The sequence below is a fragment of the Roseateles sp. GW821-FHT09G03 genome (assembly GCF_059416045.1).
The window spans coordinates 636,146-692,733 of record NZ_JBWKOK010000001.1 but is presented as its reverse complement, the minus strand read 5'-3'; the positions used below and the strand labels follow the sequence as shown (position 1 = coordinate 692,733).

At 67.0% G+C, this 56,588-nt stretch carries 51 protein-coding genes (2 of these 51 running past the window's edge); 13 read left to right on the top strand and 38 right to left on the bottom strand.

Features of this window, described 5'->3' with window-relative positions:
- The 16 genes from AC07OZ_RS03110 to AC07OZ_RS03035 all read right to left on the bottom strand — a co-directional run.
- Window positions 1–237, bottom strand: the 5' portion of a protein-coding gene (locus AC07OZ_RS03110) for a TIGR02270 family protein (protein ID WP_495465689.1). It extends 1,065 nt beyond the left edge of the window; 237 of the gene's 1,302 nt are visible here — the first part of the coding sequence; the start codon lies at window positions 235–237; its stop codon lies off the left edge, out of view.
- Window positions 234–1,352 (bottom strand): beta-ketoacyl synthase N-terminal-like domain-containing protein, encoded by a 1,119-nt coding sequence (locus AC07OZ_RS03105; protein WP_495465688.1) that lies wholly within the window; start codon window positions 1,350–1,352, stop codon window positions 234–236. Before AC07OZ_RS03105 ends, AC07OZ_RS03110 begins: the two co-directional genes overlap by 4 nt.
- Window position 1,353: 1 nt before the next feature.
- Window positions 1,354–2,427 carry a DUF2169 family type VI secretion system accessory protein gene (locus AC07OZ_RS03100; RefSeq protein WP_495465687.1) on the bottom strand — a complete coding sequence of 358 codons (1,074 nt, stop codon included), beginning with the start codon at window positions 2,425–2,427 and terminating at the stop codon, window positions 1,354–1,356.
- Between the two features lie 22 nt (window positions 2,428–2,449).
- Window positions 2,450–3,139 (bottom strand): DUF6484 domain-containing protein, encoded by a 690-nt coding sequence (locus tag AC07OZ_RS03095; protein WP_495465686.1) that lies wholly within the window; start codon window positions 3,137–3,139, stop codon window positions 2,450–2,452.
- A 1-nt stretch (window position 3,140) separates the two neighbouring features.
- The gene (locus AC07OZ_RS03090) at window positions 3,141–5,378 is read right to left on the bottom strand and encodes a type VI secretion system Vgr family protein (protein ID WP_495465685.1); all 2,238 of its coding nucleotides are present in this window, start codon (window positions 5,376–5,378) and stop codon (window positions 3,141–3,143) included.
- Between the two features lie 186 nt (window positions 5,379–5,564).
- The gene (locus AC07OZ_RS03085; RefSeq protein WP_495465684.1) at window positions 5,565–6,083 is read right to left on the bottom strand and encodes a hypothetical protein; all 519 of its coding nucleotides are present in this window, start codon (window positions 6,081–6,083) and stop codon (window positions 5,565–5,567) included.
- 198 nt (window positions 6,084–6,281) lie between these two features.
- Complete coding sequence (locus AC07OZ_RS03080) at window positions 6,282–7,256, bottom strand: beta propeller repeat protein (RefSeq protein ID WP_495465683.1); 975 nt, start codon at window positions 7,254–7,256, stop codon at window positions 6,282–6,284.
- Between the two features lie 127 nt (window positions 7,257–7,383).
- A complete protein-coding gene (locus AC07OZ_RS03075) occupies window positions 7,384–7,827 on the bottom strand; it encodes a thioredoxin domain-containing protein (RefSeq protein ID WP_495465682.1) in 444 nt (147 codons plus the stop codon).
- Between the two features lie 2 nt (window positions 7,828–7,829).
- Window positions 7,830–9,170, bottom strand: a complete 1,341-nt coding sequence (locus AC07OZ_RS03070) for a HEAT repeat domain-containing protein (RefSeq protein ID WP_495465681.1) — start codon at window positions 9,168–9,170, stop codon at window positions 7,830–7,832.
- The gene (locus AC07OZ_RS03065; protein WP_495465680.1) at window positions 9,167–10,222 is read right to left on the bottom strand and encodes a beta propeller repeat protein; all 1,056 of its coding nucleotides are present in this window, start codon (window positions 10,220–10,222) and stop codon (window positions 9,167–9,169) included. Before AC07OZ_RS03065 ends, AC07OZ_RS03070 begins: the two co-directional genes overlap by 4 nt.
- A gap of 20 nt (window positions 10,223–10,242) precedes the next feature.
- Entirely contained in the window at window positions 10,243–11,499 is a 1,257-nt protein-coding gene (locus AC07OZ_RS03060; RefSeq protein WP_495465679.1) for an HNH/endonuclease VII fold toxin-2 domain-containing protein, read from the bottom strand.
- A gap of 7 nt (window positions 11,500–11,506) precedes the next feature.
- Complete coding sequence (locus AC07OZ_RS03055; RefSeq protein WP_495465678.1) at window positions 11,507–11,893, bottom strand: DUF4150 domain-containing protein; 387 nt, start codon at window positions 11,891–11,893, stop codon at window positions 11,507–11,509.
- Window positions 11,894–11,897: 4 nt separating this feature from the next.
- Complete coding sequence (locus AC07OZ_RS03050; protein ID WP_495465677.1) at window positions 11,898–12,998, bottom strand: hypothetical protein; 1,101 nt, start codon at window positions 12,996–12,998, stop codon at window positions 11,898–11,900.
- Window positions 12,999–13,008: 10 nt separating this feature from the next.
- A complete protein-coding gene (locus AC07OZ_RS03045) occupies window positions 13,009–14,133 on the bottom strand; it encodes a DUF2169 family type VI secretion system accessory protein (RefSeq protein ID WP_495465676.1) in 1,125 nt (374 codons plus the stop codon).
- 9 nt (window positions 14,134–14,142) lie between these two features.
- The gene (locus tag AC07OZ_RS03040) at window positions 14,143–14,688 is read right to left on the bottom strand and encodes a DUF6484 domain-containing protein (protein ID WP_495465675.1); all 546 of its coding nucleotides are present in this window, start codon (window positions 14,686–14,688) and stop codon (window positions 14,143–14,145) included.
- A 1-nt stretch (window position 14,689) separates the two neighbouring features.
- Window positions 14,690–16,825, bottom strand: a complete 2,136-nt coding sequence (locus AC07OZ_RS03035; protein WP_495465674.1) for a type VI secretion system Vgr family protein — start codon at window positions 16,823–16,825, stop codon at window positions 14,690–14,692.
- Between the two features lie 328 nt (window positions 16,826–17,153).
- Here AC07OZ_RS03035 and AC07OZ_RS03030 point away from each other — a divergent pair, with 328 nt between their 5' ends.
- On the top strand, window positions 17,154–17,810 hold the full coding sequence (locus AC07OZ_RS03030) for a hypothetical protein (protein WP_495466479.1): 657 nt from the start codon (window positions 17,154–17,156) through the stop codon (window positions 17,808–17,810).
- Entirely contained in the window at window positions 17,810–18,562 is a 753-nt protein-coding gene (locus AC07OZ_RS03025) for a hypothetical protein (protein WP_495465673.1), read from the top strand. The genes AC07OZ_RS03030 and AC07OZ_RS03025 overlap by 1 nt, the downstream gene beginning before the upstream one ends.
- Before the next feature lie 159 nt (window positions 18,563–18,721).
- On the opposite strand, the gene AC07OZ_RS03020 is transcribed toward AC07OZ_RS03025, so the two are convergent.
- The 12 genes from AC07OZ_RS03020 to tssA all read right to left on the bottom strand — a co-directional run bounded on the left by AC07OZ_RS03020 (window position 18,722) and on the right by tssA (window position 31,903).
- Window positions 18,722–19,357: a PEP-CTERM sorting domain-containing protein gene (locus tag AC07OZ_RS03020; RefSeq protein ID WP_495465672.1), complete on the bottom strand. Its 636-nt coding sequence runs from the start codon at window positions 19,355–19,357 to the stop codon at window positions 18,722–18,724.
- Between the two features lie 320 nt (window positions 19,358–19,677).
- Window positions 19,678–20,097 carry a hypothetical protein gene (locus AC07OZ_RS03015; RefSeq protein WP_495465671.1) on the bottom strand — a complete coding sequence of 140 codons (420 nt, stop codon included), beginning with the start codon at window positions 20,095–20,097 and terminating at the stop codon, window positions 19,678–19,680.
- A gap of 7 nt (window positions 20,098–20,104) precedes the next feature.
- A complete protein-coding gene (gene tssH, locus AC07OZ_RS03010) occupies window positions 20,105–22,756 on the bottom strand; it encodes a type VI secretion system ATPase TssH (protein WP_495465670.1) in 2,652 nt (883 codons plus the stop codon).
- A complete protein-coding gene (gene tssG / locus AC07OZ_RS03005; protein ID WP_495465669.1) occupies window positions 22,753–24,000 on the bottom strand; it encodes a type VI secretion system baseplate subunit TssG in 1,248 nt (415 codons plus the stop codon). Before tssG ends, tssH begins: the two co-directional genes overlap by 4 nt.
- On the bottom strand, window positions 23,997–25,919 hold the full coding sequence (gene tssF / locus AC07OZ_RS03000) for a type VI secretion system baseplate subunit TssF (protein WP_495465668.1): 1,923 nt from the start codon (window positions 25,917–25,919) through the stop codon (window positions 23,997–23,999). The genes tssG and tssF overlap by 4 nt, the downstream gene beginning before the upstream one ends.
- 4 nt (window positions 25,920–25,923) lie before the next feature.
- Window positions 25,924–26,418 carry a type VI secretion system baseplate subunit TssE gene (gene tssE, locus AC07OZ_RS02995; protein ID WP_088404496.1) on the bottom strand — a complete coding sequence of 165 codons (495 nt, stop codon included), beginning with the start codon at window positions 26,416–26,418 and terminating at the stop codon, window positions 25,924–25,926.
- 82 nt (window positions 26,419–26,500) lie between these two features.
- On the bottom strand, window positions 26,501–27,304 hold the full coding sequence (locus tag AC07OZ_RS02990; RefSeq protein WP_495465667.1) for a type VI secretion system accessory protein TagJ: 804 nt from the start codon (window positions 27,302–27,304) through the stop codon (window positions 26,501–26,503).
- Between the two features lie 64 nt (window positions 27,305–27,368).
- On the bottom strand, window positions 27,369–27,866 hold the full coding sequence (locus tag AC07OZ_RS02985; RefSeq protein WP_297526743.1) for an Hcp family type VI secretion system effector: 498 nt from the start codon (window positions 27,864–27,866) through the stop codon (window positions 27,369–27,371).
- 155 nt (window positions 27,867–28,021) lie between these two features.
- Complete coding sequence (locus tag AC07OZ_RS02980; RefSeq protein ID WP_067271515.1) at window positions 28,022–28,501, bottom strand: Hcp family type VI secretion system effector; 480 nt, start codon at window positions 28,499–28,501, stop codon at window positions 28,022–28,024.
- A gap of 226 nt (window positions 28,502–28,727) precedes the next feature.
- Window positions 28,728–30,227, bottom strand: coding sequence for a type VI secretion system contractile sheath large subunit (gene tssC, locus AC07OZ_RS02975; protein WP_088404499.1), 1,500 nt, complete (start codon window positions 30,225–30,227; stop codon window positions 28,728–28,730).
- 52 nt (window positions 30,228–30,279) lie between these two features.
- A complete protein-coding gene (gene tssB, locus AC07OZ_RS02970; protein ID WP_495465666.1) occupies window positions 30,280–30,789 on the bottom strand; it encodes a type VI secretion system contractile sheath small subunit in 510 nt (169 codons plus the stop codon).
- Window positions 30,790–30,874: 85 nt separating this feature from the next.
- Window positions 30,875–31,903: a type VI secretion system protein TssA gene (gene tssA / locus AC07OZ_RS02965; protein WP_495465665.1), complete on the bottom strand. Its 1,029-nt coding sequence runs from the start codon at window positions 31,901–31,903 to the stop codon at window positions 30,875–30,877.
- 319 nt (window positions 31,904–32,222) lie between these two features.
- Between tssA and AC07OZ_RS02960 the strand changes: the two genes are divergently transcribed.
- Window positions 32,223–33,332 (top strand): glycosyl hydrolase, encoded by a 1,110-nt coding sequence (locus tag AC07OZ_RS02960; RefSeq protein WP_495465664.1) that lies wholly within the window; start codon window positions 32,223–32,225, stop codon window positions 33,330–33,332.
- 4 nt (window positions 33,333–33,336) lie between these two features.
- Here the strand turns inward: AC07OZ_RS02960 and AC07OZ_RS02955 are convergent, their stop codons facing one another.
- On the bottom strand, window positions 33,337–33,663 hold the full coding sequence (locus AC07OZ_RS02955) for a hypothetical protein (RefSeq protein WP_495465663.1): 327 nt from the start codon (window positions 33,661–33,663) through the stop codon (window positions 33,337–33,339).
- Window positions 33,664–34,021: 358 nt separating this feature from the next.
- On the opposite strand from AC07OZ_RS02955, the gene AC07OZ_RS02950 reads away from it, so the two are divergent.
- The gene (locus AC07OZ_RS02950; protein ID WP_495465662.1) at window positions 34,022–34,969 is read left to right on the top strand and encodes a Crp/Fnr family transcriptional regulator; all 948 of its coding nucleotides are present in this window, start codon (window positions 34,022–34,024) and stop codon (window positions 34,967–34,969) included.
- A 36-nt stretch (window positions 34,970–35,005) separates the two neighbouring features.
- Here the strand turns inward: AC07OZ_RS02950 and AC07OZ_RS02945 are convergent, their stop codons facing one another.
- Entirely contained in the window at window positions 35,006–35,359 is a 354-nt protein-coding gene (locus tag AC07OZ_RS02945; protein ID WP_495465661.1) for a DUF1428 domain-containing protein, read from the bottom strand.
- Window positions 35,360–36,304: 945 nt separating this feature from the next.
- On the opposite strand from AC07OZ_RS02945, the gene AC07OZ_RS02940 reads away from it, so the two are divergent.
- Both AC07OZ_RS02940 and AC07OZ_RS02935 read left to right on the top strand, forming a co-directional pair.
- Window positions 36,305–38,500, top strand: coding sequence for a hypothetical protein (locus AC07OZ_RS02940; RefSeq protein ID WP_495465660.1), 2,196 nt, complete (start codon window positions 36,305–36,307; stop codon window positions 38,498–38,500).
- Window positions 38,497–40,458: a hypothetical protein gene (locus AC07OZ_RS02935; protein ID WP_495465659.1), complete on the top strand. Its 1,962-nt coding sequence runs from the start codon at window positions 38,497–38,499 to the stop codon at window positions 40,456–40,458. Before AC07OZ_RS02940 ends, AC07OZ_RS02935 begins: the two co-directional genes overlap by 4 nt.
- A gap of 422 nt (window positions 40,459–40,880) precedes the next feature.
- On the opposite strand, the gene AC07OZ_RS02930 is transcribed toward AC07OZ_RS02935, so the two are convergent.
- From AC07OZ_RS02930 to AC07OZ_RS02910, 5 genes are all read right to left on the bottom strand, one after another.
- A complete protein-coding gene (locus tag AC07OZ_RS02930) occupies window positions 40,881–43,055 on the bottom strand; it encodes a GAF domain-containing protein (protein WP_495465658.1) in 2,175 nt (724 codons plus the stop codon).
- 8 nt (window positions 43,056–43,063) lie between these two features.
- Window positions 43,064–43,960 carry a response regulator transcription factor gene (locus AC07OZ_RS02925; protein WP_495465657.1) on the bottom strand — a complete coding sequence of 299 codons (897 nt, stop codon included), beginning with the start codon at window positions 43,958–43,960 and terminating at the stop codon, window positions 43,064–43,066.
- A gap of 9 nt (window positions 43,961–43,969) precedes the next feature.
- Entirely contained in the window at window positions 43,970–45,583 is a 1,614-nt protein-coding gene (locus AC07OZ_RS02920; RefSeq protein WP_495465656.1) for a hybrid sensor histidine kinase/response regulator, read from the bottom strand.
- A complete protein-coding gene (locus tag AC07OZ_RS02915) occupies window positions 45,580–46,233 on the bottom strand; it encodes an MEDS domain-containing protein (protein ID WP_495465655.1) in 654 nt (217 codons plus the stop codon). The genes AC07OZ_RS02920 and AC07OZ_RS02915 overlap by 4 nt, the downstream gene beginning before the upstream one ends.
- A gap of 271 nt (window positions 46,234–46,504) precedes the next feature.
- Complete coding sequence (locus AC07OZ_RS02910) at window positions 46,505–46,864, bottom strand: four-helix bundle copper-binding protein (RefSeq protein ID WP_495465654.1); 360 nt, start codon at window positions 46,862–46,864, stop codon at window positions 46,505–46,507.
- 497 nt (window positions 46,865–47,361) lie between these two features.
- On the opposite strand from AC07OZ_RS02910, the gene AC07OZ_RS02905 reads away from it, so the two are divergent.
- The 4 genes from AC07OZ_RS02905 (at window position 47,362) to AC07OZ_RS02890 (ending at window position 52,828) form a co-directional block, all read left to right on the top strand.
- Entirely contained in the window at window positions 47,362–48,498 is a 1,137-nt protein-coding gene (locus AC07OZ_RS02905) for a TolC family protein (RefSeq protein WP_495465653.1), read from the top strand.
- Complete coding sequence (locus AC07OZ_RS02900; protein WP_495465652.1) at window positions 48,495–50,798, top strand: ATP-binding cassette domain-containing protein; 2,304 nt, start codon at window positions 48,495–48,497, stop codon at window positions 50,796–50,798. The genes AC07OZ_RS02905 and AC07OZ_RS02900 overlap by 4 nt, the downstream gene beginning before the upstream one ends.
- 102 nt (window positions 50,799–50,900) lie before the next feature.
- The gene (locus AC07OZ_RS02895; protein WP_495465651.1) at window positions 50,901–52,055 is read left to right on the top strand and encodes an HlyD family type I secretion periplasmic adaptor subunit; all 1,155 of its coding nucleotides are present in this window, start codon (window positions 50,901–50,903) and stop codon (window positions 52,053–52,055) included.
- Window positions 52,056–52,162: 107 nt separating this feature from the next.
- Window positions 52,163–52,828: a response regulator gene (locus AC07OZ_RS02890; protein WP_067271469.1), complete on the top strand. Its 666-nt coding sequence runs from the start codon at window positions 52,163–52,165 to the stop codon at window positions 52,826–52,828.
- Window positions 52,829–52,878: 50 nt separating this feature from the next.
- Here the strand turns inward: AC07OZ_RS02890 and AC07OZ_RS02885 are convergent, their stop codons facing one another.
- Window positions 52,879–54,081, bottom strand: a complete 1,203-nt coding sequence (locus tag AC07OZ_RS02885; protein WP_495465650.1) for an EAL domain-containing protein — start codon at window positions 54,079–54,081, stop codon at window positions 52,879–52,881.
- 361 nt (window positions 54,082–54,442) lie between these two features.
- Between AC07OZ_RS02885 and AC07OZ_RS02880 the strand changes: the two genes are divergently transcribed.
- On the top strand, window positions 54,443–55,102 hold the full coding sequence (locus AC07OZ_RS02880) for a YiaD family glycine zipper/OmpA-like lipoprotein (protein ID WP_495466478.1): 660 nt from the start codon (window positions 54,443–54,445) through the stop codon (window positions 55,100–55,102).
- Between the two features lie 102 nt (window positions 55,103–55,204).
- Here AC07OZ_RS02880 and AC07OZ_RS02875 read toward each other — a convergent pair whose 3' ends face one another.
- Together AC07OZ_RS02875 and AC07OZ_RS02870 are read right to left on the bottom strand one after the other, a co-directional pair.
- Entirely contained in the window at window positions 55,205–55,408 is a 204-nt protein-coding gene (locus AC07OZ_RS02875; protein ID WP_495465649.1) for a hypothetical protein, read from the bottom strand.
- 22 nt (window positions 55,409–55,430) lie between these two features.
- Entirely contained in the window at window positions 55,431–55,973 is a 543-nt protein-coding gene (locus tag AC07OZ_RS02870) for a hypothetical protein (protein WP_495465648.1), read from the bottom strand.
- Window positions 55,974–56,236: 263 nt separating this feature from the next.
- Here AC07OZ_RS02870 and AC07OZ_RS02865 point away from each other — a divergent pair, with 263 nt between their 5' ends.
- Window positions 56,237–56,413, top strand: a complete 177-nt coding sequence (locus AC07OZ_RS02865) for a DUF1328 family protein (protein WP_067271457.1) — start codon at window positions 56,237–56,239, stop codon at window positions 56,411–56,413.
- A gap of 35 nt (window positions 56,414–56,448) precedes the next feature.
- A protein-coding gene (locus tag AC07OZ_RS02860; protein ID WP_067271454.1) for a ferritin-like domain-containing protein crosses the window boundary here: on the top strand, window positions 56,449–56,588 show its 5' portion. It continues 397 nt past the right edge of the window; only the first 140 of its 537 coding nucleotides appear in the window; the start codon lies at window positions 56,449–56,451; its stop codon lies off the right edge, out of view.

Sequence of the window (56,588 nt, the reverse complement as noted above, 5' to 3'; positions counted from 1 at the left end):
GACCAGCGCGGCCTGGCACGGCGGCCAGGCCTCGTCGCCGGCCTCGACCAGCCCGTCGATCTGCGCGGCCAGCTGCTCGTCCAGATCGGCGAACTGCTGCGGCGAGTAATGCGGCGCGTCGAGCGCGTCGCGCCGCTGCGTCCACAGGAACGCGGCCTCGTCGCGGTAGGTCTCGATCTGGTCGGTGGTCACCGGCGCGGGCAGACCGGCCTCGTAGCGGGCGTTGTCCATCGTCATGCCCGCTCCGTCACGTCGGCGCGGATCACCGCCGCGCCGCGCCCGCCGCCGTCCGAGCTGCCCCACAGCAGCGTCAGCGGTCCCTTCGCATGCCCCTTGCGGCAGGCGGAAGCCGCCAGCAGCAGATGCAGCGGCAAGCCCGCCGCGCCCACGTCGCCCCAGCAGTCCGCCGGCGCGAGGAAGTCGGTCGGGTCCCGCAACCGGTCGCGCACGCGCAGCCCGCTGAAGCCGTATTCATCGGCGCGGTACGCCTCTCCGTTCATGTCGCAGACCACGTTGTCGATCACCCCTCCCGCGGGCATTTCATCCAGCGCGCGGCGCAGCGCCTGCGTCAGGCCTTCGCCGATGCAAACCTCGCCGCTCTTGTTCAACTTCGATTCGCGGCCGAGACCGACCGCGAGCACATCGGCCCACCCTCCGCCCGACCCGACGTCTCCCGCGCGGGCCAGCAGCAGCGCGCCGGCCGCTTCGCCGGGGATGAAGCCCCAGGCGTTGTTCAACGGACCCGCGCCGTGCAGCTGCTCTTCGGCCTCGAGCCATTCGAGCGTTTCCGGCGCCAGGTAGGAGTCCACGCCCGCGACGACGACCGCGTCGACCTGGCCGGCACGCAGCCACGCGCGTGCTTGGTCGAGCGCCTCGAAACCGCCCGCATGGCCGCTGGCGAAGAGCTGGAACGGGCCGAGCCGCGCGCCGAGACGGTCGCGGCACAGCGCGCGCACGGCATCCGTCGAGCCGGCCGCGTCCTCGGGTCCGCCCGGACGAGCCGGCGGCCACGCGATGGCCACGCCAATGCGGCCGTCACGCGCCTCCCGCGCCGACGCAGGTCCCGCTGGCGCGAGGATCTCCGCCAGGGCTTCGGTCAATGCCGGCGCGAGCAGCGCGACCAGACGCTCCGCGCCGCGCAGATCGGCATCGACGCCGGCCACCTGCGCCACGCGCATCGGCTCGCCGGCGGTGTCGATCATGTAGGCATGCTCGCTGAAGCCGCACAGGCCGGCACGCACCGCTGCGGCGGTCGAGCGCGCGTCGCCGCCCACCGGCGTGAAGGCGCCGATCGCCAGGACGCGCAACGCCGGCGGGGCCGACGATGACGGAACAGCCGGTTCTTGGCGCATCTCAGGCCGCCTCCGCCCGACGGTCCGCCGCGACGGTGTCGTCAGGCTCCGGCGCGCCCAGCACGCCGTCGCGCAGGTCCTGCTTGAGCCAGATCCGCGTGCGCTCCAGCTTGAGGACGCGCGGGTGGCACGGCAGCGCGCTGTGGAAGACCAGCGAGACCCGGCGCTCGTCCGGCACGAGGATCACGGTGTGCAGCTTCGGCGGCGCATGCTGCTCGCGGTGGCCGTCGTTGAAGAAGGTCTCCAGGCCGAGGAACACGCGCGGCAGCGCGAAGCGCAGCTGGCCGCCGCCCGGGGACAGGTTCAGCAGCGCGACCGGCTCGCCGCCTCGCAGGAAGCCCGCGTGCTGCTGGTCCGGCGGCGCGCACTGGTAGTGGCGATCGTCGAAGTCGTCGGGCAGCAGCGGCAGGCGCTCGCGTTGCCAGCGTTCGTCGTAGGTGCCGGCGAAGCGGCGGCGCTCCGTCCAGTGGCTGCACAACGCGCCGAGGCCGACCGGCACCGGCCGGTCCTTCCAGCCGCGGATCAGGTGATCCGGGTCTTCGATGTTGGGCAGCGGCCGGCCGTCGACGTGATCGCCGTCGACGGCGTAGCCCTGCCCCAGCGGATTGCGCTCGTCCCAGGCCGCGGGATCGGCCTGGGGATCGACGCCGCCGAAGGCGCGCTCCCACACGATGGGCATCGCCGTGAACGGCGCCGGCCGGCCGATGCTCCGGCCTTGCCAGACGCGGTCGCCGAAGACCTTGAGCACCTTCGCGCGACCGCCCACGGCCACGCCGACGTCGAGCTCCGTCACCGGCGTGCCGCCGGGCGCGTGCGCCTGACCATCGACGATCACGTCGGTCGCGGTCTTGGTGCGGACCAGATCCGCGTCCGCCGCCAGGCTGGTCGACGCCGCGTCACCGCGATGCGCCGGTCCGCGCAGCACCTCGGGCTGCGTCTCGGCCACGCGCGCCGTGCCGTCCGGCTGCAGCGTGAAGCTCGCCTTCACCGCCACCAGCCAGATCTCGGTGCCGTCGCGATCGCGCACCCAGCCGCGCTCGGCGGCGAACGGCGTGCGGTTCTGCAGTTGCCACATGGGGATCCCGACGGTGACGCCGTCAGTTGATGTCGACGAACGCACCCTTGATGCGGTTCGCGCCGCTGGAGCGGCTCAGCACATAGGTGCCCCGGATCAGGATCTTGCCGGCGGCGGTCAGCACGATGCTGGCCTCGCCGCAGCGCAGCTCGACCTGCTTCGCGCCGTTGAGCACCACGCGTTCGCCGTCGACCGTCACGGTCTGACCCCGTCGCGTCAGCGCGGGGCCGGGCGCCCCGTCGGGCAGCGCTTCGGGCTCGAGCCCGCGTTCGGTCTCGGGCATGGCCTCGGGCACGGCGTCCGGCGCGGCCACGCGAGCCTCCAGTTCGAGTTCATGCGAAGGATGGTCCGGACGGGCGCCGCGTCGAGGCGCCTCGGGCTCCGCGTGCCGCATCGCGCGGCCCAGGATGACCGGGCGCGACGGATCGCCGCGCTCGAGCGAGACGATGACCTCGTCGCCCTCGTCCTCGACCTTCAGTCCGACGACGGACATCGCGACGACGGGCGGCAGGCCCTTGGCCATGCGGACCAGGAAGCGGCCCTGCGCGTCGAAGCCGCAGAACATGCCGACCAGCACGCCGGCGTCGACGAGCCGCACGCGGTCCATCAGGTGCTCGGCGGCGGCGACGGCCGCACGGGTCGGATCGCCGCGACGGCGATGGGGACTGGGGGCGGCGCCGAGAGGCCCCGCGTTGCCTGCTTGCTCGGCCATGTCAGTTCTCTCCGATCTTGGCGCCCTTGACGGTCACGCCGCCGCTGCCCTTGATGCCGACCGTGCCGCTGGCCTTGACGGTGATCTTGGCGGCGGAGATCGTGATCCCGCTCGAGTCCATCACGATCTTGCTGCCGCCGGCCTTGAGGGTGATGGTCGGCGCCTCGATGGTCGCGCTGGCGCCGGCCTTGGTCTTGTAGGTGCTCTTGGCGGTCTGGCCGATGCTGGCGGCCGACAGCTTGTGCGGTCCGCCCACGCCGATGCTCTGCAGCGCTCCGACGTTGACCCGCTGCAGCCCGCCGATGGACACCATCTGCGCGCCGCCGACGTTGATCGCTTCCGCCGCGCCGACCGTGTGCATGCGCGCGGCGCCGACGGTATGGGCCTCGGCCAGCGACACGGTGGTGGTCTGCGCGCCGTTGACGGTGTGGCTGCGGATCCCGTTGACCGTCACCGTCTGGCCGGCATTGATCGTCACCGTCTCGCCGCCGCCGACGGTCTCGGTGCGATGCGCGCCGATGGTGATGGTCTCGGCCGCGCCGACGGTCTCGGTGCGGCTGGCGCCGACGGACGTGGTCTCGTTGGCGCCGACCGTCTTGGAGCGGTTCGAGCCGACGCTGATCGTCTGGTTCACGCCCACCGTCTGGGTCTGGTTGTTGCCGACGGTCTCCGAGTCGTCCACGTCCACCGTGTCGGTGCGGTTGTTGTGGATGGTGGAGGTCTGGTCGTGCTCGATCGTCGTGGCCATGTCGAACTGGCCGTGGATGGTGATCATCTCCTTGCCGGCGGTGTCGTCCATCGACATCTCGTTGTAGCCCGCGCCCTTGTGGGTCTTGGACTTCATGCCGCTGATGACGGCGGCGGCCGGCAGGCCGTACGGGGGCATCTGCTCGGCGTTGTAGACGCGGCCGGTGATGAGCGGCTGGTCGGGGTCGCCCTCGACGAAGTCGACCACGACCTCCTGCCCGATGCGCGGGATGGACACGCCGCCCCAGCCCTTGCCGGCCCAGGGCTGCGAGACGCGGATCCAGCACGAGCTGGTCTCGTTGCGCTGGCCGCGGCGGTCCCAGTGGAACTGCACCTTGATGCGTCCGTACTTGTCCGTGAAGATCTCTTCGCCCGCCGGACCGGTCACGATCGCGGTCTGCGGACCGGGCGCCATCGGCTTGGGCGTGCGGCGCTCCGGGCGGAACTGCTGGTCGGCGGGGATGGCGTTGAAGCGGCAGCGCAGCTCGGACTCGCCGGAGGCCGATTCCGTCGACGCCTGGCGCATCTGCGTGACCGTGCCGGTGATGAGGTACTTGGCGTTCTGGTCGTCGCGCGGATGGCGGCTCAGCGACAGCAGGTGGCCGGTGCGCACGCCCTGCGCGTTGGTGTCGCCGTCGAAGCGGGCGAAGGCGGTCTGGATCTCGTCCAACCGGTCCTCGACATACTGCGCGCCGTCGCTGCCCTGCACATAGCCGCCGGGGTAGTCGAAGACTTCGCCGTCGGACAGGTCGTAGTCGCGGGCGCGGTCCAGCTGCGTCTCCAGCGAGGTCGAGGGCCGTTCGAAGTCGTAGTCGGTGATGACGACCTTGCCGGGCTTGAGGCTCTCCTGCGTGACCCAGGAGTCGACGTATTCGAGCTCGGGCGGCGCGTTGTTCACGCCGCCGTAGAACGGCAGCGTCTCGCAGCCCGGGGCGCAGTCATGGGCCGAGGCGGCGTCGGTCAGCACCAGCGTGTGGCCGGACTCGTCGTGGGTGAAGTACCAGTAGATGCCCTCGTTCTCGAGCAGCCGGGCGACGAAGTTGAAGTCGGTCTCGCGGTACTGGACGCAGTAGGTCCAGGGCCGGTAGGCGCGCATCAGCTTGAACTCGTGGCGCGCGACCGGGTGGTCGTCGAAGACCGCCTTGACGATGTCGGGGACGGTCATCTCCTGGAAGATGCGGCAGTCGGCGGTGCGCGTGAGCAGCCACAGCCAGGGGCGCATCGTCATCTGGTAGACGGTGTGCTTGCCCTCGAAGCCGGTCTGCGCGAAGCGGGTGACGTAGCCGGCCAGGTGGCGCGGCGCGTCGTCGCGCAGGGCCATGGTGAGCGTCGCGGACTTGCCGAGCAGCTCCGAGGCGCGGATGTCCTTGCGCTCGCTGAGCAGGGTCAGCGTGGTCTCGCCGAGGTCGCTCAAGGCCTCGCGCGACGCGCAGGCGTGCACACGCAGGACGTCGTCGGCTAGGGCGGTCTTGAGGCGGAATGGAGCTGCCATGGGCGGACCGTGAAGACGGACCGGAGCAATCGGACCTTCACGGTAGGCCTGTGCGCAGAGCGCAGGAAGCGACCAAAGTCATTCGCGGGGGCACCCCATGTAAAGGGGTGATACGGTGGCCCCACGCGTGTCACCGGTGTGGGTGACGCGTGCGCCGCGGGGTGCGGCGGCGCACGGGGGTGGCCGTTACATCGGCAGCGTCAGCGAGACGGTGATCGTCAGCACGGCGCCGTCGTCGGCGTAGTCGACGGTGAGCTCGCGGCCCTCGACCTCCCACTGTTCCCACTCGAAGACGCCCTCTTCCTCCTCGCCGTCGACCGCTTCGCCGTAGGCGGCGGTGGCGGCCTCGCGGGTGTCCACCGGCGTGGTCGCGAACGGGCCGTTCCCCTTGTAGGGATCGACTTCCTCGCTGCCTTCGGGGTAGTAGAAGATGGCGCTCAGCACGTGCGTGCCGGGGCCGAGGGGTTCACCGTAGTCGACCGCGTGGGTCTCGCGCGGGGAGAAGGACAGCACGACGCCGGCCTCCTTCAGGTGCACGAAGCCGGCGCGGATCTCCTTCTTGCGCTTCTGGGAGAGCTCGGTCGGCGCGGGCGTCCCGGCGGGCGTGGTGTGCGCGAGGACCGCGGCGATCAGCGGAGCGTCGAGCTCGGTTAGGCCCAGGAGGCTGGGGAGCTCGGGGAGCGTGGGAATGGGAGTGGTGGTCATGAGGCTGAACGATACCCCGTAATGGGGGCGTCGGGCCGGGCGGGCGTATCCTGAGTTCGGACAGGCGGGGAGCGTCTACTGGCCTTCAAAGAGGAGATGCCATGACTTGCCGTCGTGCAGCCGCGCCGTACATGCCTGCCAGGAGCAGCTGCGAACAGCATGCCACCTGCGGGATGTACGCGTCTGAATCGTAGAAGATCAGAGATAAGGGCCGACGATGGTTCGCCAGGCCTTGCCGTCGAACACCTCCAAGGCGTGGGGGCTGGCCACCGCCATCAATCCTTCGCGGCAGTCCATGTGCCCATGGGCCACCACTGGTTCTCCGCGGTGGGTCACTGTCTCGACCTTGCCGTCGACGAGAACGCGGAGCTGGTAATCGGACGACAGCCAGAGTTTTCCGTCGAACCAGACCGTGTCATTCCAGAGGAGGCTGGAGCCACCCTCGTAGATCTTTTCCCACGAGTTCTCGCGACCGACCCACAAGTTGCCGCCCTCGCCGCCGATGTAGACCTTGCCATCACCCGCGCAGGTGACCGTGCCCAGTTGCTCGTTGGACGGGAAGCCCTGCTGCTTCCAACGCTTTCCGTCGAAATGCCAGACGTCGCCGTGGCCACCGACGGCATACATGTCGGACTCGCCGAACGCGTCCATGTCCTGGAACCCCACATGTCCGATCTGCTCCGCCGGTGGCATGTCGGTGATGCGCTCCCACTTGCCGACCTCCGTCCGCTTGTAGATCTTGCGTTGACCGCCCACCGAATACGCATAGCCACCGATCGTCTTGACGCGCCACGTCATCGGTACGCCGCCTTGCTGGATGAACTCATCGGGGAACTTGCCTCCGCCGCCCATCACACAGACTTGCCCGTCGTTGTTCCTCGAGACGAGCAAGGCCTGCACGAGCGGCTTGCTGGCCACACCGATCCGCGGCTTGCTGTAGCCGCCCAGCGTTCGCGCGCCGAAGGTCGTCTCGCTCTTTCCATCCGAGGCGAGATTGATCACCAGCATTCTGGTCTCGATGTCGTGGTCCCACATCTCGGACGCCTTCTTCGCGTCGACTTCCTTGCGCAGGCAAAGCGCGACCACGGTGGCCGACCGCACGGCACAGTCGGTGATCAACCAGCCCTTGCATTGGCGTTCCCAGATCTCCTTCGAGAGATAGATATCGCTCATCGTTCGTCCTGTTGTGCGGCCCGCGGCGAACGCTTCAGTTCGTCAATGCTGAACTGACTGAATCAGATCTCGTCCTTGTGCGTATGGTCTGTCTCTTCATCCGAGCCTCCGGCGAAGAACGTTGGGGTCACGAGCCTTCCGCCCAGGACGCGGAAGCGAATTCCGACCAGAGTCCCGGCAGCTCGATCAACGCGCCCTGGTGCGGATCCCGTAACCGGGTGCCCTCGATCAAGAGCGAATTCAGTCGAACGCGGTCGGCCGGTGGCGCATCAGCGTCGATGTCCACGACCACTGCGGCCTGCACGCAGAAGCTGTCCCGCCATCTCAAGAGCAGCGGAAGGTCGGGGGGAATGAAGTCGGACAGGAAGTCCGCGTGCTCTTCGAGATCAAGCCACAGCCAAGCCACGTGAGATGGCATGGCCACCTTGCATAGCGCTTCGAAGGCTGGGCGCAAGCGCTGGCACTTTTGACACCAGGCCTCAGCGCCGATCACGATCATCAGCTCTGCCCCAGGCGTCTGAAGATGGAGCCCGAGCGCTCGAGCATTGTCCCAAGGATCGAATGTCGGCATGCTCAGACCACCACGACGCCCATGCGGCGCAGTTGTTCGTTCTGAACGTGGGATGGTGCGCGGAGGTCGAGTGGGTAATCCGGATGCGTCCACGACAGCGTGTGCGCGGCCACGGCACGCAGCGCCTGAGGTTGATCGGCGTCAGGATGAAGAACTGAGCGCAAATGCTTTGCGGAAACATCTTGACCCAGAAGTCGGCGAGAGCCGTTGCTAGCCGTCTGCGATGAAGCAACGTGGGCAGCGATTCGCGCGACATCCGGCAGCGGGAGCCCGGCGTCTCCGTCCGCTCGCGCGGCATCGAGTGGCGCGTCCAAGTCGATCTCGGGTTCCTCAAGTGCCAAGTCATGCGCTTCGATGTCGACGCCAGTCATCGCATGCCACGTCCAACCGGCCCATCGCGCCTCGCGTTCGTCGCCCATCGCTGCGATGACAAAGCGCAAATGGCCAGCATCTCCATGCACCATGATCGCGTCCAACGCCATGCGGCGCGGCAACCGGTCGAGTAGCGCGCCCATGCCTGGATGCCCTGGCGGCGCGAACCACGCCAGATGCTTCAGCCAGCGGCGCAGACGGCGTTCGGCTTGAGCGCGAGGCCAGCCTGTCAAAGATGTCCAGACAACAATCTGCTCCGCCACGCTGGGCCAGAGCTGAGCGGCCGCCGCGCGACCATCCGACTGTTCGAGGCGGGCTATCGCGATGGCGCATTCAGCGCGAACGGAGAGACTCTCGTCTTGGGTCAGCCCGCTGATGGCGTGCTGATCACGGCCTCTGATTGCCCTGCACGCGGCGGCGCGCACATGTGCGTCCGGGTGCTTCAACCACGCTGATGCGCTGAGGACGTCTTCGCGCACGAGCGCGGAAGCACGAAGCGCGACAGCGATATCGACGGAACTATCGCCAGCAAGGACAGCGCGCACCCAGACCGCCCGCTTCTCAGCGGTCGTCCAGGCCAACGCGGAGATTGCACCTCGGGCCAGCACATCGGGGTGGGCTCGAATGCAACGCATGACGCTCGCCATCGCGGGCGTGGATTCACCGTTTCCATGCTCCAGCGCGAGCAACATCGCAACGAAAGCTTCGCCGGGCTTGCGCCAGCGCTCGAGATTCCCCTGAGCGATCTTGACGCCCTCCTCGCCAGCCTCGATCAGGCCTTCGAGGTGGGCGCCGAGTTGGGCTTGGAAGCCGGACACGGCCTCTGCACGCAGAAGAACGGACGACGGCGCGCCATCAATCTGACTCCAGTAGAACGCCGCATCGTCGGCATGACGGCGAACGATCGGAAGAACTACTTGAGGCAGGATCGCGACGCGATCCTGAGGACTCGACGGAGCCATGCCGATCACGCGTCAGGTTCGCCGTCGAACAGAACGTTCCAGGTCCGCCCGTCATACATCGTGGCGCCATACATGCCCGCGATCAGCAACTGCTTTCCGTCGGGAGAGACGTCCAGTCGTTGGGCGTGCACGGCCGTGTTCGCCGGCATCGTGTCGCGCTTAGCCTGATGAGCGCCCACCATCGCGCCGTCCTCGAGCACGAAGCAGCCAGCAGAGTCATTGCTGCAATACAGACGTCCGTTGAACCAGACCGAATCCTGATAAGGCAACGAGTTGTCCGCTTGCACGATCCGTTCCCACTCCTGGTCGCGGCCCTTCCACACCGAACCACGAATGTCGGTGATGTAGGTCGTGCCGTCCGGCGCCACCGCGACAGTATGAAGGCGCAAGTTGCCCGGGAACGGCATCTGAGTCCAGCGCCCCGCCTTGCGACGCCATACGGCGCCCGCGCTACCCACGGCATAGAGATCGTCTTCCGACAGCCCCGCAAGATCCTGGAACGCCGAATCGCCGATCGCGGCCAGTGCAGTATCACGGTCGCTGCTGCCGATTTCGGCAGGCAACGGAATGTCCGCATGTTCCTTCCACTGCTGGGGGCCGACCCGCTCGAACACTCGGAACGGTCCGCCGAGGGCGTAGACCGTCGCACCAACACGCGCTGTCTTCAGGACACCAGCGCCGAAATCGCTGTAGGCATCCGGCACCAGCTTGCGGACTTCGAAGGGGATATCTTCCTCACGTCCCTTGTGGGACTTCGGCTTGTAGGCGTAGACCTCCAGGCCGATGCCGACCGCGACGAACTCGGATTCCTGCGGTGCCCATGCGCTGGAAAGCTGAGACCCGACACCGAGTCCATTGGCCGACATGGAGAAGAAGCGTGTTTCCATCGGATTGGCCACCTTGACCGCCAGCAGACGGATCTGGAAGCCATCCTCCATCTGTGCGTCATCATCCAGCTCCTCGAAGAGGAGGAAACCCAGGCGGCCGTCCTCGAACCCAATGGTGCAGTCGCGGATGAAGTACCCCGACATGAAACGATTCCAAGACTCACGATCGAACATTTCTTCAACTCCTTGCGAAATCAATCCTCGGCTCCGTCATCCTGCGCATCAGGCTGCGCGCCCGTGCCATCGTGGGGAGTGACCTTTGCATTGTTGCAGTCTGGACAGCCAGGTTTCTTGCTCGCGGCCTCACCGCAGTAATAGGAGTCCAGCTGCTCTTGCAGACACTTCTTGCTGCAGCCATACATCTTGGAGATCTCGTCGACCAACAAGTCACGCGCATCGTTGTAAGGCATGTCCTTCTTGCCGGCGGCACCCTTGAACTTCAGCTTCGCCTTGGTCAGTGCGTGCATCGCACCATGGGAGCCCATGTGCTGGTTGTTACCCTCGACGCAGATCGTTGGCGAGCCAGCCTCCGTGTAGCCGTCCCAGCAATCGCGCGTGGGCATCTTGCCGCGAGGCATCGACTTGAGTTTTCCCTTCGCGTCCAGGTTCTTCGGGTCCGCGGCCCAGGCTGACTTTGCTGCGGCAGCCTTTGAGCCGCTATCGCGGAACATCGCGTCAGGCAGTAAGTGGTGACCGGTCTGGCCGGGGCAGCAGCCTTTGCCCGCCCACTTTGCCGCACCGTCCTTGCTGAAAGGGACCAGCATGCACTTACGCGCTCGCAGGCAGGGATCCGCCGCCGCATAGGCCGTCTGGATGTCCGCCATCACCGTGTTGGCGACCTTTTTCTGCTCAGCCTCGCTGAGCTTGTCGAAATTCTTGAGCTTGTCCTTGTACTGATTGAGCGTGCCGGAGATCTTGCCGCCGGCCTCCTTCAATCGTTCGACAGTGCCCTTCAATTCATCGACCGTCTTGCGCATCTCTCCGATGCGGCCGGCCGCGTCGTAGGCAGTGACGGCGACATCGACTGCGGTCAGCACCCACCCGACAATCGGAATCCAGCCGGTCAGGCCGCGCCGGACCGCGAGTTTGGCGATCTGCTTGCCGCTGTACTCGAGGATCTCCTGCTCGATCTTGGCAATCACAGAGTTCTGCAGAGATTCGCGGATCGCGCTCAAAGAGGAACTGATGTCGCCGAACTCCTGGAACCATTCCTTGAAGTTCCCCAGCCCCGGCTGAACCATCAGCGGTCCGCAGTGATCGAGCACCCAGCTGCCGTCCTTGCCGGCGTTCTTGTGCGACAGGCGGGATGCTGGACGCCCCTTGCCGCGCCCCTTGTTCTTGTCATCTGGCGCACACTTCTTCTCCATCTGCGCCTTGTCTTCCGCGCAGGCGGTCTTGGCCGCGTTGGTGTCGAGGTAGTAGCTGGTGGGCGTATTCGGTGCTGAAGCCATCGTGCGCTCAGGAATGGTTATGCGTCATCGGATCGAGATGACGGCATACGTTGAGCCCCTCCACCTTGACGTCGGAACTCCAGTTCACAAAGTAGGCGTCACCCGTGATCGTGTGTGTCGCCACGCCCATAGGGAAACTGCGCGTCGCCGGCTCGTTCCCTGTGGACTTCGTGAGGAACGACTTGTCACGCAGCGCCAATGGCTTGCTACAGATGAAGACTGTGGTGCTTCCCTTGGTCAGCTTCGTAGCGAAGGCTGTATTGCTGTACGGAATCACGACGGGGCCCGCTGCAGGCGCCGGGGGACTCCAGCAGGGATCCGGTCCGATCGTCGCCTTGCCGTCGGCGGCCTTGGAGCAGATCTCGTTGTCGTTGGCGTAGACGTGGGTTTCCATGGCGTCAGTCGGCTCGGGCCCAGACGGGCCGCATTTCAAGGATCACCGCCGCGCGCAGGCCGCGATCGTCGGCGAGGTGCAGGACGTGATGAGAAGAAGTCGAAACCGGCCAATCGCGCGGACGCGCCGCGCGGCGTGCCCGATGCCAGAGGTAGGCGATTGCCGCAGGCCCAAGCGCCGCGCCGACTTCGCCAAGACCGCTCGCCGGAGTGACGTGCGACAACTGGCGGCCGCCGTTCAACAGCCGGGTGAAAGCCGTTGCGGACTCGCGCGCGTAGAAGGCCTCGCCGTTGACGTCGCTGATGCGCATCGCCAGATCGGCGACGCTTACGTCCGCAGCGCCACATGCCGCGCGCACCGCCGCAGTCAAACCTTCAGCGCGATTAGGCACGGCACCGTCCCAGTTACCCGCCTCCTGCGCTGCACCAACGCCACGCAACCCTAGCGGACCGCCTTGCCCCCGTTCCACGAGCACCGCCGCGGCAGCCTCTCCTGGGAAGAAACCATCCGGATTGCCCGGCACTTGCAGCCGCTCGTCGCGCAGCAGAAGGTTGATTCGCTTGGCATTCAGCAGGCTGCTTGCCCCGACCATCAATACGTGACGGACGCCGTCCTTCTCGTCCAGCAGATGCTGTGCCCGCGAGCATAGCGCCGCGAATCCGGCGCGCCCCGATGGAAGGATGGCGCTGCGGACATTGAAGCTCAGTCCTGTCAGATCACCGAATCTGGAGAAGAGTTCCGCGCCCCACGTATCCGATGTGTCACCCACGTCGTCGCACAGCAGCAGGAGCGCACATCCGGCGGGATCGAAACGCTTTCGGCGATCGGCCGGCATCGCCTGCAGCGCATCCTGCACCGCCAGCGCCAACCATTTCGCCACGCGCCCGACACCCCAGGACTTCTCGCCCTGCAGCCGCGCAACCCGGACCGGATCACCCGCGTTGGTCTGGAACTCACTTTCCTGGAAATGATCGAGATTGGCCAGCAAGGCCGGAGAAGCCGCGTCCAGGCGCTGCCCCACAGCACAGCACAGGCCGGCGGCCACCACATCGAGATCCAGCCGCGCCGCACGCGCTTCCGAGGCTGGTTTGACAGATTGATTCATCGTCATCGCATCACGCGCTTTGCGGCTCGGCCGAGCTCTGTGCCGGCACGTCATCACGGCAGCCTGCGCATCCGCCTCCGAGCCGCTGCTTGTCCCACCAGACCGGATCGATCGGGCCGATGCCCACCTGCTTGATCTCCTGGATGCGACGCTGAATGGGCAACGTGGCCCTCCAGACGACGCTGAAGCGACCACGATCGACCTCGAAGAAGAGCGTGTCGACATGCGCCACCGGCGCGGCCTGGCTGAAGTCGCTGCGCAGCACCCGCACCTGCATGTCCAGTTTGGGCAAGACAAAGCGCAGATCCGGACGTCCTTGGACGAGATGCACAAGACGTATCGGCTCGCCCCCCTTCGGATACGGCATCTGCTGATCCAAGGGCGCACATTGATTGAACTGGTCGTCGAAGTCGCCCGGCAGTAGCGGAAACACGTCTCGCTGCCAAGCGGCGTCGTAGGTCCCGGCAAAGCTTCGTCGTGGCTGCCAATGTCGTCCGATAGCGCTCAATGCGATCGGGAGCCCATCGGCTGTCGGTCGTTCCAGAGGCTGCTCAATGGAGGTCAACTGAGGCGCTGATGCTCCGGTCAGTTGGGCCAACGTCGCCCCGCCAGCGAAGCCAAGGCCGACCGGATTGGTATCCAGCGCTTCGCACATGCGCTGCCCATCTCGCTCATGCCAACGGGCACCACCAAAGGCTCTGCCGAAGTGCATCGGCACCTGCAAAAATGGCTCGGGCTCTTCGAGTTGATAACCTTTGGCGTCATGGCCAGACCCGCTCCACACGCGAGGACCTGTCACACGGACTCGCTTGAGCAGAGGGCCTGCCTCAAACCCTGCGACCAGCTCCCGCACTGGCACGCCGCCAGGCGCATAGGCCGTCGCATCGAAGATCACGTCGCAACGCGGCTTGAACCTGGAGAGATCCGCGCCGTAGCGCAGCGGCGACTCGCCAGGATCGCCGAGGTATTCATCGATGATGGCAATCGGCTGAGGTGGAAGCGGTCGCGGCCGCTGTCCCTCTTCCGGGATGCTCCACGTCGCCTTCGCAACGACCACGAGATGCTCGCGGCCTGTCACGTCTGGCGCGACCGTCACTTCCGTGGCGAGATGGCGGGATCCGACTTCAACCTGCACGCCCGTCCCTCAGTTCACATGCACCGACCCACCCACGATGCGCTGCGTCGCGCTCGCGTGGCTGGTGATGTAGGTCCCGCGCAGCTGGATGCGGCCGTCGGCCGTCAGCACGATGCACGCCTCGCCGCAGCGCAGCTCGAGTTCTTCGGCGGCTTCGATCACCTCGCGATGTCCATCCACCGTGATGACGAGGCCTTCCGGCTCTTCGTCATGGGACACCGCCGCCGGCTCCGTCGCTGGCGGTGTCACGCCGTTCCACAGCAGACCCAGCACGATCGCGGAACCGCCGGCGAGCACGCTCAGCGCGACGCCCTGGCCTTGGTGTTCCGCCGACAGCGGCACCAGGCTGTGAGCCACGCCAACCAGCCCCAACCCGGGGACCATCGCCGTGCCGGTCGCACCCTGGGCAGGGACCGTCTGCAGCGTGCCGATGATCACCTGCCCCGGCGCCGGCATCGCCGCCGCCTGAGAGCCCTGATTCAGCAGCGCATGAAAAGGCGACGCGTACTGCGTGGCCGTGTCGACGCCGCGCGCCGGCATGTCGAGTCGCTCCACGTCAGTTCTCCAGGATCTTCTTGCCCTTGACCGTCACCTCGCCGTCGGCCTTGAAGGTCTGCTCGCCGGTGGTGCCGACGCTGAGCGTGTGGCCGTTGAGGATGATGGTGCCGTCGGACTTCATCGTCAGGCTGGCCTTGCCCACCGTCAGATGGATCTCGTCCTTCGCGGTGACCGAGTACACCGCGCCGCTGTTGATGGTGTAGTCCTTCCCCACCATCGTGTTCTTGTACAGCCCGACCTGCTCCGTCTGGAACGCACCGACCGTCGTGTTCATCATGGCGCCGACTGACGTCTGGTACCCCAAGCCGATCGTCAACGCCTTGGCCATGCCGATCGTCTCGGCCTTCGCCATCGCGATGGTCTCGGTCTTGTTCGCGCCGATCGTCACCGACCGGTTCGACCCGATGCTGATCGTCTCGTTGATCCCGACGTCTTCCGTGCGGTTCATCCCGATCGAGATCGTCTCGTCCAGATCCACCCGCTCCTTGCGGTTCTGATGGATCGTGATCGTCTCGTCCAGGTTCACCGTTTCCGTGCGGTTGCCCTTGACCAGCGTCGTCTCATGCCGGTCGATCGTCTTCGTCCGGTCCCGCCCGACCCAGTGCGTCTCGTCGTTCTCGACCTCGATGTCCTGGTTCTTCTCCGCGTGGATCCACAGCTGTTCGTCGCCGTGCTTGTCCTCGAAGCGGATCGCATTGGCGTTGCCGTAGCTGCCGCCCTTGGTCGAGCGCGTCAGGAAACCGCTCTGCGTGGCGTTCGCCGGCAGGTCCCACGGCGGCAGGTTCTCGCCGTTGTAGGTCCGCCCCATGATGATGGGCGCGTCCGGGTCTCCTTCGATGAACCCGATGATCACTTCCTGCCCGATGCGCGGGATGTGGATGCCGCCGAAGTTCGAGCCCGCCCACGGATGCGCCACGCTCACCCAGCACGAGCTGCGCTCGTCGCTCTGGCCGCGGCGGTCCCAGTGGAACTGCACCTTCACCCGGCCGTACTTGTCGGTGTGGATCTCCTCGCCCGCGGGACCGCTGACGATGGCCGTCTGCGGCCCCGGCACCAGCGGCTTCGGGGTGCGGCGCGGCGGCCGGTACTGCTGCGCCGCCGGGATGCAGTTGAAGCTGCAGCGCAGCCCCGTCTCGCCCGATCCGGCTTCATTGGCCGCCTGGCTCAGGCTGATCTGCGTGCCCGTGATCAGGTACTGCGCGTTCTCGCTCTCGCGCGGATGGCGCGTCAGCGACAGCAGGTGGCCCGTCTGCACGCCCTGCGCATTGGTCGTGCCGTCATAGGTCTGGAACTGCGTCTGCAGCTCGTCGAGGCGATCCTCGACGTACTGCGAGCCGTCGCCCGTCTGGATGTAGCCGCCCGGGTAGTCGAAGATCTCGCCGTCGGACAGGTCGTAGTTGCGCGCCACGCTCTGGTTGGTCTCCAGCGAGGTCGACGGCCGCTGGAAGTCGTAGTCGGTGATGACGACCTTGCCGGGCTTCACGCACTCGGCGCTGCCCCAGGCCTGCACGTACTCCAGCGCCGGCGTGGCCTGCGCGCCCGAGCCGTAGAACGGCAGCGACTCGCAACCCGGCCGGGCATCGTGCCCGCTGGCCGAGTCGCACAGCACGACCTTGTGGCCGCCCTCGTCGTGCTCGACGTACCAGTAGATGCCTTCGTGCTCGAGCAGGCGGGCGACGAAGTTGAAGTCGGTCTCGCGGTACTGGACGCAGTAGTTCCAGGTGCGATACGGGCGCAGCAGCTTGAATTCGTAGCGCGCGACCGGGTGGTCCTCGAAGACCTGCTTGACGATGTCGGGGACCGACAGCTCCTGGAAGATGCGGCAGTCCGACGTGCGCGACAGCAGCCACAGCCAGGGCTTGAGCTGCATCTCGTAGACGCAGTGCTTGCCTTCGAAGCCGCGTTGCGCGAAGCGCGTCACGTAGCCGCTGAGGTAGCGCGGCGCGTCGTCGCGCAGCGCGATCGTCAGCGTCGCGGGCTTGCCGAGCAGATCCGACGCCTGGATGTCCCTGCGCTCGCTCAGCAGCGTCAGCGTGGTGTCTCCGGCGTCGCTCAGACCCTCCCGCGACACACAGGTGTGCACGCGCAGGGTCTCGTCAGGCAAGGCGGTCTTGAGGCGGAAAGGTGAGGCCATGGCACCAAGGGTCAGGTCGACACCCCGGAGGCTAGGGATCACCCGCAATCACCACAACGGTCGAAAGTCACTCCCGAGCTTGGCAGTCCCCCGTCGAATTTCGCAGAAATATCAGAACGGGGTCAGGCGGCGCGCGCCAGGTCTTGCCCGGCAGGAAACATCCCGTTGCGAATTCCCGCCTGTGCAGAGGCCAAAGTCACTTCGGCCCCGTCGACGCGCCCGGTACCTTCGGGTTCATCCGCATTCTGAAGAGGCGCCGATGCCTGCTGCTCGCATTCCCGGTCCGCAAGGCGCCGGGGCCAACACCTTCGAGATCGACGACGGCACGATGATCCGCGCCGCGTCCCCGCTGGTATCGCCGGTCGGCGCCGCACCCCGTGCCGAGAAAGCGGCGGCGATCGACGACGACACGCGCGCGCTGGCCGCCGTCGCCTACGGCGAGGGATCGACCGGCAACGTCTACGAGGAGATGGCCGCCATCGCCAACGTGCTGGTGCGTCAGCAGAAGGCGCGCGGCTTCGCGACGATCAGCGCGTTCATCAAGACGGACAAGACCTTCGCGTTCGCGGCCCATGACGGCAACCAGCGGCACAACAAGCTGAAGAAGGCCACCGCGGAAGAGATCGCCGCCGACACGGGCATGAGCGACGCCGTGCGCGGCGCGCGCAACGCGCTGAGCGCCACCGGGACGGACTATGCGAACGGCGGCTACTTCTGGGACGGCGCCGACATCAAGTCGAACTACGACAAGCACCCCAAGGTCAAGGCCGGCATCCACATCACCGATCCGAAGCACAACATCTACGACATCAAGGACAAGGACGTCCCCGGCGAAGAATGGTGGCGCAGCGCGGCGGGCGCCAAGACCAAGTTGCGCGGCAAATGGGATTACAAATACGAGTCCACCGCCGCGTATGGCGGAACGATCTTCTGGAAGTACAACGACGACTTCGTGAAGGCCACCAACAACAAGGTGTACGACTGATGCCCAGCCTGTCCCGCGTGCCGTCGCGCGCCCTGCGCCGTTCGCTGTCCCGCTCGCTGCCCCGCTTGCTGCCCATTGCCGCGGCCGCCCTCGCCGGCTCGCTCTTCGCCGCCTGCGCGGCCCATGCCGACGCCGTGGCCAGGAACGCGACCGAGCTGCGCGACCTGCTGCGCGGCACCGCGGCGCCGGCGGCGCTGGATCCGATCAAGAGCGAAGGCTGGTGCGGCCCCCAGGGCTGCTTCGTCGACGTCGGCGAGCTGCGCCTGGATCGCGACAAGGGCGGCTTCGCCAAGACGCCCGGCGGCCGGCAGCTCGTCCTCGTCGAACACAAGGCCATGGGCGGCGATCCGCTCCCGGACATCGACTGGACGTCGACGGACGCCTACCGCGTGACGGCCGGTGGTCAGCGCTGGGGCACCTGCATGGAGTTCACGCACACCGGCATCGGCAAGAGCGGCGTGTACCAACGCTGGACCAGCGTGGTGCTGGTGCCGTTCAGCGGCGGCAAGCCCGCCGGCACGGCGCATCGCTTCGTCGGCTACTGGGCCGGCTGCGATTCGCTGCAGGCCGCGCCGACCCAGGGGCAGGTCGTGCTGCCGATCGTCGAACGCGGCGAGGCGGCGGCGGCGAAGCCGTTGCGGCTCGTGAACCAGCAGTGCAGCGCCAAGGGCTGCGATGGGCAGGTCGACCGCCGGGTCGTCGAAGGCGATCCCACGGCCGAAGACGGCACGCTGTCGATGGGCGCGCGCTGAGATCCCGGTCGCCTCGCCCATTCCTGGCCGTCCCGCATCGCACTGCCCCCCCCTGCATCGATCCGCGCCGGACGTGAAAACGCCCGCGAGCGCGGGCGTTCCTGCTGCCGCCGGATGGCGGCGCTGTCGGACCGGCCGGTCCGACGCTGAGGTCAGCGATCAGGCCGACTTGCGGCGACGCACGAAGCCGACGGCCGCCAGCGCCAGGCCGGCCAGGGCCAGCGACGCGGGTTCCGGCACGGCATTGCCTTCCAGCGCGAAGGCGACGCTCTCGCCGTTGCGCAGGGCCGCGCCTTGCTGGTACAGCACGCCGCCCGCATTGCGGTAGCCCCACACCGCCAAGTCCTTGTTGTAGAAGCTGGCGTAGTACGTACCGGCCGCCAGATTCAGGTTGAGCAGGTCGTCGGTCGTGGCCGTCGCCTGGTTGCTGCCGAGGGCCGTCGTCGTGAAGTCGCTGGCGCCCAGCGTCTGGCTGAACAGCTGCGTGCCCGGCAGGCCGTTGCCGCCGATGCTCCACACCGAGAACGTCATGCCGCTGCCCCAGTACAGCCCCACGTTGTAGATGTTGACGCTGAAGCCGGTGATGTCGCTGGCCGAGCCCAGCGTGAACCGGTCGAAAACCTGCAGGCCGTTGCTGCAGCCCGAGCACCACGGCGACGTCGCCGCGTTGCCGGTCAGGCTGGGCAGCGACTGGAACACGACGTCCGCGGACGCGGTCATCGGCAGCGCGGCGCAGGCCAGTGCAACGGCGCCGAGAGACAGGCGGGCGGTCGTGAGGAAGGAGCGGAAGGTCATGGTGTTGTCGTTGGAATGTGGTTCGAACGGACCATCCCAATGCAGCGTCCGTGCCAGCCGAAGTTTTTCCAATCGAGTCAATGACTTATCGCCACCATGCCCCTTGCATCAGTGACAGCCTGTAAAGGAGTTCGACACTTGTTCATGGGACATAGTTCACGAATCGTGGGCATGCCGCTTGAAAAGCCGGACTCCGTTGCCTAGCGGTTCGGCGGGCCAGGGTCCGTCGACCGCGACGACTCCCATTGCGCCAAGGCGCCGGGCAGGAACCAGACGGCGCCCGCCGTGCCGTGGGTTCGGCGAGTCCCCCGCTTCCTGATTCACCGGGTCACGTCGGAGAACCACGCATCGAACGCCTCGAGGTCATCCGCCCCGTCTTCGCCACCGGCGGCGAAGCGCTTGGACCAGTACAAGCGCCCCGCGACGCCCGGATGAGGAAGATGGATCGGATGCCGCGAGTACTCGATCAGCGGACCTTCGCGATCCCAGAACCTGAAGTACTGCGCCGTCGTGCCGGAAGCCTCGTCCTGCAGGTCCACGGCCTTGAAGGACGGCGACCAGGCAAACGCCCCGTTCTGGATCCAGAACGTCCCTGAATACGCATCCCGCTCGAACGCGTCGACAGCTGCGGGCTTCGACGCCCAGTCGCGATAGAGGACGACCTCCGCGGAGCCGCGCAGGAAGTCGAGGAACTCCTGCTCGTCGGTGGCGTCCATCGCCACCGCGATCTGACGACCCATGCCGCCCTCAGTCGAACGCGTAGTCGAAGTCCCCGTCCTTCACCGCCAGCTCGACCTTCGTGATCGCCTGCCCGTTGGTGACGCGGGTGAGGTACTCGCGGCTGATGCGCGGCAGCACCGTGTTTGTGAGGATCGCGTCGACCACGCGGCCGCCGCTCTCCACCTCGTTGCAGCGGCTGATGATCAGCTTGACTACGTCGTCGCCGAAGGTCAGCGGCACGCCCAGGTTCTCGCCCACGCGCTTCTGGATGCGGCCCAGCTGCAGGCGCACGATCTGGCCCAGCATCTCCTCGCTCAGCGGGTAGTACGGGATCGTCACCAGGCGGCCCAGCAGCGCCGCCGGGAAGATCTTCAGCAGCGGCTCGCGCAGCGCCTTGGCAATGCCTTCCGGTTCCGGCATCAGTTCCGGGTCCGCGCACAGCTTCATGATCAGGTCGCTGCCCGCATTGCTGGTCAGCAGGATGATCGTGTTCTTGAAGTCGATGTGGCGGCCCTCGCCGTCCTCCATGCGGCCCTTGTCGAAGACCTGGAAGAAGAGCTCGTGCACGTCCGGGTGGGCCTTCTCGACTTCGTCCAGCAGCACGATGCTGTAGGGCCGGCGGCGCACCGCCTCGGTCAGCACGCCGCCTTCGCCGTAACCGACGTAGCCCGGGGGCGAGCCCTTGAGCGTGGAGACCGTGTGCGCCTCCTGGAACTCGCTCATGTTGATCGTGATGACGTTCTGCTCGCCGCCGTAGAGCGCCTCGGCCAGCGCGAGCGCCGTCTCCGTCTTGCCCACGCCCGAGGTGCCCGCCAGCAGGAACACGCCGATCGGCTTGCTCGGGTTGTCCAGCCCGGCGCGCGAGACCTCGATGCGCTTGGCGATCATCTCCAGCGCATGACGCTGGCCGACGACGCGCTGGTTCAGCGTGTCCGCCAGCTGCAGCACCGCCTGCACCTCGTTGCGCACCATGCGGCCGACCGGGATGCCGGTCCAGTCCTGCACCACCGCGGCCACCGCCTGTTCGTCGACCTGCGGCAGGATCAGCGGCGCATCGCCTTGCAAGGTCGTCAGCTCCGAACGCAGGCCGTGCAGTTCGGTCAGCAGCGTCTCGCGCTCGGCCGCTTCCGGTGCGCCCTCGCCGTCCTTGCGCAGCAGCGCGTGCAACTCCAGCACGCGGTCGACCATGCCCTTTTCCTTCAGGTGACGCGCCTCCAGCTCCGCCTTGCGCGTCTGCGCCTCGTCCAGCTGCGTCGCCACGCGTTGCTTGCGCTCCGCGACGTCCATGCCGATCGCGCCTTCGCGGCCGATGATCTCGCGCTCGATCTCCAGCGCCTGGATGCGGCGCAGGCAGTCCTCGAGTTCCGCCGGCGTCGCATGCTGGCTCACCGCCACGCGCGCGCACGCCGTGTCGAGCAGGCTCACCGCCTTGTCCGGCAGTTGACGCGCCGGGATGTAGCGGTGGCTCAGTCGCACCGCGGCTTCGATGCCCTCGTCGAGCAGCGCCACGCGGTGGTGTTTCTCCAGGATCGAGGCCACGCCGCGCAGCATCAGGATGGCCTTTTGTTCATCGGGCTCGGGCACCTGCACGACCTGGAAGCGCCGCGTCAGCGCCGGGTCCTTCTCGATGTGCTTCTTGTACTCCGCCCAGGTCGTCGCCGCGATCGTGCGCAGCTTGCCGCGCGCCAGCGCCGGCTTCAGCAGGTTGGCCGCGTCGCCGGTCCCCGCCGCGCCGCCCGCGCCGATCAGCGTGTGCGCCTCGTCGATGAACAGGATGATGGGCTTGGCCGAGGCCTGCACTTCGTCGATGACCTGGCGCAGGCGGTTCTCGAATTCGCCCTTCATGCTCGCGCCGGCCTGCAGCAGGCCGATGTCGAGCATGTACAGCGAGACGTCCTTGAGCTGCGGCGGCACGTCGCCCTGCGCCAGGCGCAGCGCGAAGCCTTCCACCACCGCCGTCTTGCCAACGCCGGCCTCGCCCGTGAGGATGGGGTTGTTCTGGCGGCGGCGCATCAGGATGTCGACGATCTGGCGGATCTCCTCGTCGCGGCCGGCGATCGGGTCGATCTCGCCGTTGCGCGCGCGCTCGGTCAGGTCGACGGCGTAACGCTTGAGCGCCTCCTGCTTGCCCATCGCCGCGGGCGCGATCGCGCCGCTGGCGTCACCGGGCACGGCGCCCGGCTCGGCCGCGCGCATCGCGCGCTCGGGCGAGCCTTCGAGGATCTGGTTGAATTTCTCGCCCAGGTCGTCGACGTTGATCTTCTCGAACTGCTTCGAGACCGACAGCAGCACGTTGCGCATCGAGGCCGTCTTCAGCAGACCCAGCACCAGGTGGCCGGTGCGCACCTGCTGGTCGCCGAACATCAGCGAGCCATAGACCCAGCCGCGCTCGACCGCGTTCTCGACCCAGCTCGACAGGTCGGTGACCGAGCTCGCGCCGCGCGGCAGCCGGTCCAGCGAGGCCATCAGGTCCGTCGACAGCTGCGCCGCGTCCAGCCCGTAGTGCTTGACGATGCGATGCAGGTCGGAATCGGGCGTGTTGAGGATCTGGTAGAGCCAGTGCTGCAGCTCGACGTACGGATTGCCCCGCAGCTTGCAGAACACGGTGGCGCCTTCGATCGCCTTGTAGGCCAGCGGGTTGAGCTTGCCGAAGAGGCTGGTGCGGGCGATTTCAGTCATGACGATGCTCCCTGTGATGCCGGCGGCGTGGCCCGTCCCTTCACCCGCTGATGCGGATGCAGATGCAGGTCGCCCCGGTCGTGACGATGCGGACGGCCGCCCGAGCGGCCCGTCCAGGAGGTGAAGCCCAGGCGCGCGCCGCCGCTGAGCGCCGCGGCGGGCACCTCGTCGCGGCGCAGCACGGGCTGCAGCTCCCATTGCAGGTTGTGGCCGACGTACTGGCGGATCCAGTCGTTCAGCGGCCGCCACGCGTCGCCGTCGGGCAGGAAGCCCTCGTACTGGCGCAGCGTCAGCGGCCCCAGGACGACGCGGAAACGGTACTGCCGGTCCCAGGCCTTGTTGCCCGCGGAGGTGTTGCGGCCCAGGCGCGGCAGCTCGCTGCCGATGCGCTCGGGCCGCTGGCGCGCGAAGCCGAGCCGCGTGCGCTCGCCGTCCTCGACGGGCAGCCAGTGCGGCACGTGCTGCTCGATGCGCACCGGCACCTTGAAGTGGGACGACAGGATCTTGGCCAAGCCTTCCGGATGCTGCGCGCGGCCGCCGTGCAGGCCGGCCTGGAACAGGCGCGCCGTCTGCGGCAGCGAGTCGCCGGGCCGCTGCGCGCCGTCGAGTCCCGTCGCCGCGCCCAGCCAGGCCGCGTAGCGGTCGGTCGCGGGCCGGTCGTGCTGGACGGCCGGCTGCGACTGCGCCCAGGCGCGGTAGAAGTGCAGCAGCAGCCGGTGGTGGAAGACGTCGAGGAATCGGCTCAGCGTCGGATCGCCGCGCTGGTGCAGCCGCTCGCGGGTGTATTCGGTCAGGTGCAGCGGCATCGGCCCCTGCGGACCGAGCAGGCCGAAGAAGCGCACCCCCAGCCGCGGCGCGGGGTTCTGACCGCGCGTCAGACTCTGAATCGCTGCCGGTGCGAAATCGAGCTCGGGCTCCTGGCCCAGCCGGATCGCCTCCTGCGACGGGCGCAGGCCGCGGCCCAGACGCGGCACGTCCGGCGTCAGGCCCTCGATGCGCCGCAGCAGCGCGAAGAAATCATGCGCCCACGGCGTCGCCTCGACGTCCTCGAACAGCGCGCGCAGCGCGGCATCGCGCTCATTGCGCTTCTCGGGCCGGCGCGCGAGCAGCGACTCGGGCGTCGGCACCGCCGCGTCGTCGGATTCGGCATCGGGCTTGGCGTCCGGCGCTTGCGCGACGGCGCCGCCGCCGGACTCGCCGGTGGCGTCGTCGTCGGGCGTCGAGCCGGGCCCGTGGAGGTTCATCCGCGTTCCCCGACGCGGTCCCGCTCGCCGGCGCGTTCGCCGCGTCCTTCCGCATCGCCGCCGATGCGCGGCGCCCAGCGCTTCACGAGACCGCGCTGCGTGGTGCGCAGGCTCAGCTGCGTGAAGCTGTTGATCGCCGCGTGGCGCGTGAAGTAGCGCTCCAGCACGCTCGCGAAGAGGAAACTGCTGTGGCCCTGGAACGCGTGTTCATCGAGTTCCAGAACGATCTCGGCCCCCGTGCCGTAACTCAGCGGACCCGTGAACGGCAGGCGCCGCACGACCGGCTTGGCCTCGACGGCGCGCACGCCCTCGACCTGCCGCAGCCAGCCCGGATCGCCCGGCGGGCCATACAGCGCAAGCAGCCGTCGCAGCGTGGCGGCCGCCTGGGCAGGCGGCTCGTCGGCCCAGGGCAGCTGCTGCTGGGTCAGCAGGCCGACCAGGCTCCAACCCGCCTCGCCCGCCGGCTGGCGATTGACCGGCCGTGTCGGGCCGTGCACGGCGTCGACCTTGAGCACCGGACCCGCCGCATCAAGCCGCCACACGCCGGCGCCGTTGTGCGGCAGCAGCATCGGCAGGTCGCGGTTGGTGACCAGCGCGGAGACCGACAGCTGGCGGATGTCCTCGCGGTACGGCGCGTGACGCGGATCGACCAGCGAGAGGAAGACCTCGTCGCCGATGTAGCCGGTGCGCGGCCCCTGCTCCTTCTGGCGCGAGGACATCAGCCGCGGCTCGCGCCGCGCGGTATAGAAACCCGGCGCGTCGGGCGGCGCCTGGTGATACGTGGCGTAGAGCGGCTCGAAGCCCTGCTGCCCCAGCGCCCCGGCACCATAGCCGGTGACCGATTGCAGGCTGTGGATCTCGTAGTCCATCGGCCGGGTGCGGTCCGGCACGACGTGGTATTCCCAGCTGCCGGTGCCGAGCTGGATCCGGTCCAGCCGCTTAGGGAACAGGTTGATCGCTGGCGTGCAGTGCAGCGAGACGCTGTCGACATCGACCATCGCCTCCAGCGCGCCATCGCCGCGGGAGAAGAACAGCACGATCTCGAAGGAGGTGCCGTCGATGCGCGCGAGGCGGTCGGCCAGTTGATCGACCTCGAGGAACAGGAAGCGTCGCGGCATCGCGGCGAGCTCCTGCATCAGCCGGCTGCCGGAGAAGTTGCGATGCGTCTCGGGCAGCAGCGCCTCGTCGGGCGCGAAGCCCAGCGGACGGATGCTGGTCGCGGGCCGCCATTGCACGGGGACGTTCGTGGCATCGATGCCGTCGCCGGTGACGAAGGTCCCCAGCGGCGCACCCAGCGCGAGTTCATGCAGCCGGTACGCGACCTCGTCCGGCGCGCTCAGATACAGCGCCAGGCGGTCCAGTCCGAGCTGCCGCACGGGAATGCCGCCACCGGTCTTGAGCTTCAGCCGCACGCCGCCACGGCTGCCCGCCGCATCCGGCAGGCGCGAGACCGGCAGGTCCGGCGCGTGGGTGAAGTACTGGACGTCGTCCAGCGTCAGCGGCCACAGCGTGACGTCGTGGGCGGTGCGGAACTCGCAACGCGTGTCCTGGCCGCGCGGGATGGCGGACTGCAGCACGCTGCCGCGCGGCACCGGGTGACCCTTGGACAGGTTGGGGTCGGTGGGATCGACGCTCAGGCGCGCGATCATCATCGATGGGATCGGCGCGAGGAAGTTCGGGTAGATCGATTCGAGCAGGTGCGAGATCAGCCGCGGATGCTCGGCATCCAGCTTGAGCTGCACGCGCGCGGACAGGAAGGCGAAACCCTCCAGCAGCCGCTCGACGTAGGGGTCGGCGACCTCGGCGTCCTCCAGCCCGAGCCGGGCGGCGATCTTCGGGAAGTCGCGGGCGAATTCGGCGCCGACCTCGCGCAGGTGGGCAAGCTCGTCGTTGTACAGGCGCAGCAGGCGCGGATCCATGTCCTCAGCCCTCGCGCACTTCGACCTGGCCGGCCTCGAGGTCCATCTGCGTGCGCAGCAGGATCTCCAGCGGGATGGGCTGCGCCCACAGGTGGCCGCGGATGTCGAACTCGATCACGTTGTGCGTGTCCATGACGCTCTGCGTCTCGATCGCGCGGACCTCCAGCGTGTCCGGCAGGATGCGCGGCTCGAAGCGCAGGATGGCCTGGCGGATCTGCTTCTCCAGCAGGTGCACGTCGATGCGCGAGGCCAGTTGCCCCGACAGCGCCGGCAGCCCGAAGTTCAGCACGCTGTCGCCGACGTGGCCGTAGGGATCGCACTCCTTGCCCATCGGCTGGATCGCGTTGAACAGCCAGCCCAGGTCGCGCAGCACCGCCTGGCGCAGCTGCGACTTGGTCATGACGCGACGCTCTTCCGCCTCGACGCGGTGGAAAGGGTCGTCGTCGGTCAACCGGTCCAGCAGGGCCGGTTGCAGGCGGTCGCGGTGGATCTGGCTCATGAACAGGAGAAACGGATCGAGCAGGTCGGGCTTGCCGGGCAGGTCCGGAGCGACATCACGCCGCGGCCGGCCGCGCGCGGCGTCATGGCTGGCGCAGTTCGATGAGACGCGCGTCGAGCAGGCCGGTCTCACCCTGGTCGGTCATCAGCACGCGCTGACCGACGCCGGCGTACTGGTCGTCCTGCGAGCCCGGCAGCGCCTGCCATTCGGTGCGGCGCGCCATCCAGACGCGCTCGTCGTCGAAGGCCACGCTGCGTGGATAACGCGTCGGGAGCAGCGCGACGGAGCCGCCGCCGTTGGGGAATTCGAGATGCGCCGCGGACCACACGAGATCGCGCAGGTCCGTCGGCGCCTCGATGTGGATCTCCTTGATCGCGGAGAACGGCACCCAGCAGTAGCGGCCGTTGATCACCGCCTCCAGCACCGGCCCGAGGCGCGAATCGCCATCGCAGATCCAGTCGAAGGCCTGGCCGTCGATAGCACCCGGAGTGGCCGGCGCGGCATCGAGCGCCTGCGCCCGCAGCAGCCGCGCGCCGGCGATGTCGCCGTCATGCTCGACCTTCAGCGAATGGACGAGGTTCGCGACCCACTCGGCCGGCTCGCCCATCACCATGGGCGTGGTGCGTCCCTCGAAGACGGCCTCACGCACCAGCTCGCACTTGAGCGCTTCGCGGTAGGTGTTGACCATCGCCAGCGTGCCCGCGTCGAGTTCGCCGCAGACTTCCAGCTGCGCGGCCGCGCGCGCCCATTGGCCCGTCACCGCCAGCAGCTGGAACAGCATCGTGCGCAGCTTCGCGTCCTGCGGACGCTGACGGACCTCCGCCTGCGCCGCAGCCAGCGCCTCGGTCGGGCGGCCCGCCGCCAGCAGTTCCTGCACTGCGCTCATTCAAGACTCCCGTGGAATGCAGATCTCCGGCGGGCTCACCCCCGGTGAGCGCGCCGACCGGACCTCAGGTGAGGTCGTCGTCGAAGGTGTGCGTGCCGCCCATCGCGCCCTTGGCGTTCTGGGTGCGGTACTCGATGTTGACCTTCTGGAAGCTCATCGAGATGCGCTCCACCGGCGCGCCGGTCTCGTCGCAGTCGATGTCGTAGGACGCGATGCGCGCCTTCTCCAGCGTCAGGCAGAAGTAGTCCTCCTGCGAGCCGCCGGCCTTGCGCAGGTAGAGCTTGGAGCTCTTGACCTCGTCGTTGGTCGCGACGGCGCTCATCAGCGCGGTGCTCGCGCTGTCGAGGCCCTTGGTGATCGTGAGCTGGCGGTAGCTGCGGCGGCCGGTCTGCTGACCGGCCACGGCATCGCCCGCGGCCCCCACGCCCCAGCTGAAGCCGCGCACGACGATGTCGTTGGCGTGGCCCGCCGAGGTGGATTCGCCCTTGACCTTGCCCGCGCGCTTGAGCGACAGGTCCAGGTACATGTCGGCGCTGTTCGCGCCGCTGGTCAACGGATTCATCTTTCGCTCCGGCATGGACAACGGATGACGGCTTCATTCACCGTCGAACCGGCATGCGTTGTCCGAGCGCGGCGCGCCGGACCGGGGTCCGCCGCGCCGCGGGGATCATCGACGGCGGCGGCGCCGGCGCGAGCCGGCGCGCCGCCCTCGATGCATCAACGCGTTTCGGTCGTGGCCACGTTCCAGCCGAACTTGACCGCGCCGCCCAGGCCGCCCTTGGCGTCTTGGGCCTTGTACTCGAACTCGATGTCGGCGTAGGACACCGACACGCTTTCGCTGATCTCGCCGCCGGCCGAAGCGGACGGGGAGACGGCGGTCACGAGGACCTGCTTCAGGGTGACCTTCAGGAAGTCCTGCTGGCCTTCACCGGCCTTGCGGCAGGTCAGCACGGCCTGGTCGAAATGCTTGCCCGAGGCGCAGGCCTTGGCCAGCACCGGGGACGCCTTGTCGTAGTAGTGCGCGAACACGAACTGGCCAGGAACGCCCTTGCCCTTGCCCGAACCGGTACCGGCGGCGGCGGTGCTTTCCTGACGCACGTCCCACGACCAGGCCAGCAGGTCGATCTCGCCCTTGTGGTCCTTGTGGGTGGATTCGCCTTCGACTCCGGCGAACTTCAGATTGGCGTCGATCGTCATGGTCGGTTTCTCCTAGATGAACTCTGTGAAAACGGTCTCCGCCTCGACGCTGACCGCGACGGAGACCAGGGATTTCGGACCTCGGAAGGTCCGGATGGCGGGGTGCCTCGAAAGTTCAGAACGCGCCCTTCGAAGGCGCTCCCTTCAACACGTCGCGCGTCGTCGCGCGCGATTCTCAAATTCTTGTGGCGATGACCGCCGCGCGGCCACCACCGTTGTCTTGCGCTTACTTGCCCTTCTGCGACGGCAGCGTCGAGACCAGACGCAGCGACACGGTCAGGCCTTCGAGCTGGTAATGCGGACGCAGGAAGAATTTCGACGAGTAGTAGCCGGGGTTGCCCGGGATCTCCTCGACGACCACTTCCGCGGACGCCAGCGGCTTCTGCGACTTCGTCGTCTCCGACGAGTTCGCCGGGTCGCCGTCGACGTAGTTCATGATCCACTTGTTGAGCCACTTCTCCATGTCGCCGCGTTCCTTGAACGAGCCCACCTTGTCGCGCACGATGCACTTCAGGTAATGCGCGAAGCGGTTGCAGGCGAACAGGTAGGGCAGGCGCGCGGCCAGGTTGGCGTTGGCGGTGGCGTCGGGGTCGTCGTACTCGGCGGGCTTCTGCAGCGACTGGGCGCCGATGAACGCGGCGAAGTCCGAGTTCTTGCGGTGCACCAGCGGCATGAAACCGTTCTTGGCCAGCTCGGCCTCGCGGCGGTCGCTGATCGCGATCTCCGTCGGGCACTTCATGGCCACGCCGCCCTCGTCGGTCGGGAAGGTGTGGGCCGGCAGGCCTTCGACCGCGCCGCCCGCTTCCACGCCGCGGATGCGGGTGCACCAGCCGTAGGTCTTGAACGAGCGGTTGATGTTGGTCGCCATCGCGTAGGCCGAGTTGGCCCACGTGTACTTGGCGTGTTCGCCGCCGCCGGTCTCTTCCTCGAAGTTGAAGTCCTCGACCGGATTCGTCTTCGAGCCGTAGGGCAGGCGCGCCAGGAAACGCGGCATGGCCAGGCCGATGTAGCGCGCGTCGTCGGACTCGCGCAGCGACTTCCAGGCGGCGTACTCGGGCGTGCTGAAGATCTTGGTCAGGTCGCGCGGGTTGGCGAGTTCCTGCCACGAGCCCATCTGCATCAGCGACGGGTTCACCGCGGCGATGAAGGGCGAGTGCGCGGCGGCCGAGACCTTGGCGATCTCGCCCAGCAGCTCGACGTCCGGCGGGCTGTGGTCGAAGTAGTAGTCGCCGACGATGGCGCCGAAAGGCTCGCCGCCGAACTGGCCGAATTCCTCTTCGTACACGCGCTTGAAGATCGGGCTCTGGTCCCAGGCCGTGCCCTTGTAGCGCTTGAGCGTCTTGCCGAGGTCGTTCTTCGAGATGCTCATCACGCGGATCTTGAGCTGCTCGTCGGTCTCGGTGTTGTTGACCAGGTAGTGCAGGCCGCGCCAGGCCGATTCCAGCTGCTGGAATTCGGCGTGGTGCAGGATCGCGTTGACCTGTTCGGACAGCTTCTTGTCGATCTCGGCGATCATGGCCTCGATCGAGACGATGACGTCGCTGCCGATCAGCGTGGTCTGCGACAGCGCCTGCTGGGCCAGCGTCAGCACCGCCTGCTCGACGGCGGACTTGGCCTCGTCGGTCTTGGGCTTGAATTCCTTGTTCAGCAGCGAGGCGAACTCGCCGCCTTCGTACTCGATGCCCTGCAGTGAAGGCGCTGATTGCGCGAGGGTCTCATCGGCCATGGTGCGTGCTCCGTGGGGTCCGTCGGTTTCTGTATGACGTGAGGCGCCGCGCTTACTGCGCGCCGCCCTCGGCCGGCTTCTGGGCCGTAGCCAGGGACTTCAGCAGCGCCTCGTCCTTGACGACCTTGGCGATCAGCTGCTCGGCGCCGGCCTTGCCGTCCATGTAGGTGATCAGGTTGGCGAGCTGCTGGCGCGCCTCGAGCAACTGCTTGAGGCCGTCGACCTTGCGCGCGACCGCGGCCGGCGAGAAGTCGTCCATCGACTCGAAGGTCAGGTCGACCATGAGGTTGCCTTCGCCGGTCAGCGTGTTGGGCACGGCGAAGGAGACGCGCGGCTTCATGGCCTTCATGCGGGCGTCGAAGTTGTCGACGTCGAAGTCCAGGAACTTGCGGTCCGACACCGGCGGCAGCGGCTCCGTGGGCTTGCCCGACAGGTCCGACAGCACGCCCATCACGAAGGGCAGCTGCACCTTCTTCTCGGCGCCGTAGAGCTCGACGTCGTACTCGATCTGCACGCGCGGGGCGCGATTCCTGGCGATGAACTTCTGGCTGCTGGTGGCCATGGGGTGCTCCTTGAAGCGGGGATCGGGTGAAAGGCGGAACGTTGAAGAACGGCGTCGATATCGGTGTCGGGGCGGCGTCCGGCGTTTACTCGCTGGTCGTGCCGGCGAGCTTCTCGATCTCGTGCACGCCCTCGGGATTCAGGTCGCGCATGATTTCCAGGAAGCTCTTGCTCATCAGCCGCTGCGCGCGGCGGATCAGCAACGGCGCGGGATTGCTGGGCTCGTGGCGCTCGATCCAGTCGCAGACGCGTTGCAGCGCGCGGACGGCGTCGTCGCGGCTGGCGATCGTGCCAGGCGCGGCAACCGCGCCGACGGCCACGCCGCCAAAGCCCGCGGCCGGCGCGCCGGTCGCATCGTCCGAAACGGCAGCGACGTCGCCGCCCTGCCCCTGCAGTTGTCCGGCGGCCGCGGCGAGCGGCTTGAACAGACGCAGCAGCGGCGAGAAATCAGGACCTTGTCCGGCGCCGAGCGGCGACTCGATCGCCGCGACGATGCCTTGCACCGTCGGGAGCGCCTCGTGCAGCCGCGCGGCAAAGGCGGGATCGTTGGCGGCCTGCGCCGACAGCCCGGCCATCAGGCCTTCGGGCGACGGCACGGACTCCTCGCCCATCGGATCGGCGTTGCCCAGCGCCAGCTCCACGTCGCGCACGCGGGGACCGCCGCGCTGGCCGGTCAGGCTCGCGGCGCGCAGGTCGGCGATGCCGGCCATCACGCTGGTCAGCGGTTGCAGCGCGTTCAGGCGCATCGTCGGGTCATCGTGGTCGGAGGCATCCAGCTGCGGATGCACGTGCGCCCACTGTTGTTCCAGCAGACCGCGGATCAGCGCCAGGCCGTCGATGGCGGCGCCCAGTCCTTGCAGCCGGGCGCCGGCGCGCACCAGCCAGACGGCGACACGCAGGTCGCGGGTCCGCTTGGCCAGCGCCAGGGCCTGCTCATGGACCGCGTGCCAGTCGGGCTCCTCGGCCGGGATGATGGTGTCGCCGAACTGCTGCTCGGGTTTGCCCGCGCCCGCTGCTTCCAGGGCGAGGAAGGCAGCGTCGTACTCCAGGTCGGCGCCGCATGGGGCATCGTCCTGCAAGGGGGCAAGCAGCGAATCGAGGTCGAGGTCAGCCATCGCGTCGGAGGCAGCAAAACGGTTGCATGCCATGGACTCTATTGAGGGCTGTAACTACGCGCAGTGGTCGAAAGTCACTTTGGCCCCTCAAGGGGGCGCTCAGGCTAGGGATTGCTGCCCCTCGCAAGTCAAGGGGAGCCACCTCTGCGCGGCACGCGACACCCTCTTCCGAGGTACCAGGATGAATGCCAGCCGTCAGCAACATTAACAATGTGTTTCGGTGCGGGACAAGAACATGTCGGGCCGCTCATACTCCGGCCCCGCAAGACCTGTCCCCTTCGTGAGGGACAAGGTGATCAATCGCTGCAAGAGCTCCCCCATGAAGCATCCGGCTGAATCCTCTTTGAACGCGCTGGTGGCCCCGGCCCCGGCCGCGCCGACGCTCGTCGCGCCGCTGCCGCCTGACGCCGACCGTCGTCGCCTGTTGACGCTGGCCGGCGCGAGCGCACTCCTGTCCGCCTGCGGCGGTGGCGGCAGTGGCGGGGACTCGCCGGCCACGCCGACGGCGCCCCCGCCGGGATCGCCGCCGGCGTCACCGCCGCCGCCCGCATCTCCTCCCCCTCCTGCTGCACCGCCACCGTCAGGATCGCCCCCGGCGTCGCCCCCGCCGCCTGCATCGCCGCCGCCTCCTCCGCCGCCGCCCGCGCCGGCCCCATCGGTCAAGCGCGGCATCGCCTACGACCTCAGGGACGCGGCCGACTTCACCGCGCTGTCCGGCGGCAGCGTAGGCTGGTGGTACAACTGGGCGCTCCAGCCCGATGCGAACGTCCGGTCGAATCCGTCGATCGCCGGCGCGATGCAACACGTGCCCATGGTCTGGACTTCCAAGGACGTCAACGTCGCCGACGTCGTCACCGCGCTGAAGGCGCGTCCCGCGGTGAAGGACCTGCTCGTGATCAACGAGCCCAACCTGACCGATCAGGCCAATCTGTCGCCGGCAGACGCCGCCGTACAGTGGCTCAAGCTGGAGGACATCGCACGCCAGACCGGCGTGCGGCTGATCGGGCCGGCGCTCAACTGGGGCACGATGGCGGGCTACGAGGATCCGATCAAGTGGATGGACGCCTTCCTCGCCGCCTTCCGCGGCGCCAACGGGCGCGATCCGCAGATCGACGCCCTGGCGTTCCATTGGTACGACTACGGTCTCGCAGGCCAGTTGGACCGGCTCAAGAAATACGGCAAGCCGTTCTGGGTGACCGAGATGGCCAACTGGCACAACGGTGACGGCAGCGCGCAGATCGACACGCCCGCCAAGCAGATGGCGCAGATGGCCGACATGGTCGGCATCTGCGAGTCGCGCAGCGACGTGCTCCGCTACTCGTGGTTCATTGGCCGGCTGTCGCCCGATCCGCACTACACGAGCCTGTTCGGCGCGTCCGGCGTGCTGACCCAGGTCGGCCAGCAGTACAAGAGCCTGCCCAAGGCCTGAGCGATCAGCGCAGCGCGGCGATCAACGCCGCCTGCGCGACGTGGCGCCGTTCCTGCGCATCGCCGCCTAGCCCCTGGGCGGGCGTGAGGAGCGCCTGCACCTCCACCACCGGCACCACGGCCGCCGCCGTCAGCCGCCGCACCACTGCGGGCGGCAGGCCGTCGCACGCGATCGCGCCATACAGATGCCCGAGCAGGCGGGCGATCTCCTCCAGCGCGGCGCCGTCCTCGAGCATCCGCGCGGGGTCGAGCACGGTCACCTGAGCACCCAGTTCGATCACCGTCTGCCGGAACAGCATCGCCGCGGGCGTGCGCTCGTCCCCACACACCATCCCCATCCGAAGGCCCAGCAAGGGCGGAGGCGTCGTGCGCGAAGACGAGGCGGGCAGCGGCATGGTCGGACGCGCGGCGTGGGGCGCGGAGGTGGGTGGCAGGGTGAGGACGGCGGGCGCACGGCCACGCCGGGAGGCGAGCTGCGCAGCGTAGCCAGCTCGCGGAAAGACACGTTGACCGAAGTCAACGCGAACGTCTCATCGCATCCGGGAACGCCGCCCCTGTCCGGACCTGACGGGCCGTTACTGAACCGACACCGAGGGTTCACCGACTGTTGCTGATCGATGTCAAGGATTGGTGCCGCTGTTGCGGGCCGTTTCTAGCATCCCCAGCAACCCTTTCAACCACGAGATCACCATGCACAGCGCCATCGCCCTCGCCTCCCCCCCGAGCGACCTCCCCCGCGACCGCCTGCGCGATGCCCCGGCCGGCCGGCCGCGCAAGGCGACGTCCGCAACCCCGTCGCCGCGCGAAGGTGGCGCTGGCCTGTCGGCCACGGCCGCGATCGTCGCCGGCGCCACGCCTGGCCTGATCGCGCCGGACCTGCGCCCGCAACTGCGGCCGCCGCTGCATCTGACGATCTCCGAACCGCGCGTGGTCTCCCGCGATCCGCAACAGCGCATGCTCGACGTGATGCGCACCATCCGGGACATCATCCAGCCGGCCGCCAAGGTCGTGCGCGCCGGCGACATGATCTTCCGCGCCTCGCAGCCGTTCAACACGGTGTACCTGATCAATGCGGGCGCGTTCAAGCTGGTGAGCCGCAGCCTGGACGGCCGCGAGCAGATCGTGAGCCTGAAGTTCCGCGGCGACTGGCTGGGCTTCAGCGGCATCGCGCACGGACGCCATCCCTGCGACGCGGTCGCGATGGACACGGGCAACATCTCGATCATTCCGTATGACCAGCTGCTGCAGGCCTGCGCGCGATACCCGGAGATGATGGCCGTGGTCCACGAAGGCATGAGCGCCGAGATCACCCACGAGCGTCAGTCGCTGATGTCGGTGTGCACGCTGGCCTCGCTGGCGCGGGTGGCGGAGTTCCTCTGCGCCTGGGCGCGCAGCATGCACCAGCGCGGCCTGCGCGCCGATGAGCTGACGCTGCGCATGACGCGCGCCGACCTCGGCAACTACCTCGGCATGACGCTCGAGACGGTCAGCCGCTGCCTGTCCAAGCTGAACCGCGAAGGCCTGATCCTGTTCGGCGAACGCGGCCGCCGCCAGATCTCCATCCCGAGCCGGGAGCGCCTCGAACAGTTCGTGATCGGGGGCTCGATGGCGCGGGGGAAGCTGGCGACGGCGGCGTGAGTCTGCTGGCGCACATCGGTGCGCCGCCTCGGCGGCTCAGGCTTGCACGATGATCTCGAAGCCGCCGAAGATCATGCGCTGGCCGTCGAAGGGCATGTTCTTCGGGTCGTGGTTCATGCGCGGGTCTTCCATCGACTTCTTCATCCCTTCGTCGCGCGCCTGGCGCGACGGCCAGACGATCCATGAGAAGACGACGGTCTCGTCAGGCTTGCGCTGCACGGCCATCGGGAACGAGGTCACCTTGCCCTCCGGCACGTCGTCGCCCCAGCACTCGACGACGCTGAGCGCGCCGTGGTCCTTGAACACGGCCGAGGCGTCCTGCGCCAGTTGGCGATAGGCCTCGCGCTTGGCGGTCGGCACGGCGATCACGAATCCATCCACGTAGTCCATTGCGGTTCTCCGGTTGTTGGCGCGGCTGGGTGTCACACCTTGCACGACGAATGGCGATGGGGAAATCGACGACGCTTCCTCAGGTCTGAGGATGGCGATCCCTTCAGCTTCTGTCATCGTAGCCAGATACGCCCGGAATGAACCGGCGACGGGGAGGATGCGATGACCCATGACACCGCCATTGCCGCGCTCGAAGCGGCTGGTCTTCATGCAGAGCGCGGTTCGCTCTTGAAACGCGAGTACGACAGCCGACGAGCGGCGAGACGCGGCCGTTGATCTTCTCTGGGATGTTGACCGATGCGAACTGGAAGGTCCTTGTGGCGCTGCTCAACGAGGTGGGACAAAGTGGGCCGGTCGACCCGCCGTTCCCCATCGTCCGGAGCTAGCGGATGTACCAGGTCTTCTCGGTCCAAGCGGCCGGTGATCGCGCCAAGGGCAACTGGCTGTTGTCGACGCTAAGCGGACCTGGACAAGACTCGAAAGCGGCTGTTCAAAGCGTTGGTCACAGGGATTATTGTTGGTCAATGCGCCCTCGAGACCATACATGGACCAATCCTGACCCAGTCGGCCAAGATCAACGGGACAACCCTTACGCCGATCTCCATAACGTCCTGTAGCGCCTCCCCGCACAGCGCGCCAGTGAGGTCGTGCAGTTGCCGCCGCACCGTTGGGCACCTCTCGCCTGAGCCGCCTGCGAGCAGGTGCGTCCGCCCTTTGCCAACATGTGCGGGCTGGCCGCTTGCGGACAGCCCGCCGCGACGCGGCAATGTATGCACACCCGACCGCCTATTGCCACAGCCAAGACATGCGCAACCTCGGATTGGCTATCACACGGCTTTGACAACTAGGAAATCGAGGTATCAACCCGGGTAGCGCAAGCTGCTACAAGATGTGACCATAAAGCCCAGGTCTTCGCGCGCCTCAACAGCCTTCCTAGGAGAGGAAATGGAAATGGAAATACCTACGACTTCCACGCCGTTTGACTCGAGGCCAACAAAATCAAACATGATTGGCGTTCATGGAAAGCTAATTGTTGCCGCACGAAACCATGAAACACTGGACGATTTCAATCGAATAATTGCGCCATTATTCGAATCGATACTGAAGGTGAAATCGGAAAGTCCAATAGCACTGAAGGTATCCAAAGCGATTAGAAAAAGCCTTCTTGGATCCTCCCGCCTTTCAGTGAAGTTGGCGGCATGGCGGCTTCCATTTGACGATCAACTACTAAATGAACTTGAGCAGAGCAAGGACCAAGATAGTCGAAACATAGCCGAAAAGTTGCGGACCGCCAGACGCCTCGCTTCAAAAATTGATTCGCCGCTTGGGGTATTGAACCTGTACCGTCAGCATGTGTTCATGCAAGATCCATTTGCCGGACCCATTGAGCATGCGTTTACGGTAGGACCGTCCGAGACTGTCGAGGTGCGAATGGAGACGGTTCAACGGCAGACTTTCGAGCAATCGCAGCAGCAGTCATTAACTCAGCAAGACGAGAGCTCTGCCGAGGATCGTCGATCGAACGATGTGTCGGATCGCATTGCGCGAACCATCTCCCGCTCCACGAACGCGACAATCTCGGCAAGTGTGTCCGGGTCCTATGGAGTGGTGTCAGGTGGAGTATCCGGCTCGCAAAGCTGGAGTTCCTCTGATACGGAATCGAGAGAGCGGATCTCGAGGCAGCTAACCGAGACAGTCAATCGAGTAAGTGAGTCTCTCACCAGATCATTCACGGTTTCATCAAAGACCACAACGGACTTCTTAGAGACCAACAGTTATCGAAGAACGGTTGAAAACAAACTACCAGAAGCCATGAACTATGGCCTGAGGCGCCTTTTTCAGAAGATGAAAATTAGTCAACAATCACTGGGGCCTCGCCTAGTTTGGCAAATTGTTCTTGAAAACCCAGGTGGCAGCGTAGCTAGGGGAGCCCTTGTCAACCGAACCGTACTTGAGGGAAATCCCTCCAAGCTCGTAGGCCCGCCGCCCGTTTTCGTGTCGCCACCTTGGGGTCTACAGTGGAACGGTCCCGGCGGCGGCACTATGCGAGAGATCCTAGAACGAGTTCCACTTCACGAAGGCGCATTTAATTGGCGCGTCCAGGGATTGAAGGACATCGCCGCCTTCTACTTCGCAAACGGGAGCCAGACCCAGGACATTACGTTCACTGGAGCGGACTCCAGTTGGACGACGCGCGCCACAATTAAAAGCATATCTGAGACATACCAACAGAAAAGTTTAGCTTCGGACCAATCGACTCAAATCGAATCAAACTCGGACGGAGATGCAAAATTCGGAGCAACGGCGGCCCCCAGCCGAATTATAGTAGTTCTCATAGAATTCAAGACAGTAGGCTATACCGGTAACAAAATCTATTCACCTGACTACGAAACAGAATTTAAACCAAGAATGGTGGAGGAACTGAGAGTTGCTACCGCATCTACTCGATTCTGGGATTCGTCTGGGTCCGATGAAGGCAATGCTGAGGCTAGTGCAATCCTAGCCGGATGGGCAACATACCTGACTGACGTAAGTGGAACAGTGCGGCGCGCGCCGGATGATCTCAGACGCGAAGAGCGGGCCATAATTCTTTCTCGTGTTTTCCGGGATAAGCTCAAGATCAGTCCTGAAGCCGCGGGCGAGTTGGATGTATTTCGCGAGCTTTTTGATCTCGATCAATTCTTTACGACTCCGGCCGCGACCGAAGAGAATCGCGGGCACACATTGCCTTCGACCTACTTTTTCGACGCAAAGAGTTCTGCAAGATTTGGCTCATCACTGTCGTGGGACATTCAACCTGATGTCGACGATGCTCGCAATCAGTTCGTCAATTCAGCGCATTTGCAAGCATTCATTCCCATTAGAGCAGGACGCGAGCGAGCAGCCGTCGAATACCTTCGACTGCACGGACAACTAGGTATTCCTTTCGAAGATGATCTAGAAAAGGTTCTTCTAGAGTTCGCTGCCCGGCGTATCGAGGAAGACCGGTTTCCGCTTCAGGGGCCAGACGATGTTTTTTCTGAGGGATCTACAAGCAAGCACAACGGAATGAGTCTTGCAGAGATATATCCAATATACCGAGAATTCGAGGCCACAGCGCCGATTGAAGGCTTTGTTTATCAGAAGATCGAACTAAAGTGAGCATCGCAAGCGTTCCGTTGGTGCTTTGTGGGCCGATCTTGCGGCGCTACAGCCCAAAGAGCTTCTGGATTTGGATACTCGTAGGGCGCGAACTCAAAGTGCAGGCCAACGTCTACAAGACGGTCGAACGGTCGAACAAATCGATCGATCGAGCTGAGATCGTAGGCGGTGGATTCGCGGCATCCCACAGAATATGCGACCGAGCCCATCTGGTCATGTTGCAGGCGAAGCCACTAGCTGATCTTCGAGATGGATTTCCGGAAAACTCGACGCTGCTTTATGAGTTGCTTGTCGTTGACGATATTACGAGTCGCCCTCTACTGACTAAGAAGGAGTTAACAGAAAGGCTGCTGGAAGGTTATAGCGACCTGTCTTTGATGACACCGCCTGCGTCGGCTGAAGGTAGCCTATTGGTGGCAATGGGTTCTTGTCGAAACTTAGATCAAGGTGATTCTTGCATCGGACTGGCCAAGTTAAGGACTGAGGTCTGGGATCGTCGCGAAACTCGACCTCACATGATTGTCCTGATGGGAGATCAAGTCTATTGCGATGACTTGACCCAGAAGACTTATGATGCTTGCAAGGACTTAAGCGGCAGAGTGTTTGGTTCATTGCCCAGAGACAAGATCCTCTTAAGCCTCACTTCTAGCCAGAAGGTCGCGTTCATTAGAACCCAACTGACAGTCACCAAGGGGCCATTTGGAGTTTCGCCAGTTCCAGAAAGGCACCTACTCGGCTTTGCCGAGATTTGCGCGCTGTATTTACTCTATTGGAGCTCGGGCGCCTGGGGACTACTTTCACTAACACCACCTGCGGATACGCGCCATTGGGAGTTGATATTTGCCAACACTATCACATACTTTTCTGGCGACGACCATGAGATAACGGACGACTATGGCTTCGATGGCCAATGGCAGAAAGCCATCACGGAATCAACGAAAGTTCGACGCTTTGCGGCGAATGGAACGCTCGCTTATCTTATTTTTCAGGGGTACGGCAACGACCCCGCGGCCTTTGGGGATCTGCAGGACGACCATTCTTTCATTCGGCAGGCAATCTTCGGTGCGATCGCTACTGACGGGAATCTAGCGCGGGCCGATGACTCGATCATGTCGCTTGAATCATGGAGCTATGTAATTCCTGCCAATTTTGCCATGGTGGTCCTCGACTCAAGACTCGCACGAACAGATGACCCCTCCACAAGCAAGACGAGCGCCCAAGAGATTCTTCCCTCGGGAAGAATCAAGGAGTACCCTCAACTGCGCGCGAAGTTCTTTTCTGCAGGCGTTCTAAACGCCCTACTGAGGTCGGCAAAGGAAACTTCTGGCGGTGGCACTCTCCATTTACTCACACCAACTCCGGTTTTCGGACAACCTGCGGTCGAGAGATTGATTCGGAACAGAGTAAAAAGCAGGGATACTGCTTTAGCGTATGACTACGAAAACTGGAAATCCAACCCACGCAACTACTTCACCTTGGCGGATTGCATTGAGCGCTCTGGTTTTGAGGCATGCTCAGTATATTCTGGCGATGTCCACTATGCGTTCTTGGCGAAAGGGACAATTTCGGTAAATGGTCGGACAATGCGGGTATCACAAGCATGCGCCAGTGCGCTTGCAAACCCTATATCTGCAGCTGCCCAGTTTATCCTTGATGGCGCGCCCGCCTCAAAAGAGGTGATCTCCTACATCTGGAGGCGATTCGAAGATTCTTGGAAGCTGCTGCTGGGCTACCAGTCTACGGAGGTGGATAGCAACTCTCTCTTCTCCAATCATGGAAAGCCAACACTAGTCGAAAGCCTCTTTTATCAAGGACTAGAGAACAACTCATCTAGTACCATTTCATTTGCTTCCAGCCTCGCTGTAATATTGATCTCGCGCGATGCGGCGCGATCTACACTGTTGTCCTTGAGTCAAGAATCCAGATTACCCGTCATTGCCACCATGATCTCAAATTAGCCTCCGCCTATCCGTTTCACCATTTTAGAGACTTGTGGACAAGCCCATTTCCTCCCTTTATCAAAGTTTGAAACTGATCAGAGGTGCGGAGGCCGTTCATCGAGAGCGCAGCGACGCCACCAACATGCTGATGGACCCGCGCGAGGCGCCTGTTCTATCGACTGTGCAACTTGTCATCGTCTCTGAAGGATGACGAGTTTTGGGCGCTGCTTAAAATAGACACCTCCAACCAGCTTAGATGGCGGAATTTGCGTCTTGTCCCCTGGCGTGACCGACCGCATATTGGTGATTGGTAGCCGGGCTGCTAGAAGCCGACTCCATCCATTCAGCACGTAGACCACGAGCGACTGCGTACCCGAGGCAAGAGCCGACACTCTTCCCCGACGACTGAGCACACGAACGCGTCTCGGCGCCGTTCTCCCTCAGCGCGACAGCACCTTCCCGATCGCCCGCGCCAGCGCGGCGCGCTCATACGGCTTGGGCAGCAGCTCCCAGCCCAGCGCGTTGTCATGCCCGGACGACAACAACTCCGCCGAGAACCCCGACATCAGCAGTACGGCGATGTCGGGCCATTCCTTTTGGACCTGTGATGCCAGCTCGGTACCGCGCATGCCTGCGCCCAACGCGATGTCGCTGAGCAGCAGATGCGGCAGCGCGCTGGCCTCGGACGAGTCGGTTGCATCGTCCAACTCGCGCAGATGCCTGAGAGCCTCTTCCGCGCTGGCGCAGGCCGTGACGCCGCAACCCAGGTCGGTCAGGTAGCGACGCGCCACCGCGCGTACCTCAGTGTCATCCTCAACCAGCAGCACACGTAGTCCCGGCGGCACGGATGCGGCCGTCGCGTCGTGCTCGGCGGCTTCGCGCTTTGTTGCTGGCGGCTGGGGCAGGATCAACGACAAGGTCGTGCCGTGCCCCGGCGTGCTGTCGATGCCGATCGCCCCGCGCGACTGGCGCGCGAAGCCGTAGACAGTGCTCAATCCCAGCCCGGTGCCCCGCCCCGCCTGCTTCGTCGTGAAGAAGGGTTCGAAGGCGCGCTCCTTGACGTCCTCCGGCATGCCCGTGCCACTGTCGGAGATCGCGATGCGGACATAGTGCGTCGCGCTGTCCGACCCGGATCCCGCGGGCGTCGGATCTTCGTCGTCCTCCTCCAGCTCGCGGCGCAGCTCCGGCGGGATGGCATTCAGCGGTGCCGCTTCGAACACCAACTCCCCGCCCTCGGGCATCGCGTCGCGCGCATTGATGGCGATGTTCAGCAGCGCCGATTCCAGCTGTGCCGGATCGGCCTGCACATCAGGGCAATCGGATGCCACCTCGATGCGGATGCGGATGCGCTGGTCGAGCGTGCGACGCAGCATGTCCGCCAGCGAGCGCATCATTGCGCCCACGTCGACGCTGGCCGGCTGCAGCCGCTGCCGGCGCGAGAACGCCAGCAGCTTGCCGGTCAGCTCCGCGCCGCGGCGCGAGGCCCGCGTCGCGGCCGCGACCAGTTGCGGTGCGAAGCTGTCCTCAGTCACCACCGGCAGCTCGGCCAGCACCTGCAAGTTGCCCTGGATGACCGTCAGCAGGTTGTTGAAATCGTGCGCGATGCCGCCCGTCAGTTGACCCACGGCCTCCAGCCGCTGCGAGTGATTCAGCGCCTCCTCGGTCTGAGCCCGCTGCAGGCAGGTGCCGAGCAGGTTGGCGACCGATTCCAGGAAGCGCACCTCCGCGTCGCCGAAGCGTTTCGGCTGGCGCGAGCGCACGGCCAGCGTGCCCACGGGCCGTCCACGATCCGACAACGGGACCGCCAGCGAGGACACGAGGCCCGCCTGCCGATAGGCGTCGGGGACGATGAACCTTTGCTCGATGCCGTAATCCTCGACCACGACCGGGATGCCGTGCGCCAGCACGAAACCCTGCGGCGTCTCGGGCCGGTTCGGCACATTCACCCCAAGTCCTTCGCCGTCCAGCAGGCCGACGCCGCCGGCCAGGCGCAACTCGGTACGGCCCGGCTCGAGCAGGAACACCACCGCCACATCGGCCTCGAGCGCCTGCGCGGCGATCGAAGGCACCTGGCGCAGCACCTCCTGCGGATCGAGCGAATCGACGGCGATCTTGCCCAGTTGTGCCAGATGCTCGCTGTAGCGCGCGCGCTGCAAGGCCTGGCGCACGCGCGGGTACTCGGCGACGCTGCGGATCGAGGCCATCGTGTACGGCAGTCCGAGCGGCTGCAACGGGCTCAGCGCGATCTCCACCAGGACCTCCGACCCGTCACGCCGGCGCGCGACCAGCTCGGTGGCCGTGCCGCCCATCGGCCGCGATCGCGGCGCCCCTTCGTAAGCATGCCGGTAAGCGGCGTGGCGAGGGCGGATGCTGTCGGGCACCAGCATCTCGACGGCAGCGCCGATCAGGTCCTCGTTTGCATAGCCGAGCAGTTGGGATGCCGTCGGATTCGCGAGCCGGATCAGCCCCTGTTCGTCGACCAGCAGCAACCCGTCCGGCGAGGCAGCGAAGAGCGCGCGGAAGATCGCCGATTCATCGAGGCCGGACGCTCCGCCGCCGATCACGTCGGCCGCATTGATCGCGTCGGTCGTGCTGTCGTTTGTGACTTCGCCCATGGCGGTGCTCAGGTCGAAATCGTCGAGGTCACCCTCGGCGCGAACAGGTAGCCGGCCCCTCGCACCGACTTGATCCATTGGCCCTCGCCCGACTCGGCGCCGAGCTTGCGACGCAGGCGTCCGACCTGCACGTCGATCGTGCGGTCGAACGGCCCCGACTCGCGGCCCCGCGTGTGCTCCAGCAGGAAGTCCCGCGACAGCACGCGCCCCGGATGCAGCAGGAAGATGTGCAGCAGGTCGAACTCGCCGGTCGTCAGCGCGACTTCCTCGCCGTCGGGCCCGGTCACGCGGCGCGCGGACACATCGACGGTCCAGCCCTCGAAGTGGAGCCGCTCCCGGCCGGCGGACAGGTCATGGACGATCTCACCCGGCTGTCCACGCGACGTCTGCATCGACGCCGACAGGGGCGGCGCGCCGGACGCGGCCATCGCGTTCCCGGCGTGCGCATGCGCGGCGGCGGGCGTCGCCGCCGGCCCGGGCGCCAGGCGCCGCAGCACGGCCTTCACGCGGGCGACCAGTTCGCGCAGGTCGAAGGGCTTGGTCACGTAGTCGTCGGCACCGACCTCCAGCCCGACGACCTTGTCCACCGCATCGCCGCGCCCGGTGACGATCACCAGGCCGCAGCGCCAGTGCTCGCGCAACTGACGCGCGATGACGAATCCGTCCTCGCCGGGCAGTCCCAGGTCCAGCAGCACCAGGTCGGGCGTGTCCGCCGCCATCAGCTCCATCAGCGCACGGCCCGTGTGGAGCTGCGTCGTGCGAAAGCCGTGCGACGCCAGGTAGCCTGCCAGCAGCTGGGTGATGTCGGGCTCGTCGTCGAGGATCGCCAGATGGGCGGGCGCGGGCACCGGTGCAGGCGCGCTCGCCGGGGCGGCCGTGGAAGGGAGGAAATCGGGCGCGGTCATGGGCCCCGATTAGAGCGCGTCCGCACGGATCAGCCGCTCCAGCGTGCGCGTCAGGCGATCCAGGTCGATCGGCTTGACCATGTGTTCGTCAAAGCCGCTGCTCAAGGCCTTGTCGCGATCGGACGCCTGGCCGTAACCGGTCAGGGCGATCAGCCGTGGCGCGGCCGCGCCGAGTTCGTGATGGATCAGGGTCGCCAGTTGGTAGCCGTCGATGACCGGCATGCCGATGTCGAGCACCGCCGCGTCGAAGCGGGCCGCGCGCACCCGGTCCAGCGCCTCTTGCGGCAGCGTCGTCGTGACGACGTCGTATCCGGCGTAGCGCAACGCCATGCCCAGTGTCTCGGCGGCGTCGCGGTTGTCGTCGACGACCAGGACCCGCCCCTGCACCGGCGGCAGCGTGTCCAGCGCCTCCGTGGCCGGCCCCGGCGCGGGCGGCGCGGCATGGATCTCCGCCGGCAGCGTCACGCGGAAGGTCGCGCCCTGCCCCGGTCCGGCGCTGAACACCGCCACCTGGCCGTGATGCATCTCGACCAGCTGCTTCACGATCGCCAGCCCGATGCCGAGCCCGCCCTTGGAGCGGTCCAGCGTCGTCGAGCCCTGCTCGAAGAGCTCGAACACGCGCGGCAGCATGTCCGCGTCGATGCCGGCGCCGTTGTCCTGCACCTCGATCACCAGCGCATCACCGACGGCGCGCGCCGCGACGCGGATCTCGCCATTCGTCGGCGTGTACTTGGCGGCGTTGCTCAGCAGGTTGACGACGACCTGCCGCAGCCGCGCCCGGTCGCCCACCAGGCGCAGCTCCGGCCCCACCTCGCAGGCCACGCGCAGCAGGTGGTTGCGCTCCTCGAGCAGCGGACTCACGCCCTCGATGGCGTCGCTCAGCAGGAAAGGCACGTCCACCGGCTCGCGCGACAGCTCGATCTTGCCGCGCGTGATGCGGGTGATGTCGAGCAGATCGTCGACCAGCTTGGACAGGTGGCCGACCTGGCGCTCGATGATTTCGTGCTCGCGCGACAGCTGGCCCGTCTGCAGGCGGATCAGGTGCAGCGCGGTGGAGATCGGCGCCAGCGGGTTGCGCAGCTCGTGCCCGAGCATGGCGAGGAACTCGTCCTTCGCGCTCGCGGCGCGTTCACGCTCGTGATCGAGCCGCGCCGCGTGCAGCCCGGTCGATGCGAGCGTCGCCGCCGCGCGCATGAAGGCGCTCTGGTGCGGCGACGGGAAGTCCGGCCGGGAAGAACCGAACCACAGGCTGCCCGCCCGCCCCGCCGGTCCCAGGTAGAGCCGCACCACGCGCAGCGTGCCCAGCGGCGACTCCAGCGCGGTCGCGCTGTCGGCGGTGTCGGGCATCTGGCGGCAGGCGACGATGAAATCGGTCCAGGCCTCCTGCGACACACGCACGCCGCCGAGCTGGAGCACCGTCGCCGGCGCGGCGTCCGGCACCAGCGGCGCATGCAGCAGGCAGACCGCCGTGCCGACGATCCGGTTCACCGCCTCGGTCGTCAACTGCAGGACGGTGGCTGCATCGCGCCCGACCCAGAGGGCCGGCAGCGCAAGCAGGCCCATCAGGTCGCGCAGCGCCTGGTCGGCGGCGGACGGTTCTCTTTCTCGGGACATCGTGGTCATTCGGACCGCCGGTGTCGTGCCGGCGCGAGAAGGGCCACCGGCGCGGAGCGCCCACGACGCCGCCCGGTGGCCCGGCGCGCGGACAGCTCGCGCAGCATCTCGGCCGGCGGTGTGAAGAAGGGATTCTCTCGCAGCACGCCGCCGATCATCGTGAGCGGATGCGTCCGCAGCAGATCCATCATGGTGGCACCGTCGAGCGGCGCGAGGTCGTAGACGCAGATCGCCAGACGGCGATTCGTGTCGAGGACGCCGTTCAGGCGCGCCTCGTATTCCAGCAGGTCCAGACGGTCGACGCCGTGACGGACGGCCCAGCCCATCTGCGTCATGACGCGCAGGCCGTCGAATCCGGCCAGCGCGCCCCCTTGCGCCGACGTGGCCAGCGCCATGGCCGAGAGCAAGGCCTCCACGTCGATCGCGCCCGGCGCCTGCGGCCAAGGCCACAAGGCCAGCTGGCCCCGGTGCTCGCAGGCGACGACGTCGATCCCGGCGCCGACCAGGCGTGCCCGGTGCTCGTCGAGGCCGCCCGGCTCGATCAGGTGCAGGTTGCGTTCGTTGTTCTGCTCCGCCTCCCGATAGAACGGCGCCAGCACCTGGCACGCCTCCTCCCGGCTGTCAAAAAAGGCGCAAATGTGGAAATGAGGGGTGATCACTACTCTCTCGCACCGTCCGCGGCGCCATGGGCCAACGGACGTCCTCCGTCCCGAGTTGCATCGGCCAGTGGGCTGGCTCTGAGGGGGCTATCCCGCCATGTTAGCCGTGAAGCGTCACTGTTTTTGGATCAGTCGACGACTCGCGCCCCCTCCGGCGCAAATTGAATCTGCGAAATCCAAAGTTGACACCGGTCCAAAACCCGTCGCTGCAATTACTCGGTGATCCGACCGCAGTAAGTCGGACCACCCCTCAATGGGTCGGCGGTCGGCCTCAGGCGTGGGCCCCCAGCGCGTGGCGCTCGCCCGCATGCACGTCGCAGGCGGCCGCGCAAGCCCGGCAGGCCTGGGCGCAACGCCTGCAATGCGCATGTTGATGTTTCTCGCATTCATCGGCGCAAGCCCGGCACAGATGGGCGCACAACGCGCAGAAATCGCCGTGATGCGCGGACTCCCGGGAGAGCACGCCGATCGTCGCCTCACAGAGGGCGGCGCAGTCCAGATCCAGCAGCGCGCACGCCTCCAGCAGGCGATCGCCGGAGCGGATGCACGCGTTGGCGCACTGACGCGTGGCGAGCAGGGCCTCGGCACAGGCCTTCATGCAGGGTTCCAGGTCTTCGGTGGGGGTTGTCATCGCATGTCCTTGTCCAGGTCAGAGGTGCCGTCTTCCGGCAACCGCCATTCCCCGGCGGAGCTCCCGGGCCTCACCGACAAGCATTCGAATGCCGGACAGGACTAGCAAGAGTTTGCTAGTTTCTTTGCATAAATGAACCATCACTGGGTGTCGACGTCAAAAGGCTAGCAAGGAAATGTCATTGTGAGACGGCGGGACGGGAAACGAAACTGAGCGCATAGAAAAACAGCCCGACGGGGTTTCCCTTGAACCGCCAAACTCCATTTCGATCATTCCGCCAATTCCGGCCATTCCGGCCAGCGAATATCGATACCGCCGCCTGGCGATACCCCCTCGCGGCGCTGGCGCTGATCTGCCTGCCGGCCCTCGCGGATGATGGACGCCAGACGCCGGCCGAGGTCGAGGTCAAGGTGGAGATCGAGGCAGCCGGCGCGCCCCTCGCCGAGCGGTCCGCGAGCGCGCCTCTGCCGACGAACGCCGCGCGCTGGGGGAGCGCCATGGACGATTTCATCGGCGGCGCCTTGTCCGCGGATCCGTCGATCGAACGCGCGCGGGCCTCGATCGCCGCCGCCGAGGACGGCGTCACCGCCGCGAAGTGGCAGTTCGGCCCGTCGCCGAGCTTCTCCCGCCAGCTCGCCACGGGCACGAGCCGGTATGTCAACGTCCTCAGCCTCCAGCAGCCGCTCTACACGGGCGGGCTGCTGTCGGCGAACCTGAACGCCGCACGGACCACCCTGCGCAGCAGCGAGATGGAACTGCGATCCGCGCAACTCCAGCTGAAGCTCCGGATCGTGCAGACCTGGGCCGACTGGGCCAAGGTCCGCGGCCGCATCGACGGCCTGGAGGCGCTGCGTGCGGAGCACCAGCAGTTGCTGGAGATGATCCGCCGCCGCACCCAGGCGGGCGTGGCCACCAATGCCGACGCGGCGCTGGCCGCGTCCCGGCTGAGCGCCGTGCTGGCCGAACTGGCGCAGGCCCGGCTCGAGGAGGCGCTGCAGCGCGACCGGCTGCAGCGTCTGGCGCGGCGGCCCGTCGACGATGCCTTGCGCATCGTGCTCGATGGGGACCTGCCCGCGCCGCCGGCGCTGAACCAGGTGCTGGACCGCATCCAGCTCTCGCCCGAGATGGCGATCGCGCGCGCGAACGTCGACCTGTACCGCGAGGAATTGACCAAGGCCAAGGCCGCCTTGCTGCCGACCGTCAGCCTGCGCCTGGACCGCCAGAGCGGCGCCTACAAGGACGACCAGATCGGCGTCGTGATCCAGGCCGGACTGCCGGGGGGACTGTCGGCCCTGTCCGGCGTGAACGCGGCCCGCTCCCGGATCGCCGCGGCGGAGGCCGCGGTCGCCGCGACCGAACAGGACCAGTTGAGCAACTATCAGCTGGAGTTCACCCGCCATGCCGCGGCGGTTGCGTCGCTGCGCAACGCCGAGCTCACGGCCTCGACGGGCGACGAAGTGCTGGCGTCGTACAGACGCCAGTTCGACGCCGGCAAGCGCGCGTGGCTGGACCTGCTGAACATGGTCCGCGAGGCCCATGCCACGCGCCAATCCCAGCGCGACGCCGCGATCGACGAACGCGCCGGCCTGTACCGCCTCCACCTGCTGCTCGACGACGGACCGCCGGCCGGTTGAGCAGGTCGAGGTCCGCCTTCTTCAACGCCTTCTTCAACGCCTTCCTCAGCGCCTTCCTCAACGGCACCCGCCACGCCTTCTGTCATGCCTTCCGCGGCGCTGTCCCGCCGCGTCCCCATCGCCACCTGCTCATCGCTCCCCGCGACACGCCCGCCATGACCTGGAATCCCTTCAAGCGGACGACGCCCGCGTCGTCGCTCCCGCCGGTCGCCCTCGCGGCCACCCTCACCCACTGGCTGCGGCTGAAGGGACGCCCCGTGCCCGTCGCGCAGGTCCGCCAGCGCCAGCAGGAACTGGGGCTGACCGGCGAGGATCTCCACGGCGCGCGCCTGCTGGCCGGCGTGCTCGACCCGCAGAGCCGGTTCGTGCTGCTCGACGCGCCGCAACTCGCCGCGTTGCCGCTGCTGTGCCACCACGCCGAACACGGCTGGCAGGTGGTGACCGCGCGCACGCCCGAAGGGCTCTGGACCTGCGTGGGTCCCGACCAGATCCGCCGCAACCTCGTGCTCGACGATCAGCCCTGCCTGCACGCGGTCGTGGACACCGAGACCCATCAGGCCGCGAGCCGCAGCGCGCGCGGCATGATGCTCGCGCAGGTCCGCGGCCAGTGGCCGATCTTCATGGAGGCGGCCGGCCTGTCGCTGGTGCTCTCGACGATCGGCATCGCGATCTCCTTCTTCTCGATGCAGGTCTACGACCGCGTCATCCCCAGCCAGGGCCACCAGACCCTGTGGGTCCTCACGCTGGGCGTGGGACTGGCGGTGGTGATCGAGTTCCTGCTGAAACTCGCGCGGGCCTCGCTGCTCGAACCGCGGCTGAAGCAGCTGGATGTCGGCATCTCCAAGGCGCTGATGGCGCGGCTGAACGCGGTCCGCATGGATCAGCGCCCCGGTTCCGTCGGCACGCTGGCGTCGCAGGTGCAGAGCTTCGAGTCGATCCGCGGCATCCTGTCGGCCAGCACCCTGTTTCTCCTGTTCGACATGCCGATGGCGCTGATCTTCGCGCTCGTGATCGCGGCGATCGGCGGCTTCTGGATGGCACTGCCGGCGGTGGTGCTCTTCGGCGTGACCGTGCTGACCGGTCTGCTGCGCGCGCGCCGCATCGCCCGGCTGACCGCGAGCAGCCAGTCCGGCGCGAACGCCAAGACCGGTCTGCTGGTCGAAACCATCGAAGGCACCGAGGCGATCAAGGGCCTCGGCGCCACCTGGCGTTTCGAAGCGCGCTGGGCAGCGCTGTGCGAAGTGAACGCCGCGCAAAGCCTGGCCCTCAAGCATGAGAGCGACACCACCTCCTACATCTCCGCCGCCCTGCAGCAGGCGAGCTACGTCTCCCTGATCTGCGTCGGCGCGGTGCTCGCCATCGACGGGCACCTGACGCAGGGCGCGATCGTCGCCTGCTCCATCCTGTCCGGGCGCGTGCTGTCGCCGCTGGCCTCGATTCCGCCGCTGCTCGTGCAGCTGGGCAGCGCCCGGGCGTCCATGAAGGCGCTCGATGCGATCTTCCGGCTGCAGGTGGACAACGACGGCATGGACCGCGCGATCGTGCCCCAGGCCCTGCACGGGGCGTTGCGATTCGAGGACGTCGAGTTCGCCTATCCCGGCCAGAAGGAGCCGCTGCGTTTCGGCAACCTGCGGTTCAGCCCCGGCGAGAAGGTCGCCATCCTGGGGACCGTCGGCGCCGGCAAGACCACGCTCCTGTCGCTCGCCTGCGGCCTGAGCAAGCCCACGCGCGGCACCGTCTACCTGGACGGCGTCGACCAGCAGCAGATCCATGCCGGCTGGCGCGCGACCCACCTGGCCTACTGCCCGCAGCATGCGTGGCTGTTCTCCGGCACGCTGCGCGACAACCTCCTCTTCGGATTGCCGGACGTCAGCGACGACCGCCTGGTCGCCGCCTGCCAGAAGACCGGTCTCTGGCCCATGGTCGCCCAGCATCCGCTGGGCCTGGACCGCAAGCTCTCCGAAGGGGGGCGCGGCCTGTCGGGCGGGCAGCGTCAGCTCGTGGCGCTGACGCGCCTCGTCCTGGCCGATCACGCGGTGTGGCTGCTCGACGAACCGACCTCGGGCATGGACGACGGGCTGGAACAGGCCACGGTCCGCCTGATGCAGCACCTGCTCAAGCCCGAGGCGACGCTGCTGCTGGTGACCCACCGCCTGTCGATGCTGGCGCTGGTCGACCGCGTGATCGTGCTCTCGCCGCAGGGCGTCCTGGCGGACGGACCGCGGGACGAGGTGCTGGCCAGGCTGCAGGGCCGGCCAGCGCCGGCACCCGGCCCGGTGGCGGCCACCCGGGCCGCTTGAATGACCGCTTGAACGACCGCTTGAACGACTGCTTGAACGACTGGCCGAACCACTGCCTGGACGGCCGCCGCTCCCATCGACTTCCGACATCAAGAGAACGTGATGACAACCAGCCCTCCTCTTCACGACGGTCAAGCGCGCGTGCGCTGGACCGTCCTCGCCACGGTGGCGGCGCTCGGCGCCGGCTTGTGGTGGGCCTCGCAGGCGCAGATCGAGCAGGTCACTCGCGCCGGCGGCAAGGTCATGGCATCCTCGCGCACGCAGGTGATCCAGGCGCCCGACGGAGGTGTGGTGGAAAAGCTCTTCGTGCGCGAGGGAGACGCCGTCCGCAAGGGCGACCTGCTGGCGCAGCTCGACAACACCAAGGCCAGTGCCGCGCTCGCGGACTCCAGCGAAAAGGCCGACGCGCTGAACGCCTCGCTCGCCCGCCTGCGCGCCGAGACGCTGGGCACGCCCTACCGCCCCGCCGGCACGGGCCCCTTCAACGACCTGCAGCGCAAGCTCTATGAACGCCGCCGGACGGCCCTGCAGGAAGAGCTGACGGTCCTGGCGACCTCCGCCGAACTCGCCCGGCGCGAGGTCGATCTCAACGAGCCCCTGTACAAGGCCGGCGACATCAGCGCGGCCGAGTACCTGCGGCTCCAGCGCACCGCGAACGAGGCGGCGGGCCAGGTCACCTTGCGCCGCAACCGGTTCCTCCAGGATTCCCAGGCCGAGCTGGCCAAGACCGAAGAGGAACTCGCCAGCGTGCAGCAGATGCTGAACGACCGTCGCGGCAACCTGGAGCACACGCAGCTGCGCGCGCCCGTCGACGGCGTGGTCAACCTGATCACGCTGACCACCGAGGGCGCGGTCCTGCGGCCCGGCGACGAGATCATGCAGCTGCTGCCCACCGGCGAGGACCTGATCATCGAGGCCCGGCTGCGCGCCGCCGACATCGGGTTCATCCGCCCCGGCATGCCGGCGGTGGTAAAGGTGGACGCCTTCGACTACAGCATCTACGGTGCGCTCGACGGCAGCGTGAGCTACGTGAGTCCCGATGCGCTGACCGAGCGCACCGCGCAGGGCGAACAGCCCTACTACCGCACCCACATCCGCATCAGCGGCAAGCGCTTCAAGGGCGAGAAGGCCGATCGCATCGTGATCCAGCCCGGCATGACGGCGACGGCGGAGATCATCACCGGCCGTCACACGGTGCTGGACTACCTGCTCAAGCCGGTCAGGAAGACGGTGTCGGAATCCCTCGGCGAGCGCTGAAGCCGTGTCGACCGCACGACGCTTGCGCGAGCACCACTCACTTCACGTCATCAATCTTCATCGACCATCAGCAACAACAACTCCGAACCACAGGGGAACACGCCACCATGATCACCGTCACCATCATCGAAGACGATGCCACCGTCCTGCAGCGACTGATCGACGTCGTGTCGGCCAGCAGTGCCTGCCAGATCGTGGGCATCGGTCGCAATCGCGGGGAATCGGTCTCCGCCATCCTCGCCAATCGTGCCGACATCTACCTGGTCGACCTCGGCCTGCCCGACGTGGACGGCATCGACCTGATCAAGCTGATCGACGAGAAGTGCCCGGATGCGCACAGCATCGTGATCAGCACCTTCGGCGACGCCAAGCACGTGATGCGCAGCCTGCGTTCGGGCGCGTCGGGCTACCTGCTGAAGGAAGAGATCCAGCCCAGCCTGATCGACAAGATCATCGCCACCCACAACGGCCATGCGCCACTGAGCCCGGCCGTGTCCCGGCTGGTGCTCGACAAGCTCGAGAGCCTGGAGACCGGCGTGAAACCCAAGGTGGACAAGGGGCAGAAGCTGAAGGAGCTCGGCCTGGGCCAGCGCGAATGGAGCGTGCTGAACCTGCTGATCGAAGGGCTGCCGATCGTCGACATCGGCAGCCGTCTGTCGATCTCCCGCTTCACGGTGAATCAGCACCTGCGCTCGATCTATCGCAAGCTGAACGTCAACTCCCGCGCCATGGCCACCAGCGTCGCCCGGCTGCACGGGCTGATCGACGAGTGAGCCTCCCGACGCCGGCCGGAGGCCGGGGCCCCGGGCGGCGCCCCGGCGCCTCAGCGGGCGGCCAACGCCATGCCACTGCCCGGCCGGGCATCGCGGACTGCCGTCGCGGCGCGGAAGATCGACGGGAACGCCGCGGCGGGTCTCGCGAGCAGGCGCATGCGCAGCAGCTGCTTGCACAGCAGGAAGGTCGCCTGCTCCAGCGCGCCTGAGGTGTTCACGAGGCCCTCGCGGCGCAGGCGGAGCCGCCCTTCGGCCAGTTCGCCGCGCAGCAGCCGCGCCAGGTCGCGATCCCGGCCATGCACGGCGGCGATGTTGAACACCGCCAGCCAGGCGACCAGGACGGCGCGCGGCAATGAGGCCAGTACCTCCGCCAGCGACTCCGCGGTCGCGGCGCCCTGGGGCGCATGGATCGCCTGGACGCGCAGGAGTCGCGCGACCAGGGCCGGATGACGACCCGCGAGCAGCGCCAGCGACGATGCCGAGGCTCCCGAGCGCGCCAGCAGGAACAGCTGCCCGACGACGCCCGCATCGCAGCCTGGCAACGCAGGCACGGCCAGCGTCATCGGGCGGGCGATGCCATAGCCCTGGAAGTAGTCCGCCCCCGCGCGACGCGCGCGCTGGAAGGACTCGTCGTCCTCGATCTTCTCGGCGATGACGGCCATGCCCAGTTGATGGGCCTGCCGAACCAGGGCCTGCAGCGACGCCACATCAAGACCGACGACATCGATCTTGGCGAACTGCACCCACGGGGCCAGCGCCCATCGCACGTCGTCCGCCCGGACGATGTCGTCCAGGGCGAAGCGGTAGCCGCGGCCGTGAAGGTCCTGGATGCGTTGCAGGAGCGGGGCATCCACCACGACCGTCTCCAGCAGTTCGATCACGCCGACATCCGGTGTCAGCGCTTCGGCGATCGGACTCATCAGCGTGCGGCTGTCCATGTTGACCAGCAGGTCGCCGATGGGATGTTCCGCGGCCGGCGCGTCGGTCAGCAACTCGCCATCGATCAGCGCGCCGGAGAGGGCCGTGGCCGTCGCGTAGGCGCCCAGTTCCGGACTGACGCGGTGGTCGCAGGCATTCCAGCGGAACAGCAGTTCCGTGGCCACGACACGGCCGGTGCGGTCGATGACCGGTTGCATGGCGTAGCGGACATGGGTGCCGAGATGTTCGGCCTGCCAGTCGGGCAGGGACGACGACGGAGGGGGCAGGTCCACACCGCTGACGGGGGTGCGACCGGGTTCGAACGAGCGGGACATGGGCACTCCGCGGAGCGGGTAGCGAAGAAGGCTTCATGCTATGAACCCGGGGCCCCGCGCTGAATAACAAACACTTGTCATCCCCTGGGAGGGGATAGCAGTTATGGGAGGGGTCCACCGACTGCAACAAGGGGGCGCCACGGGGGCGCCATGGGGGATGAGGCGGGTGCCGCACTTGCCCTCGCCCGTCGCCGTTGGACACGCGCTCGAACCGGAACCCCGGTGCGATGCGCGAGCGACTCACCCTTCGGACCTGGACCGGTCCGCCGCCGCGCGGGGATACTGCCTCGCGCGGGCGGCGGCACAGCGGCCCGGGTCGTTGGGTTTTCTTACCCGGATCACAAGGAGAAGCAACATGCAGATGCGACACACCCGACTGGCTGCGGCCGCCCTGGCGGTCGCCGTCCTGGCCGGCTGCGCCAACATGGACGAACGCCAGCGCGGCACCGCTGGCGGCGCCGCGATCGGCGCCGTCTCGGGCGCCGTCATCAGTTCCGCCACCGGCGGCAAGGCGGGGACCGGCGCGCTGATCGGCGGCGCGCTCGGCGCGGTGGCCGGCAACGTCTGGTCACGCCACATGGAGGACAAGCGCCGCGCGATGGAACAGGCCACGCAGGGCACCGGCGTCGAGGTGACCCGCACCGCGGACAACCAGCTGAAGCTGGACGTGCCGAGCGACATCTCGTTCGCGACGAACAGCGCCACGGTCGAGCCGCGGCTGCGTCCGGTGCTGGACGCCTTCGCGAACGGCCTGAACAGCAATCCGTCGCCGACGGTGGTGCGGGTGGTCGGGCACACCGACAACACCGGCTCCGATGCCATCAACGATCCCTTGTCGCTGCGCCGCGCGGAGAGCGTGCGCAACTACCTGGCCGACCGCGGTGTCCGTGCCGACCGGGTCGAGGTCGCCGGCCGCGGCTCGCGCGAGCCGCTGGTGTCGAACGACACCGCCGAGAGCCGCGCCAAGAACCGCCGCGTGGAGATCTTCCTGCGCGAGCCGCAGCAGGGTTCCGGCGGGTGAGTCTCCGCAGGAGCGCCGCGGCGCTCCCATGACAAAGGCGCCTCGCGGGAGGCGCCTTTTTTTCTTGCCGCGCATCAACCGGAGCGACGGCCGTCAGCCCAGTCAGGGCGTGGTCTTGACGGGCTCGGGGCCCATGTGCGGTCCCGTGCGATGCAGCGCGCCGCCCTCGCCTTCCCAGGTGGTGACCTCCTCGGGTTTCGAGTGCGAGGTCTTGTGCCGCTGCTCGTGGCGCCGGGACTGCCACTGCCACAGGGCGTAGCCGGCCAGGCTCGACAGCGCGAGCGGGACGAGTCGTTTCATCAGCATGGTGTCGCTCCTCTTCGATGGCTCAACGGGCCGGCGCGCTGGCCTTGGGCTGGCGCGGCGGCGGGACGTCGGGACCCGGGCGCATGGTCGCGCTCGGCGGTTCGGCCGGCGCGGACGGGATGCCGGCCGCGGTCGGGTTCTCCTGCACCATGCGATCGATGCGGGTCAGGATGCCGCCGCTCTGCACGCTGCCGTCGCGCGTGCCCTGCCCCATGACCATCATGCGGCAGTCTTCGCGGTCCGCCTCGGCGACGCGCTGGCAACGCAGCATCGCGTTGTTGGCGAGGTCCTGCGCGCTCGCGGTCCGGAGGTTGCCGCGCTGGGCCTCCTGCCGCGCCGCGCCGGCTTCCTTCAGGCAGGCCGCGCGCGCCTGGCCGGTCTTGCCGGCGAGGCAGTTGGCGCGCTCCTGTTCATAGGTCGCCTGGATGTCCGACTTGGACGATGTGGCGGAGGCCCCGGCCGCGAAGGCCGGCGTGGTCACGATCATGACGGCCGACAACACCGCCCCGGCAGTGATCCAGGCGGCGGCGGACGGGGACGAGAAGGTCTTGTTGAGCTTGATCATCTTGGGTTCCTTTCGAGCGCGTGGCGCCGAGGTGGAAACACGGGACGGGAGGATGAAGCAAGGCTAGGCCCGTGACCTGCCGCTGTCTGTCGTACCGCGCCGGAGCCGCGTGTAGGACGAGTCCGGCACCGCCTCGCGGGCCCTCCCTGCGGCGTCCTGTCCTACACCCAGACGTGGGCCCTGCTGATCCCTTCGGCCCCCTGGCCGCTCCTACAGTGAGCCCAAGCGCCGCGCCGCGGCCGACAGCTGGAAAGGACATCGTCATGTTGAAGTGGGCCTTGATCTTTGCCGTGATCTCGCTGGTGGCGGGTGTACTCGGCTTCACCGGTCTCGCCGCGGGCGCGGCGGGCATCGCCAAGATCCTGTTCGGGATCTTCCTGGTCATCTTCCTGGTGCTGCTGGTCCTGGGCATCACGGGCGTGAACGCGCTCCGGAAGTGACCGCCGCCCTTTCCTGAACCCAGAGGAGCCAGCCCATGAACGCCCCCGAACACAAGCACCTGAAGCTTGACGAACAGGCTTTGCAGCGCGCTCGCCAGCACCTCGACGAAGGCCCGGTCACGCCGAGCTACGGCCCGTGGCGCGACGACGTGATCCGCCTGCTCAACGACGCGCT

What these genes read in the sequence shown, in the direction of transcription:
- AC07OZ_RS02950 (WP_495465662.1), top strand. Translation starts at nt 34,022, where the DNA reads ATGCACAGCGCCATCGCCCTCGCCTCCCCCCCGAGCGACCTCCCCCGC.
- AC07OZ_RS03060 (WP_495465679.1), bottom strand. Translation starts at nt 11,499, where the DNA reads ATGGCTTCAGCACCGAATACGCCCACCAGCTACTACCTCGACACCAAC.
- AC07OZ_RS03035 (WP_495465674.1), bottom strand. Translation starts at nt 16,825, where the DNA reads ATGGCCTCACCTTTCCGCCTCAAGACCGCCTTGCCTGACGAGACCCTG.
- AC07OZ_RS02990 (WP_495465667.1), bottom strand. Translation starts at nt 27,304, where the DNA reads ATGAGCGCAGTGCAGGAACTGCTGGCGGCGGGCCGCCCGACCGAGGCG.
- AC07OZ_RS02980 (WP_067271515.1), bottom strand. Translation starts at nt 28,501, where the DNA reads ATGACGATCGACGCCAATCTGAAGTTCGCCGGAGTCGAAGGCGAATCC.
- AC07OZ_RS02925 (WP_495465657.1), bottom strand. Translation starts at nt 43,960, where the DNA reads ATGACCGCGCCCGATTTCCTCCCTTCCACGGCCGCCCCGGCGAGCGCG.
- AC07OZ_RS02895 (WP_495465651.1), top strand. Translation starts at nt 50,901, where the DNA reads ATGACAACCAGCCCTCCTCTTCACGACGGTCAAGCGCGCGTGCGCTGG.
- tssA (WP_495465665.1), bottom strand. Translation starts at nt 31,903, where the DNA reads ATGGCTGACCTCGACCTCGATTCGCTGCTTGCCCCCTTGCAGGACGAT.
- AC07OZ_RS02920 (WP_495465656.1), bottom strand. Translation starts at nt 45,583, where the DNA reads ATGACCACGATGTCCCGAGAAAGAGAACCGTCCGCCGCCGACCAGGCG.
- AC07OZ_RS02870 (WP_495465648.1), bottom strand. Translation starts at nt 55,973, where the DNA reads ATGATCAAGCTCAACAAGACCTTCTCGTCCCCGTCCGCCGCCGCCTGG.
- AC07OZ_RS02875 (WP_495465649.1), bottom strand. Translation starts at nt 55,408, where the DNA reads ATGCTGATGAAACGACTCGTCCCGCTCGCGCTGTCGAGCCTGGCCGGC.
- AC07OZ_RS03090 (WP_495465685.1), bottom strand. Translation starts at nt 5,378, where the DNA reads ATGGCAGCTCCATTCCGCCTCAAGACCGCCCTAGCCGACGACGTCCTG.
- AC07OZ_RS03055 (WP_495465678.1), bottom strand. Translation starts at nt 11,893, where the DNA reads ATGGAAACCCACGTCTACGCCAACGACAACGAGATCTGCTCCAAGGCC.
- tssF (WP_495465668.1), bottom strand. Translation starts at nt 25,919, where the DNA reads ATGGATCCGCGCCTGCTGCGCCTGTACAACGACGAGCTTGCCCACCTG.
- AC07OZ_RS03020 (WP_495465672.1), bottom strand. Translation starts at nt 19,357, where the DNA reads ATGACCTTCCGCTCCTTCCTCACGACCGCCCGCCTGTCTCTCGGCGCC.
- AC07OZ_RS02910 (WP_495465654.1), bottom strand. Translation starts at nt 46,864, where the DNA reads ATGACAACCCCCACCGAAGACCTGGAACCCTGCATGAAGGCCTGTGCC.
- AC07OZ_RS03105 (WP_495465688.1), bottom strand. Translation starts at nt 1,352, where the DNA reads ATGCGCCAAGAACCGGCTGTTCCGTCATCGTCGGCCCCGCCGGCGTTG.
- tssH (WP_495465670.1), bottom strand. Translation starts at nt 22,756, where the DNA reads ATGACTGAAATCGCCCGCACCAGCCTCTTCGGCAAGCTCAACCCGCTG.
- tssC (WP_088404499.1), bottom strand. Translation starts at nt 30,227, where the DNA reads ATGGCCGATGAGACCCTCGCGCAATCAGCGCCTTCACTGCAGGGCATC.
- AC07OZ_RS03025 (WP_495465673.1), top strand. Translation starts at nt 17,810, where the DNA reads ATGCCCAGCCTGTCCCGCGTGCCGTCGCGCGCCCTGCGCCGTTCGCTG.
- AC07OZ_RS02930 (WP_495465658.1), bottom strand. Translation starts at nt 43,055, where the DNA reads ATGGGCGAAGTCACAAACGACAGCACGACCGACGCGATCAATGCGGCC.
- AC07OZ_RS03015 (WP_495465671.1), bottom strand. Translation starts at nt 20,097, where the DNA reads ATGGGTCGTCAGATCGCGGTGGCGATGGACGCCACCGACGAGCAGGAG.
- AC07OZ_RS02945 (WP_495465661.1), bottom strand. Translation starts at nt 35,359, where the DNA reads ATGGACTACGTGGATGGATTCGTGATCGCCGTGCCGACCGCCAAGCGC.
- AC07OZ_RS03095 (WP_495465686.1), bottom strand. Translation starts at nt 3,139, where the DNA reads ATGGCCGAGCAAGCAGGCAACGCGGGGCCTCTCGGCGCCGCCCCCAGT.
- AC07OZ_RS03080 (WP_495465683.1), bottom strand. Translation starts at nt 7,256, where the DNA reads ATGAGCGATATCTATCTCTCGAAGGAGATCTGGGAACGCCAATGCAAG.
- AC07OZ_RS03065 (WP_495465680.1), bottom strand. Translation starts at nt 10,222, where the DNA reads ATGTTCGATCGTGAGTCTTGGAATCGTTTCATGTCGGGGTACTTCATC.
- AC07OZ_RS02985 (WP_297526743.1), bottom strand. Translation starts at nt 27,866, where the DNA reads ATGAATCCGTTGACCAGCGGCGCGAACAGCGCCGACATGTACCTGGAC.
- AC07OZ_RS03075 (WP_495465682.1), bottom strand. Translation starts at nt 7,827, where the DNA reads ATGCCGACATTCGATCCTTGGGACAATGCTCGAGCGCTCGGGCTCCAT.
- AC07OZ_RS03050 (WP_495465677.1), bottom strand. Translation starts at nt 12,998, where the DNA reads ATGAATCAATCTGTCAAACCAGCCTCGGAAGCGCGTGCGGCGCGGCTG.
- tssG (WP_495465669.1), bottom strand. Translation starts at nt 24,000, where the DNA reads ATGAACCTCCACGGGCCCGGCTCGACGCCCGACGACGACGCCACCGGC.
- AC07OZ_RS02885 (WP_495465650.1), bottom strand. Translation starts at nt 54,081, where the DNA reads ATGTCCCGCTCGTTCGAACCCGGTCGCACCCCCGTCAGCGGTGTGGAC.
- AC07OZ_RS02890 (WP_067271469.1), top strand. Translation starts at nt 52,163, where the DNA reads ATGATCACCGTCACCATCATCGAAGACGATGCCACCGTCCTGCAGCGA.
- AC07OZ_RS02880 (WP_495466478.1), top strand. Translation starts at nt 54,443, where the DNA reads ATGCGACACACCCGACTGGCTGCGGCCGCCCTGGCGGTCGCCGTCCTG.
- AC07OZ_RS02865 (WP_067271457.1), top strand. Translation starts at nt 56,237, where the DNA reads ATGTTGAAGTGGGCCTTGATCTTTGCCGTGATCTCGCTGGTGGCGGGT.
- tssE (WP_088404496.1), bottom strand. Translation starts at nt 26,418, where the DNA reads ATGAGCCAGATCCACCGCGACCGCCTGCAACCGGCCCTGCTGGACCGG.
- AC07OZ_RS02960 (WP_495465664.1), top strand. Translation starts at nt 32,223, where the DNA reads ATGAAGCATCCGGCTGAATCCTCTTTGAACGCGCTGGTGGCCCCGGCC.
- AC07OZ_RS02940 (WP_495465660.1), top strand. Translation starts at nt 36,305, where the DNA reads ATGGAAATGGAAATACCTACGACTTCCACGCCGTTTGACTCGAGGCCA.
- AC07OZ_RS03100 (WP_495465687.1), bottom strand. Translation starts at nt 2,427, where the DNA reads ATGTGGCAACTGCAGAACCGCACGCCGTTCGCCGCCGAGCGCGGCTGG.
- AC07OZ_RS03030 (WP_495466479.1), top strand. Translation starts at nt 17,154, where the DNA reads ATGATCCGCGCCGCGTCCCCGCTGGTATCGCCGGTCGGCGCCGCACCC.
- tssB (WP_495465666.1), bottom strand. Translation starts at nt 30,789, where the DNA reads ATGGCCACCAGCAGCCAGAAGTTCATCGCCAGGAATCGCGCCCCGCGC.
- AC07OZ_RS02955 (WP_495465663.1), bottom strand. Translation starts at nt 33,663, where the DNA reads ATGGTGTGTGGGGACGAGCGCACGCCCGCGGCGATGCTGTTCCGGCAG.
- AC07OZ_RS02905 (WP_495465653.1), top strand. Translation starts at nt 47,362, where the DNA reads ATGGACGATTTCATCGGCGGCGCCTTGTCCGCGGATCCGTCGATCGAA.
- AC07OZ_RS03085 (WP_495465684.1), bottom strand. Translation starts at nt 6,083, where the DNA reads ATGACCACCACTCCCATTCCCACGCTCCCCGAGCTCCCCAGCCTCCTG.